Origin of the sequence: Streptomyces sp. NPDC059564 (assembly GCF_042735575.1) — a bacterium.
Taxonomy (GTDB): domain Bacteria; phylum Actinomycetota; class Actinomycetes; order Streptomycetales; family Streptomycetaceae; genus Streptomyces.
This window is the reverse complement of sequence record NZ_JBHWBP010000003.1, coordinates 1-55,455: the sequence shown is the minus strand read 5'-3', so window position 1 is coordinate 55,455 and position 55,455 is coordinate 1. Positions and strand designations below refer to the sequence as shown.

At 71.5% G+C, this 55,455-nt stretch carries 56 protein-coding genes and 1 pseudogene (1 of these 57 only partly in view); 28 read left to right on the top strand and 29 right to left on the bottom strand.

The features are described from left to right. The 8 genes from ACFV0Q_RS01560 to ACFV0Q_RS01525 all read right to left on the bottom strand — a co-directional run. On the bottom strand, positions 1–468 hold the 5' portion of the coding sequence (locus tag ACFV0Q_RS01560) for a class I SAM-dependent methyltransferase (protein ID WP_384998729.1). The gene continues 99 nt to the left of window position 1, outside the view; 468 of the gene's 567 nt are visible here — the first part of the coding sequence; its start codon is at positions 466–468; its stop codon lies beyond the left edge, outside the window. Then, complete coding sequence (locus ACFV0Q_RS01555) at positions 465–1,760, bottom strand: MFS transporter (RefSeq protein ID WP_384998726.1); 1,296 nt, start codon at positions 1,758–1,760, stop codon at positions 465–467. Before ACFV0Q_RS01555 ends, ACFV0Q_RS01560 begins: the two co-directional genes overlap by 4 nt. Then, the gene (locus ACFV0Q_RS01550) at positions 1,757–2,230 is read right to left on the bottom strand and encodes an NUDIX domain-containing protein (RefSeq protein ID WP_384998723.1); all 474 of its coding nucleotides are present in this window, start codon (positions 2,228–2,230) and stop codon (positions 1,757–1,759) included. The genes ACFV0Q_RS01555 and ACFV0Q_RS01550 overlap by 4 nt, the downstream gene beginning before the upstream one ends. Continuing rightward, entirely contained in the window at positions 2,227–3,114 is an 888-nt protein-coding gene (locus ACFV0Q_RS01545; protein ID WP_384998720.1) for a phosphotransferase enzyme family protein, read from the bottom strand. The genes ACFV0Q_RS01550 and ACFV0Q_RS01545 overlap by 4 nt, the downstream gene beginning before the upstream one ends. Positions 3,115–3,254: 140 nt before the next feature. Further along, positions 3,255–5,144 carry an ATP-binding cassette domain-containing protein gene (locus ACFV0Q_RS01540; protein WP_384998717.1) on the bottom strand — a complete coding sequence of 630 codons (1,890 nt, stop codon included), beginning with the start codon at positions 5,142–5,144 and terminating at the stop codon, positions 3,255–3,257. Between the two features lie 581 nt (positions 5,145–5,725). Then, positions 5,726–6,859, bottom strand: a complete 1,134-nt coding sequence (locus tag ACFV0Q_RS01535) for a DNA alkylation repair protein (RefSeq protein ID WP_384998715.1) — start codon at positions 6,857–6,859, stop codon at positions 5,726–5,728. A 9-nt stretch (positions 6,860–6,868) separates the two neighbouring features. Further along, positions 6,869–7,786, bottom strand: coding sequence for a TauD/TfdA dioxygenase family protein (locus ACFV0Q_RS01530; protein ID WP_384998713.1), 918 nt, complete (start codon positions 7,784–7,786; stop codon positions 6,869–6,871). A gap of 27 nt (positions 7,787–7,813) precedes the next feature. Then, a complete protein-coding gene (locus ACFV0Q_RS01525; protein ID WP_384998710.1) occupies positions 7,814–8,707 on the bottom strand; it encodes an amino acid--tRNA ligase-related protein in 894 nt (297 codons plus the stop codon). 437 nt (positions 8,708–9,144) lie between these two features. Between ACFV0Q_RS01525 and ACFV0Q_RS01520 the strand changes: the two genes are divergently transcribed. The 10 genes from ACFV0Q_RS01520 (at position 9,145) to ACFV0Q_RS01475 (ending at position 18,725) form a co-directional block, all read left to right on the top strand. Next, positions 9,145–9,279 (top strand): hypothetical protein, encoded by a 135-nt coding sequence (locus tag ACFV0Q_RS01520; RefSeq protein ID WP_384998707.1) that lies wholly within the window; start codon positions 9,145–9,147, stop codon positions 9,277–9,279. Positions 9,280–9,395: 116 nt separating this feature from the next. After that, on the top strand, positions 9,396–10,472 hold the full coding sequence (locus tag ACFV0Q_RS01515) for a fatty acid desaturase family protein (RefSeq protein ID WP_384998705.1): 1,077 nt from the start codon (positions 9,396–9,398) through the stop codon (positions 10,470–10,472). A 109-nt stretch (positions 10,473–10,581) separates the two neighbouring features. Continuing rightward, on the top strand, positions 10,582–11,715 hold the full coding sequence (locus ACFV0Q_RS01510) for an inosamine-phosphate amidinotransferase 1 (RefSeq protein WP_384998702.1): 1,134 nt from the start codon (positions 10,582–10,584) through the stop codon (positions 11,713–11,715). Positions 11,716–11,793: 78 nt separating this feature from the next. Beyond that, complete coding sequence (locus ACFV0Q_RS01505) at positions 11,794–13,077, top strand: hypothetical protein (RefSeq protein ID WP_384998699.1); 1,284 nt, start codon at positions 11,794–11,796, stop codon at positions 13,075–13,077. Next, positions 13,074–13,937 carry a DUF3865 domain-containing protein gene (locus ACFV0Q_RS01500; RefSeq protein ID WP_384998696.1) on the top strand — a complete coding sequence of 288 codons (864 nt, stop codon included), beginning with the start codon at positions 13,074–13,076 and terminating at the stop codon, positions 13,935–13,937. The genes ACFV0Q_RS01505 and ACFV0Q_RS01500 overlap by 4 nt, the downstream gene beginning before the upstream one ends. Then, a complete protein-coding gene (locus ACFV0Q_RS01495; protein WP_384998693.1) occupies positions 13,937–14,401 on the top strand; it encodes a GFA family protein in 465 nt (154 codons plus the stop codon). The genes ACFV0Q_RS01500 and ACFV0Q_RS01495 overlap by 1 nt, the downstream gene beginning before the upstream one ends. A 121-nt stretch (positions 14,402–14,522) precedes the next feature. Then, a complete protein-coding gene (locus tag ACFV0Q_RS01490) occupies positions 14,523–15,395 on the top strand; it encodes a dimethylarginine dimethylaminohydrolase family protein (protein WP_384998690.1) in 873 nt (290 codons plus the stop codon). Positions 15,396–15,557: 162 nt separating this feature from the next. Next, positions 15,558–16,661 carry a class I SAM-dependent methyltransferase gene (locus ACFV0Q_RS01485; RefSeq protein ID WP_384998687.1) on the top strand — a complete coding sequence of 368 codons (1,104 nt, stop codon included), beginning with the start codon at positions 15,558–15,560 and terminating at the stop codon, positions 16,659–16,661. Between the two features lie 199 nt (positions 16,662–16,860). Continuing rightward, complete coding sequence (locus ACFV0Q_RS01480) at positions 16,861–18,138, top strand: cation:proton antiporter (RefSeq protein ID WP_384998685.1); 1,278 nt, start codon at positions 16,861–16,863, stop codon at positions 18,136–18,138. Further along, on the top strand, positions 18,135–18,725 hold the full coding sequence (locus ACFV0Q_RS01475) for a nitroreductase family protein (RefSeq protein ID WP_384998682.1): 591 nt from the start codon (positions 18,135–18,137) through the stop codon (positions 18,723–18,725). The genes ACFV0Q_RS01480 and ACFV0Q_RS01475 overlap by 4 nt, the downstream gene beginning before the upstream one ends. A gap of 75 nt (positions 18,726–18,800) precedes the next feature. Here the strand turns inward: ACFV0Q_RS01475 and ACFV0Q_RS01470 are convergent, their stop codons facing one another. The 12 genes from ACFV0Q_RS01470 to ACFV0Q_RS01415 all read right to left on the bottom strand — a co-directional run bounded on the left by ACFV0Q_RS01470 (position 18,801) and on the right by ACFV0Q_RS01415 (position 29,143). Then, complete coding sequence (locus tag ACFV0Q_RS01470) at positions 18,801–19,838, bottom strand: transcriptional regulator (RefSeq protein ID WP_384998680.1); 1,038 nt, start codon at positions 19,836–19,838, stop codon at positions 18,801–18,803. 489 nt (positions 19,839–20,327) lie between these two features. Beyond that, entirely contained in the window at positions 20,328–21,176 is an 849-nt protein-coding gene (locus ACFV0Q_RS01465; protein WP_384998677.1) for an SAM-dependent methyltransferase, read from the bottom strand. Further along, positions 21,173–21,700, bottom strand: coding sequence for a LuxR C-terminal-related transcriptional regulator (locus tag ACFV0Q_RS01460; RefSeq protein WP_384998673.1), 528 nt, complete (start codon positions 21,698–21,700; stop codon positions 21,173–21,175). Before ACFV0Q_RS01460 ends, ACFV0Q_RS01465 begins: the two co-directional genes overlap by 4 nt. Before the next feature lie 74 nt (positions 21,701–21,774). Next, positions 21,775–23,133: an MFS transporter gene (locus ACFV0Q_RS01455; RefSeq protein ID WP_384998670.1), complete on the bottom strand. Its 1,359-nt coding sequence runs from the start codon at positions 23,131–23,133 to the stop codon at positions 21,775–21,777. Beyond that, positions 23,130–24,320, bottom strand: coding sequence for a helix-turn-helix domain-containing protein (locus ACFV0Q_RS01450; RefSeq protein WP_384998667.1), 1,191 nt, complete (start codon positions 24,318–24,320; stop codon positions 23,130–23,132). The genes ACFV0Q_RS01455 and ACFV0Q_RS01450 overlap by 4 nt, the downstream gene beginning before the upstream one ends. Beyond that, positions 24,313–24,852 carry a hypothetical protein gene (locus ACFV0Q_RS01445; protein WP_384998665.1) on the bottom strand — a complete coding sequence of 180 codons (540 nt, stop codon included), beginning with the start codon at positions 24,850–24,852 and terminating at the stop codon, positions 24,313–24,315. Before ACFV0Q_RS01445 ends, ACFV0Q_RS01450 begins: the two co-directional genes overlap by 8 nt. Further along, positions 24,849–25,745 carry a hypothetical protein gene (locus ACFV0Q_RS01440; RefSeq protein WP_384998662.1) on the bottom strand — a complete coding sequence of 299 codons (897 nt, stop codon included), beginning with the start codon at positions 25,743–25,745 and terminating at the stop codon, positions 24,849–24,851. Before ACFV0Q_RS01440 ends, ACFV0Q_RS01445 begins: the two co-directional genes overlap by 4 nt. Then, positions 25,742–26,833, bottom strand: a complete 1,092-nt coding sequence (locus ACFV0Q_RS01435) for a hypothetical protein (protein WP_384998659.1) — start codon at positions 26,831–26,833, stop codon at positions 25,742–25,744. Before ACFV0Q_RS01435 ends, ACFV0Q_RS01440 begins: the two co-directional genes overlap by 4 nt. Beyond that, positions 26,827–27,429: a recombinase family protein gene (locus tag ACFV0Q_RS01430; protein ID WP_384998656.1), complete on the bottom strand. Its 603-nt coding sequence runs from the start codon at positions 27,427–27,429 to the stop codon at positions 26,827–26,829. The genes ACFV0Q_RS01435 and ACFV0Q_RS01430 overlap by 7 nt, the downstream gene beginning before the upstream one ends. 131 nt (positions 27,430–27,560) lie before the next feature. Further along, positions 27,561–28,076, bottom strand: a complete 516-nt coding sequence (locus tag ACFV0Q_RS01425; protein ID WP_384998653.1) for a GntR family transcriptional regulator — start codon at positions 28,074–28,076, stop codon at positions 27,561–27,563. A 51-nt stretch (positions 28,077–28,127) separates the two neighbouring features. After that, entirely contained in the window at positions 28,128–28,682 is a 555-nt protein-coding gene (locus ACFV0Q_RS01420; protein WP_384998650.1) for a DUF5999 family protein, read from the bottom strand. Beyond that, positions 28,679–29,143: an ATP-binding protein gene (locus ACFV0Q_RS01415; protein ID WP_327167681.1), complete on the bottom strand. Its 465-nt coding sequence runs from the start codon at positions 29,141–29,143 to the stop codon at positions 28,679–28,681. The genes ACFV0Q_RS01420 and ACFV0Q_RS01415 overlap by 4 nt, the downstream gene beginning before the upstream one ends. A gap of 339 nt (positions 29,144–29,482) precedes the next feature. Between ACFV0Q_RS01415 and ACFV0Q_RS01410 the strand changes: the two genes are divergently transcribed. From ACFV0Q_RS01410 to ACFV0Q_RS01350, 13 genes are all read left to right on the top strand, one after another. After that, positions 29,483–30,838 (top strand): Tat pathway signal protein, encoded by a 1,356-nt coding sequence (locus ACFV0Q_RS01410; protein ID WP_384998647.1) that lies wholly within the window; start codon positions 29,483–29,485, stop codon positions 30,836–30,838. Positions 30,839–30,901: 63 nt separating this feature from the next. Next, positions 30,902–31,393, top strand: a complete 492-nt coding sequence (locus ACFV0Q_RS01405) for a TrmO family methyltransferase (protein ID WP_384998644.1) — start codon at positions 30,902–30,904, stop codon at positions 31,391–31,393. A gap of 1,113 nt (positions 31,394–32,506) precedes the next feature. After that, entirely contained in the window at positions 32,507–33,325 is an 819-nt protein-coding gene (locus tag ACFV0Q_RS01400; RefSeq protein ID WP_327167678.1) for an XRE family transcriptional regulator, read from the top strand. 32 nt (positions 33,326–33,357) lie between these two features. Continuing rightward, positions 33,358–34,266, top strand: coding sequence for a phosphotransferase family protein (locus ACFV0Q_RS01395; protein ID WP_384998641.1), 909 nt, complete (start codon positions 33,358–33,360; stop codon positions 34,264–34,266). A gap of 1,579 nt (positions 34,267–35,845) precedes the next feature. Continuing rightward, entirely contained in the window at positions 35,846–36,256 is a 411-nt protein-coding gene (locus ACFV0Q_RS01390) for a helix-turn-helix transcriptional regulator (RefSeq protein WP_384998638.1), read from the top strand. Between the two features lie 191 nt (positions 36,257–36,447). Beyond that, on the top strand, positions 36,448–37,575 hold the full coding sequence (locus tag ACFV0Q_RS01385; protein ID WP_384998907.1) for a tyrosine-type recombinase/integrase: 1,128 nt from the start codon (positions 36,448–36,450) through the stop codon (positions 37,573–37,575). Between the two features lie 77 nt (positions 37,576–37,652). Beyond that, the gene (locus tag ACFV0Q_RS01380; protein ID WP_384998635.1) at positions 37,653–38,498 is read left to right on the top strand and encodes a HipA family kinase; all 846 of its coding nucleotides are present in this window, start codon (positions 37,653–37,655) and stop codon (positions 38,496–38,498) included. Beyond that, complete coding sequence (locus ACFV0Q_RS01375) at positions 38,495–38,878, top strand: DUF3037 domain-containing protein (RefSeq protein ID WP_384998632.1); 384 nt, start codon at positions 38,495–38,497, stop codon at positions 38,876–38,878. Before ACFV0Q_RS01380 ends, ACFV0Q_RS01375 begins: the two co-directional genes overlap by 4 nt. Before the next feature lie 173 nt (positions 38,879–39,051). Next, a complete protein-coding gene (gene fabG, locus ACFV0Q_RS01370) occupies positions 39,052–39,813 on the top strand; it encodes a 3-oxoacyl-ACP reductase FabG (protein ID WP_384998629.1) in 762 nt (253 codons plus the stop codon). A 28-nt stretch (positions 39,814–39,841) separates the two neighbouring features. Beyond that, the gene (locus ACFV0Q_RS01365; RefSeq protein WP_384998626.1) at positions 39,842–40,603 is read left to right on the top strand and encodes an SDR family oxidoreductase; all 762 of its coding nucleotides are present in this window, start codon (positions 39,842–39,844) and stop codon (positions 40,601–40,603) included. 152 nt (positions 40,604–40,755) lie between these two features. Further along, on the top strand, positions 40,756–42,339 hold the full coding sequence (locus tag ACFV0Q_RS01360) for an ABC transporter substrate-binding protein (RefSeq protein ID WP_384998623.1): 1,584 nt from the start codon (positions 40,756–40,758) through the stop codon (positions 42,337–42,339). A 99-nt stretch (positions 42,340–42,438) separates the two neighbouring features. Further along, positions 42,439–43,107 (top strand): uracil-DNA glycosylase, encoded by a 669-nt coding sequence (gene ung, locus ACFV0Q_RS01355; RefSeq protein ID WP_384998904.1) that lies wholly within the window; start codon positions 42,439–42,441, stop codon positions 43,105–43,107. Positions 43,108–43,157: 50 nt separating this feature from the next. Then, on the top strand, positions 43,158–43,697 hold the full coding sequence (locus ACFV0Q_RS01350; RefSeq protein ID WP_384998620.1) for a hypothetical protein: 540 nt from the start codon (positions 43,158–43,160) through the stop codon (positions 43,695–43,697). A gap of 18 nt (positions 43,698–43,715) precedes the next feature. Here ACFV0Q_RS01350 and ACFV0Q_RS01345 read toward each other — a convergent pair whose 3' ends face one another. Beyond that, a complete protein-coding gene (locus ACFV0Q_RS01345; protein ID WP_384998617.1) occupies positions 43,716–44,246 on the bottom strand; it encodes a hypothetical protein in 531 nt (176 codons plus the stop codon). A 97-nt stretch (positions 44,247–44,343) separates the two neighbouring features. After that, on the bottom strand, positions 44,344–44,865 hold the full coding sequence (locus tag ACFV0Q_RS01340) for a DinB family protein (protein ID WP_384998613.1): 522 nt from the start codon (positions 44,863–44,865) through the stop codon (positions 44,344–44,346). An 84-nt stretch (positions 44,866–44,949) separates the two neighbouring features. Between ACFV0Q_RS01340 and ACFV0Q_RS01335 the strand changes: the two genes are divergently transcribed. Further along, positions 44,950–45,861 carry a Gfo/Idh/MocA family protein gene (locus ACFV0Q_RS01335; protein ID WP_384998610.1) on the top strand — a complete coding sequence of 304 codons (912 nt, stop codon included), beginning with the start codon at positions 44,950–44,952 and terminating at the stop codon, positions 45,859–45,861. Here the strand turns inward: ACFV0Q_RS01335 and lnt are convergent. The 5 genes from lnt to ACFV0Q_RS01310 all read right to left on the bottom strand — a co-directional run bounded on the left by lnt (position 45,800) and on the right by ACFV0Q_RS01310 (position 49,877). Then, positions 45,800–47,353, bottom strand: a complete 1,554-nt coding sequence (gene lnt / locus ACFV0Q_RS01330; RefSeq protein ID WP_384998607.1) for an apolipoprotein N-acyltransferase — start codon at positions 47,351–47,353, stop codon at positions 45,800–45,802. The two genes, ACFV0Q_RS01335 and lnt, sit on opposite strands and share 62 nt — an antisense overlap. 42 nt (positions 47,354–47,395) lie before the next feature. Next, entirely contained in the window at positions 47,396–47,863 is a 468-nt protein-coding gene (locus ACFV0Q_RS01325) for a nuclear transport factor 2 family protein (RefSeq protein ID WP_384998604.1), read from the bottom strand. 68 nt (positions 47,864–47,931) lie between these two features. Continuing rightward, the gene (locus ACFV0Q_RS01320) at positions 47,932–48,108 is read right to left on the bottom strand and encodes a hypothetical protein (protein ID WP_384998601.1); all 177 of its coding nucleotides are present in this window, start codon (positions 48,106–48,108) and stop codon (positions 47,932–47,934) included. Between the two features lie 113 nt (positions 48,109–48,221). Next, positions 48,222–49,100: an undecaprenyl-diphosphate phosphatase gene (locus tag ACFV0Q_RS01315; RefSeq protein WP_384998598.1), complete on the bottom strand. Its 879-nt coding sequence runs from the start codon at positions 49,098–49,100 to the stop codon at positions 48,222–48,224. Between the two features lie 48 nt (positions 49,101–49,148). Continuing rightward, positions 49,149–49,877 carry a TVP38/TMEM64 family protein gene (locus ACFV0Q_RS01310; protein ID WP_384998595.1) on the bottom strand — a complete coding sequence of 243 codons (729 nt, stop codon included), beginning with the start codon at positions 49,875–49,877 and terminating at the stop codon, positions 49,149–49,151. A 290-nt stretch (positions 49,878–50,167) separates the two neighbouring features. Between ACFV0Q_RS01310 and ACFV0Q_RS01305 the strand changes: the two genes are divergently transcribed. From ACFV0Q_RS01305 to ACFV0Q_RS01290, 4 genes are all read left to right on the top strand, one after another. Next, positions 50,168–50,326: a hypothetical protein gene (locus ACFV0Q_RS01305; RefSeq protein ID WP_384998592.1), complete on the top strand. Its 159-nt coding sequence runs from the start codon at positions 50,168–50,170 to the stop codon at positions 50,324–50,326. 90 nt (positions 50,327–50,416) lie between these two features. Then, positions 50,417–51,595: an elongation factor Tu gene (tuf, locus tag ACFV0Q_RS01300; protein ID WP_384998589.1), complete on the top strand. Its 1,179-nt coding sequence runs from the start codon at positions 50,417–50,419 to the stop codon at positions 51,593–51,595. Between the two features lie 78 nt (positions 51,596–51,673). Further along, a complete protein-coding gene (locus tag ACFV0Q_RS01295; protein WP_384998586.1) occupies positions 51,674–52,531 on the top strand; it encodes a patatin-like phospholipase family protein in 858 nt (285 codons plus the stop codon). Positions 52,532–52,598: 67 nt separating this feature from the next. Continuing rightward, positions 52,599–53,390 carry a spermidine synthase gene (locus tag ACFV0Q_RS01290; protein ID WP_384998901.1) on the top strand — a complete coding sequence of 264 codons (792 nt, stop codon included), beginning with the start codon at positions 52,599–52,601 and terminating at the stop codon, positions 53,388–53,390. Positions 53,391–53,402: 12 nt separating this feature from the next. Here the strand turns inward: ACFV0Q_RS01290 and ACFV0Q_RS01285 are convergent, their stop codons facing one another. After that, positions 53,403–54,719: an MFS transporter gene (locus ACFV0Q_RS01285; RefSeq protein ID WP_384998583.1), complete on the bottom strand. Its 1,317-nt coding sequence runs from the start codon at positions 54,717–54,719 to the stop codon at positions 53,403–53,405. An 83-nt stretch (positions 54,720–54,802) separates the two neighbouring features. Beyond that, a pseudogene (locus tag ACFV0Q_RS01280) lies at positions 54,803–55,455 on the bottom strand (hypothetical protein); the annotation flags it as partial.

Here is a 55,455-nt window from a genome sequence, read left to right as displayed (position 1 = left end):
GAGGCTGTGGAGGGGGTCGGTGTCCTCGCGGCGGCCTGTGATTTCGGTGACTACCCAGAAGATCCCTCCGGGTGCGAGGAGGTGGCGGACGCGGCTGAGGAACGCCGGCTTGTCGTGCACCCACCGGTAGACCAGACGGCAGGTGATGACCGCGTACGCGGTATCCGGCAGGGCCGTGAGGTCACCGGTGGTGATGTCGGTGCACTGCCAGGCCGGCCCCGAGCCGGGCCGTGCGTCATGTGAGGCGGCGAGTGCGACGGCTGTGGGGGAGATGTCGATGCCGGTGGTGCGGTATCCACGCTCGTGGTGGAGATAGCGGGCCAGCGAGCTGTCGCCGCAGCCGATGTCGAGGGCCGGGCGGCTGCGGCCGGCGCCGAGGCGTTCGTCCATCAGGCGTGCTTCGGTACCGTCCAGGTGCCGGTACCGGCGACCCCCGGACCACAGTGCCTCCCAGTAGTCGGCGTTCACGATGCTCCTTCACGGGCGGGCGGCACGGCGGTCCGTGCGAGTGGGGAGGGCATGTCCCGCAGCGCGCGGACGGGGGAGAGGAGCAGGAGGACCACGGGGACGGTCTGGAGGACCGCGCCGACGGCGAGGGTGCTGCGCACGCCCAGGAGGAGGACCAGAGCGCCGGCGGCCGCGGCGGCGACGGGTCGGGCCCCGGCGGTGAGCGTGGTGCTCGCGGCCTGCATGCGGCCCTGGAACCGTGGTTCGCACAAGGTCTGTCTCAGGGATCTCTGGCTCGTCCCGGAGGCCGTTGCCCAGAACAACTGGGCGGCCAGCGCCGCTGCGAGGACGATCTGCCAGGTGAGGCCGGGTCCGGCGAGCAGGAGGGGGATCTGGGCCAGCGGGCTGACAGCGAAGCCGATGATGATCGTCGGTCCGATGCCGATACGGGAGGCGATGCGCGGGGCCAGGAGCGCCCCGGCCAGGCTGCCGGCCCCGCCCACCCCCATCATCACGCCGAACGTGCTCGGGGACATGCGCAAGCTGGTCAGCAGGTAGTACGCCCAGTACGTGTTCATGATCGCGAGGCCGAAGCTCAGCGTGGACAGGGCAGCGATCACCGTACGGATGGTGGGCTGCCCGGCCACGTAGCGCAGGCCCTCACCGATGTCCCGCGCGAGGCTGCGGCGGCCCTCGGCCGTTGCGGCGGCCGGCTCGGGGGTGCGGATGCGCCACACGAGGAATGCGGAGACAAGGTAGGACAGGACGTCGGCGAGGATCGAGCGGGCGGCGCCGACCGCGCCGACCAGCGCGGCGCCCACGTTGCTGCCCGCGCTGTCGGCCACCGACGAGGCCGCGCCCAGCCGCGAGTTCGCATGCTGCAGCAGGTCAGCCTCGACGAGCACAGGCAGATAGCTGATGGACGCCGAACTGTGCACGATCTTGGCGATGCCCAGGACGACGGCGACCGCGTAGAGCTGGCCGACGCCGAGCACCCCGTTGAAGGCGGCGGCCGGAATGGTCACGAGGGCTGCGGCAGCGGTGAGGTCCGCGCCGATCATCAGGGGGCGCTTGGCGTGCCGGTCCGAGAACGCGCCGGCCGGGAGCGCCACGATGGCGTTCGGGAGCTGGCCGAGGAAGGCGAGCAGCGCGATCTGGGTGGTCGAGGCGCCCAGGTCGAGCACGGCCAGGGTGGGGAGGGCAACGGTGCTGACCGCCGAGCCCGACAGGCTCGCGCACTCGCTGCCGACGAGACGCCGCAGATCCGGGGAGACACGCTTCCGGAACTTGGCTGGCTGGGTGGAGGTCGTCACCCGGCCTCACCGCCACGCATCTCCGGGGCGATCACGTTCGCGTAGAGCTGGCCGGTGGCGAAATGAGTCAGGACCGAGTGCGTGAACGGATGGCAGTCGGGCGGCGGCGCAGCAGGATCGACCCACACCAGTTCGCTGTGCGTCTGCGGCTCGCGGTTGTACGCGGTGCCCTCCCATTCCCGCACCGTGAAGACGGCGCCGATTACCCGCTCGCCGTCCGCCGCGTGGAAGTGGGGCAGCTGGCAAAACCGCAGCCGGTCCGGGGCGAGGCGGATGCCGACTTCCTCGGCGAGCTCGCGCGCCGCACCCTCGTCAAGGAACTCGCCTTCCTCCAGGCGGCCCCCGACCAGGGTCAGCATCCCGGGGGAGTGCCACGACGTCTCCCGGTGCCGCACGGTCAGGACCCAGCCGTCGCCGGGGCGCTGGAGCAGGACCATGACGTTGCCGATGCTGCGGTGTACGGCGCTCACGGGCGGTCCTCCCTCATGAGGCGGTCCAGGGTCCGCCGGCCCCGGGCCGTGACGAGCTCGTCTCCGTTGTCCGGCCCCCAGGCCAGGCAGTTGACCGCGTCCAGCGCGGTCAGACAGCGCAGGGCCTGACGCTCGGCGTCGGTGAGCGACCGCCCGTACCCCCGGAAGAACGCCTTCTCACGGTCCGGATGGTCGGCCCACTGGGTGGCCGTGAGGATGACGAAGTCCTGCACACGGGCCGCCGGCCTGGCCCGCTCGAAGTCGATGAGAGCGAGCACGCCTTCGGACACCATCCAGTTCCTGGGCTGGTTGTCGCCATGGATGTAGCCGACGGGCACGGGGCCGACTCGGCGAAGCTGGGCAGTGTGGTCCCGGATCAGCTGCCGCTCGTCCTCGGTCAGCCGGTCCCCGGCGCGAGCGAGGTACTTCTCCGCTCCGTCTGCAGCGGCGTCCAGGGAGGCTTCGGCCTCGCCCCGATCGGCGGGCTCGAGTTCCCCGGCCTCGTGAAGCCGGGCACACAGGATTCCCGCCTGCTCGTGCACCGCCCGCCACTCGGCGGTTTCCAGGCCGAGCTCCTTCGCCGGGGCGCCGGGGACCGCGGTGAGCAGCAGGACCAGGTCCCGGGCCTGGCTGTCGACGAGCTGCGGTGCCCGGGCGTACCCCAAGGCAGGAACGACATGACGGTACGCCCGGCTCTCCCGCATGTAGAACTTCTCGCTGGGCGAGACCTTCAGGTACCAGGAGACCCCGCCCATGCCCTCCAGCTCCCACACCCGGGAGCGGTCCCAGTCATGCGAGGCGTCACGTACCGCCGCGACGGCTCCGATCCGTTCCTCCGCCCAGCGAAGCAGCAACGCGGGCAGGGTCTTCGCCGTCTGCTTCACGCTGCGCTTTCCTCCATGGACGAGGCGAGCGCACGCCAGCCGCGCACCTCGGCCGCATTGTGGAAATCAGGCACAGGTTTCTCCCTCGGTGATGTGCGGCCCGCCGCTTCGCGAACGGGCCGCAGGGGCAGGCGAAGTGGTCAGCGGTCCTGGGAGAGCGCCAAGAGCTCCGCGAAGGTCCCACCGCCGTGGACAAGATCGTCAAAGCGGCCCCGCTCGGAGATCCGGCCGTCTTCCATCACGATGATGTGGTCCGCGATCTTCGTGTTCTCCAGGCGGTGGGTGACCATGATGGTGATCCGGTCGACGGCGATCGCTTTGATCTGTTCGAAGATCAGGTGCTCACCGCGGGGGTCCATCTGAGAAGTCGGCTCGTCCAAGATCAACAGATCGGGCTTGCGGTACAGCGCCCTGGCACAGGCCTCCCGTTGCCACTGTCCGCCGGAGAACTCGACGCCTCCCCAGATGTCGCGGGCCTGGAGGCTGTCGAGGCCGTGGGGGAGGTCTTCGACGGCTTCGCGCAGGCCGACCGCGTCGATGGCCTCCCACACGGGTCCGTCGTCGTGGGTGCGGGGTTGGCCGAGCGTGATGTTCTCGCGCACTCGCCACGGCCACTTGGCGAACTCCTGCGGCACCAGGCCGGTGCGGGCCCAGACGGTGCTCGGGTCGGTGTCTGAGAGGTCGCTTCCGTTCCAGGTGACCCGGCCCTTGTCGCTCAGGTAGACCCCGGTGATCAGGCGTAGCAGGGTCGACTTTCCGGAACCGTTCGCTCCGACGATCGCGAGGATCTGGCCGCGCTCCAGGGTGAGGGAGACTCCGTCGACCGCGGGCTTGTCCTTGCCCGGGTACTGGTAGGCGACCTCGTCGAGCTGGATCTGCTGGACCGGGCTGGTGATCTCGCGCGGTCCACGCTGGGGAGTGCGGGCGGCGGCCTCGTCGAGGAAGGACTGCATGTCGCTCAGGTACAAGCTGGTGTGGAAGATCGCGGCCCCGTTGATGATGACCTGGGAGAGGGCGGCGAGTGCAGTCTGGACGGCGATGACGGCCGTGGCAGCGATGGCGGGTTCGATCCGGCCGGTCACGGCGAGCCAGGCGAGCGCTCCCCAGGTGGCGAGGAGGAAGACGCCGCCGGCCAGCGCTGAGAGCAGGGAGATCCGCAGGGTCCGCGGTGCGGCGGCCAGGTTTCGCCGGTCACACCGGTCGGACAGGGCCCGGTACCAGTAGACGAGGTAGTCGGTCATGGAGTTGGCGCGGACTTCGTCGCCGTACTGGGACGCGGTGGCCCACCAGCGCATCATTCCCCGCACGTTGCGGTCGGAGATGTTGGAGTAGTGGATCTCGTAGTCGACGCGGGCGGTCAGGACGGCGCCGATGCCAGCGGGCAGCACGGCGAGGAGCAGCAGCGGCAGCATCATCACGTTCAGTAGGGACAGGACGCTGCCGGCGGTGACCAGGCGGATCAGCGAGGACATGAAGCGCTGGGCGTCGGTGACCATCACGTGGGTGCGGACCACCCCCATCTCGGCCGCCTCCTGCCGGTCGGAGAAGCCGTCCCCGGCGTAGGCCGCGGCCTCGACCCGGCAGACTGCCTCGACCAGGGCGCTGTCCGTTTCCGAGGTCAGCAGCGGGGTGATCCGCCGGGCGGCGTACGTGGCCACGGCCCCCGAGACACGGTTCATCGTGGCGGCGAGCGCGACCACGAGCAGAGCGGGCAGAGCACCGTGAAGGCGGTCCCCGGCGCTTCCGGCGCCGAGTACGGGCCCCATCGCGCGGGCGGTGGCGGCCAGCAGCACTGCGGCTGATACGCCCGTGATGACCTGGCACCCGATCAGGAGCCGTACGGCCTGCCGGTCGGTCTGCCACGACAGGCGGCCGATCCGGACCAGGACGGACGGGAGCGTCGCGCACATCTGCCGGAAGGAGACCTCGGCCAGCGGATTGACGGAGTACTGGCCGCTGTAGGTGATCTCCGCCGGCGGCGGCGGAGGCGGTGTGTCGGCCGGTTTGCTGTGCAGTCCGGATGTGGTCATCGGGTCCCCCTGATCGCCGTTCGGATGCTGTCGGGAAGCTCAACGACGGCCCCCATTCTTCGAACACACGTCTTTCGGACGGCCTCGAACTCCCGGAATAGAGCGCCGGGCGGACCGTGGGAACTACACCGACCCGCCCCCGACAACGGCACTGCCACCAAAGGGGGTTGGCCGAATCGCCGAGGTCCCCAAGCGCCGCACGGCAACGGGCGGGTTGGTGCGCATCGGGCTGGTCGGACTTGTAGGGTGCGGGGCTTCTCGTACGCCACGAACCCCTGCGGAGCTGACTGTGCACGTACTTGGTGGCCGCCTTCGAGCGGCCCGTCCCGGAGGAACACCCCTTCGCGCTCGCAGGAAGGTGAGGACCCGTGGCGATCACTGATTCCGTGATCGTGGGCGTACTCGACGGCTACCTGGAGCGCTACCCGCACGAGGCCGGGCAGCTGGCCAAGGCGCTGCGGCTCCTGGCCGAAGGTCGAAGCTGACCCCTCCCTCTGGCCGTCCTTGCCAGCAGGAGGCACAAGACTGCTCGGTGAGCGTCCTGACGGCACCAAGGGCTGCGCGCGACGGTGCCGTCCTGGTCAGGTTGGGCGGTTGGTGATGCGGAGCAGCGCCGGAGGGTGGCGGCGGCCGTTGACCTGGAGTGCGAGGTGGTAGCTGCCCGGTGCCAGGGCGGCGGTGCCGGTGGACTTCAGGAGGTGGGTCTTGGCCAGGCGCAGTGGTGCGCCTGCTTTGACGGTGGCTCGGGTGAGGTGAGCGACTTTCTCTCGGGCCTGGGTGCCGGGGTCAGTGCGGGTCAGCACGTACATGACGTGCACCGGGGTGTCGGTGGGGGCGGTGAGATCGGCTTCGAAGGCGAGGTCGTCACCGAGCCGGTAGTGGCTGTTGGTCAGACGGAGGGGGCTGACGCTGACGGCCGCTTGCGGGTCGTAGCCGAGGATCGTGTAGGCGGGTGGCCAGCCGTCCTTGAGGCGGGCCTTGAGCGCCTCGCGGGTGATGAAGGCGAGTTCGGTGTTCGTGGCGCGTCCTTCGGTGCGCCACTTGGCCAGGGTGGCGAGGACGAGGTCGGGTTGGGTGCGGGCGATGTCGCGCAGATGGTTGGCGACCGACGTGGTTACGAAGCGGCTGCTGTCGGCGTGCAGCGCGTCGAGCAGCGGCAGGGCGGTGTCGACGGGCAGGCCGGTGCCGACGGACCAGGGCAGGTGGGGGCGCAGGGCCTCGCTGGCCAGGCGCCGCACCCGGTGGTCGGCGGCGGTGGCCCACGTGGCCGCGGCCGCCAGCGTCTGCTCGGGATAGGTGGTGAGGAAGGTCCGGACGGCGTCCTCGGCGGAGAAGTACGGGGTGATCGTGGCGAGCGCGTCGAATGCCTGGTCGAGCCGTTCGGGGTGGAGGTGGTGGGCGGCGACGTAGGCGGAGTGCGGGGCGTAGATGTAGAGACCGAAGTCGGATTCCGCGCCCGCAGCCTCCGCGGTGGTGGGCAGGGAGTGCAGCACGGTGTCGAGGGCGGCCGGCCCGGTGACGGGCAGGTGCTGGTGCAGGCCCTCGGCGGTGCGGGCGATGCGGGCCTTGAGTTCCAGGCTGGGCAGATCGGCGGTGACCTGGGCGGTGAACGAGGTGGCGTCGAAGACGGGGCAGGCGGCCTGCATCTCGCGCCCGATCCGGGCGATCCGATCCGGGTTCAAGGCCCGGTCCTTCATGGGCACTTGGGAACTCATTCGGCCACCTTAGTGTCGGTTCTGCCGGGAGGCGGGCAGCTCGGCGGGGTTTCCCCCGTCGGAGGGACCGGAGCGGCGTGTCGAGTGTCGGATGGCGGCGCGCACCAGCAGCCGCGGGTGGGGTGAGCTGTCGCAGGGGGAGGCGGTGTGCAGGACGGCGAGGTTGTCCCAGACGACCAGGTCGTCCTGCTTCCAGCGGTGGGTGTAGAGGTAGCCGGGACTGGTGGTGTGGGTGAGGAGGTCGGCCAGCAGCGTCCGGCCTTCGGTCTCGGGCAGCCCCTCGATGTGGGGGATGACCATGGAGCCGAGCAGGAGCGTGCGGGCGCCGGTGGCGGGGTGGATGGGGGCGAGCGGGTGCGTGACCTCGGGCAGTTGCACGAGGGTGCCAGCCTGGGTGGAGGAGCGGCCGTCGGCGGCGTTGGCCTGCTGCGTGGCGAGGTGCTGGATGGAGTGGACGGCGCGCAGGCCGTCGATCCGGGCCCGGAGGCCGGTGGGAAGGTCGGCGTAGGCGCGGGTGGCGTCGGCGAAGCGGGTCTCGCCGCCCTTGCCGGGGGTGATGACCGAGTACAGCAGGGTGGCGGCGGTCAGCTGCGGCTTGAAGGAGTTGTCGGCGTGCCACTCCTCCTCCTGGTCGCCGTCGTAGATGCCTATCGGCGTGCCGTTCTCGTGGATGTTGGAGACGACGGTGAGGCCGGGGAAGCCGGGGACGGTGTAGCGGCGGTCGGTGGCGGTGTCGACGGCGCCGAACAGGGAGGCGGCTGCGAGCAGGTCGGCGTGGCTGAGGTGCTGGCCGGGCAGGACGAGTACGCGGTGGCGGTGGAGCGCGTCGGTGAGTGCGCGCGCCGCGGCGGAGCCGGTCGTGCGGGCGAGGTCGGTCTCGACGCGGGCGCCGAATCCGCCGGGCAGAGGGGTGATCGCAAGGTCCATCGTGCCTCCAGGGACGGGTGCCGGGTGTCAGAACTGGGGGGACTGGAGAAACGGGGTGATGTCGCGCAGTCCGGCGGAGGCGGCGCACAGGCGCTCGATTCCGATGCCGAGGCCGGCGGTGTCTGCAGGTACGGATCCGGCCTCGACGGCGTCCAGGGCGAGCTGCTGCTCGTCGTCGTAGAGGCTGACGGCCTTGGCGCGGTCGGTGAAGGCCCTCTGGTCCGTCTCGTCGGTGTAGCCGTGGACGAGTTCGATGCCGTCGACGATCAGCTCGAACCGCTCCAGGACGGCGGTGGTGCCGGGAGCCAGGCGGGCGCACGGCTCGTCGCCGCCAGTCGGGTAGTCGGTCAGGAACACCGCGCGGCCCGCGGTGCCGGCCTCGAGTTCGAGGGCGATGTAGCGGCCGAGGACGTCGCGGAACGGCTCGCCCGGATCGGCGCCGATCCGGGCGGCCATGCGCCGGTGCAGGTCGCCGATGGGCTCGGTGCGCAGGTCGATGTCGAACGCGTCGCGGACGTGGTCGGCGATCGAGAGCTGCTCGGGGGTGTAGGAGGGCAGGTGCGGGCCGACCAGGCGCCAGGCGAGGCCGATCAGGTCCTCGAAGCCGAGCCCGGCGGCGTACAGGTCGAGCATCGTGAACTCGGCAGCGTGGAGGGCGTCGGGCGGCTCGGGCCGGAAGCACGGACCGATCTCGTACACCTTCGGCCGGGCGGTGCTCACGTTGACACGCAACGCCGGGCCGATCATCGCGCGCAGGTACCGGCCCTCGTGGAGGCCGGCGGACGCGCGGCGCCCGGGGCCGAGGTCGGCGCGGCGGGCGACGGGGGTGACCACCTCGGTGAAGTCCTCGTCGTGCAGCAGGGCCCGCAGGCTGTGCAGCAAGTGGGCCTTGGTGCGGATGGAATCGGACAGCGCGGGCATGCGCTCTTCCTCTCAACTCGGCAATAGGAAAAGGGGAGTTGTCGAGTCGGGGCACTGCTTGGCGGTGCGCCCTCCCCGGGGCGCCTCAAGGTAGTCGCACGCCGCCGAAGCGCAGAAGACCGCGTGCACCGCCGAGGGGCCCGGTGCTCGGCCGGTAGCCGCGATTCCAGCGGATCGAAGGAGTGTTTCCGCAGGTCATCGGCAGGGTGGACGCAACGGGTACGCAACGCCCCGGCGCACTTGGCGCAACGTCGCGACCTGTTGCCGCTGCCCTTGGTGCGGCCCTAGCGTGATGGCACGGCCACTCGGCGCGACGGCTTCGCCAGCGCCCTCGGCGCAGCGCCCGGCCGGTCCCTTCGAGTCGCGCTCATCTTCGGCTCGACCATCAGATTCACCACGCGTGGCTGCGGCATGCCCGCAGCCCGAGAGGAGAACCCATGGACAACACCCTGAAGCTCGGCATGCGTCCGGGCGACGACACCGTCAAGCTCGGCATGCGGCCCGGCCGCACCGTGAAGCTCGGCATGCGCCCGGGCATCAAGCTCGGCATGCGCCCGGGCGCCGCCGCCTGACCTCGATCGTCCTGATCGGCTGACGTGCTGCTGCCGGTGGGCGGGGCGCCTCGCCCACCGGCAGTGGTTCACGGAAGGCCAACATCCAGTCCCCAGCGAAGTCCGGAGGAGAGCAGATGGGCAGGCCCAGCCGGCGGTCGGTACGCCGGCGAGAGAAGACAGCGAGGCGCACCCGGCACTCGACCGGCGCGTCCGGTCCGGTCCGGCAGGCGCTGGGGCCGGAGCTGATCGGCGAGCTGGAGGGCCTGTGCGGCGCTCCGAGCGTCGGCCTGCGGGACGTCGCGTTGGACGTCGGCGCGATCGTCGCGGCGGCAATCGTCGGATCCCTGGCCGGGCACGTCGTCGGGCCGATGCTTGCGGTCCTGTACATCGGGGTGCGCCAGCGGCACCTCTCGAACCTGGCGCACGAGTGCGTCCACGCGAAGCTGCTGGCCACTGCGCGTGGCAACCGCCTGGTGGGGTACTTCGTGACCGGGCTGCTCGGCGAGGGGCTGCGGCCCTACCGGGCCACCCACGGAGTGCACCACGCGCAGCTCGGCACCGGAGCCGACCCGATGTTCCAGTCGTACCAGGCTGGGCGCCTTCACACCGTCCGGGCACCGACGAGCCGGACCGCCTTCGTTCTGCGGGTCATCGTCATGGCCGCGCTGTGGCGGCTGCCGACATCGGCGCTGCGGACACTGGTCACCCGCGGTCCGCGGGAGAGCCGGTGGGCGTCGGCCGCTCGCGCGGTGCTGTGGGCCGGCGTCGCCACCGCGTGCTGGACCTTCGGCGTTTTCGGCGGCCTGGTGCTGTTCTGGCTGGTCCCGCTGGTGTTCGTACGGCCGGTGGTCACTTGGATCACCGACCTCGGCAACCACGCCGGCCTGATCGAGGACGACGACGTGCTGCTGCAGACCCGCGGCTGGTCCTCGCACTGGCTCACGCGGCACCTGCTCGGCGGCCACCTCGATGACATGCACCACCCGGTGCACCACTGGTGCCCCAAGATCCCCTGGCGGCGCCTGCCCGAGGCCACCACCCTCCTGACCGAGCGACTAGAGCGCTTCGACGAGGTGCCGTGGTGCTCCGGCTACTTCCTCCGCCGCCGTTCCACCCCCAAGGTGCCGTGCGTGATCGAGGACATCATCGCCCGCCTCACCGCCAAGCCCGCAACCCAGCAGGCCATGGCCGCCGAACGCACGGCCGCCTGATCGATCCCCTCCCCCTGTCCACGACCGGCCCGCCGCAGTGCCGCCCGGGCGGCACCCCCTTGCCCGCCCGGGCCGTGCCGGCACCCGCCGCCGAGGAGGCGGCCACCCCATGACCAAGCCCCAGCTCGACCCGCCCACCCAGGGCGCACACAGCTTCGACGACTTCACCCGGCTGCGCGAGGTCGTCGTCGGCCGCGCCGACCACTACACAGCGCACGACGCCGACAGCAGCTGGCGGCTGTTCTACTACGAGAACGTCGCCCCCCACCTGCCCGACGGGAATCGGCAGTTGACGATCCCGCAGCAGATCGTCGACGAGCTGATCGAGGACGTCACCGGCTTCGCGGACGCCCTGGCCGGCTGCGGGGTGCGCGTGCTTCGGCCCTCCGCCCCCGGCAAGGACGTCCAGGTCTCCTCCCCGTGGTGGAGCAGCGGCGCGACGCCGCCGCTGAACGTCCGCGACAACGCGGTCATCGTCGGGGAGACGATCGTGGAGACCGCGCCGCACATCCGCGGCCGGGTCTTCGAGAACGACCACCTCAAGCAGCACTTCAACCGCTACTTCGAGCAGGGCTCGAACTGGCTGGCCATGCCGCGACCCGCGCTTGCCGCCCACTCCCTGGACACCGCCTACTTCGAGCGCAACGGCATCGACGTCACCGCGGCGATGGCCGACGAGCACGCCCTGCCCATCGACGGCCTGGGCCTGGAGATGGTCTTCGACGGCGCGCAGTGCGTCCGGCTGGGCCGCGACGTTCTCGTCAACGTCGCCAACCACAACCACGAGCTGGCCTTCCAGTGGCTGGCCCGCACCTTCCCCCAGCTGCGCTGGCACCGGCTGCCTGGAATCGCCGACAACCACGTCGACTCCATCGTCGTCCCACTGCGCCCGGGCCTGATGCTGTTGCGCGACCCGAAGTACCTCGACCTCCTGCCGGAGGCGATGCGCGGCTGGGAGGCGATCTACCCGCCGCCCAGCTCGGTGCCCGAGCCCGACTACGACGAGTTCGGGTTCGTGGTCCCCACGGCGTCCCGGTACATCGACATCAACGTCCTGTCGATCGACGAGAGCACGGTCGTCGTCAACTCCCTCTACCCGGAGCTGATCAAGGTGCTGGAGCAGCGCGGCTTCACGGTCGTCCCGGTCCGGCACCGTCACCGGCGCCTGTTCGGCGGCGGGCACCACTGCTTCACCCTCGACACCGTCCGCGACGGCGGCCCCGAGGACTACCTCGCCGCCTAGTCCGTCCGGCCCGCACCCCGTGCACGCCCGCCCGGCCGCCATCCCCGCGCGGCCGCGAAACCGAAGGAGTCCCCGGCCATGAGCAGCACCACCGGAGAGTGGCCCCCGCCCCGCGAGTTCTGGACCGACACCCTGCCCGAGAAGACCGACGGCATGAGGCGCCCGTACCTGTTCAAGGGCGTCGTCCCCGCCTCGGCGGCGAACCCCGCCGCCGTCCTGGAGGGCTTCGCCGCGATCCAGCGGGCCCACGCCGCCGGGGTGGAGATCACCGCGAACGCCCGGGTGTACGTGGGGGAGGAGCACCGCCCCGACCTGGTGGACAAGGTCCTGGCCGCCGGCGCCTGGCCGCAGGGCGACTTCGTCGCGTGGATGCAGGAGCAGGTCGGGGCCGAGAGGTTCAGCCTGGTCCTCAACACCCTGGAGAGCGTCAGCGAACCGCTGGCCGCGGGCCTGGGCGAGTTCGTCGGAGCGCTGCTCGACGGCTGGGGCGTCCCGGCCGGCGGAGCCGAGCTGGTCGCCTTCGTCGGCAACTACAGCGGAACCGCGTTCGGCGTGCACGAGGGCTACGAGAACGCGTTCCTCACCCACTACGGTCCCGGCGTCAAGGACTTCTACTGCTGGTCGGCGGAGGAGTACCGCAAGCTCACCGGCGGCAGCGACCCGCTGTACGGCGACTACACGTGGCTGCTGGAGCACGGCGAGCATTTCCCCCTGGAGCCCGGCGACGCCCTGTTCCTGCCCGAGCGCGTCTTCCACGTCGGCCGACAGAGCGAGTTCTCGGTCTCCGTCGCCATCCCCCTCTACACCTTCCCCGACGCCGCCGTCGCCCGCGGCTGGATCGCGCCCGACCTACTGGAGAACCTCCTCGCCAGCGAGCCCGACACCGACGCCGGCCAGCCCTCCCCGATGCAGCCGCTGACCGCGGGCCCGGGCGAGCTCGCCCGCCGCCTGGGCACGGTGGCCGCCGACGCGTTCAGCGCCGCCGCCGAGCGGTCGACGGCCGCCGCCGAGCAGCACGCCCACCAGCGCTGGCACACCGTCCTGAGCAACGGCGGCTGGCAGCAGACCGATCTCGACCTCGCCCGGGACGAGGCCGCCGCGGCGTTCGCCGCCGCCGCGCTCACGCCCGGCACGAGCGTCACCGTCCGCGCCCCCTACCAGCTGATGGTCACCGGCCGGCAGGCGTTCCTGCGCGGCTGCGAGACGGCGGCCGACCCCGCCGTCCTCACCCCCGCCCTCGTCGAGCGCCTCAACACCGGCCCGACCACCCTGCCTGACGACCCGGCGGTGATCGCCGCGATCCGCACGCTCGGCGCCACCGGCGGCCTGAGCCTCACCACCACGCCCGAGGAGACCGCGTGACCACCACCGCCCCTGCGCCCACGCTCGAGACCCTGCGCGGCACCAGCCTCGTCGAGGGGTACCTGGCCGCGAACCCGGAGACCCGCGGCTATATCCACGCCACCATCCAGGGCAACCGCAACAGCGGCGACGACCTCGTCGACAAGCACCTCAAGCCCATGATCGACGCGATCTACCGGCAGATCCGCGCCCTGGTCGACCCCGCCACCCTCACCGTGGCGCAGGCCCGCATGTACATCGCCGAGCTGGCGGTCTTCGCCCGGCACAACGCCCAGTTCCTGCGCCTGGCCGCCGCCCAGGTGATCGGCTACTGCCCCGCGCTCGCCCACGAGCTGGACCGCAACTTCCTGGAGGAGGGCGGCGAACCGGGCAAGGTCCCCGCCCACTACATCCTCTACACCCGCGCGCTGCTCGCCGACCTCGGCCTCCTCGTCAACGGCCACGTCCCCGCTGACGAGACCGCCAAGCTGGTCCTCCAGCACCAGGTCCTGGTGAACTCCCACATGACCGGGCTCATCGCCGGCGGCTACTACGCCACCGAGGGCGTCGCCGTCGCCGAGACCGAGATCCTGCGCGACATCACCGACCGGTACGGCGAGCTGACCATCCAGGCCAGCGGCGCGGAGCTGAAAAGCCTGGACTACTACTACCGGCTCCACCTCGACGAGGGCCACGAGGCCGCGCAGGTCGGCGGCATGAGCGTGGAGGAGGCCCACATCGAGGGCCTGGCCCGGTTCATCCGTCAGAGTGACCTCTTCCACCTCGACCTGCCGCAGGCCCTGGAGGGCTTCCTGCAGATCTTCAACGCGATGGCAGACTGGTGGACCCAACTGGCCTACCGTGCAAGGGAACTGAACTAGTGTCCGATACCGTCGTCGTCGCCGCCGTTGTCACCGCCGCTGCCGCCACCGGCTCCGGCACTGAGGTCCGCTCCGGCGGCTGCCTGTGCGGGAAGATCCGCTTCACCGTTACCGGCCCGGTGGACGACCCGCACGTGTGCAACTGCGAGCACTGCGCCAAGCGCTCCGGCGCACCGTTCCAGTGGTGGGTCGGGTTCCCGATGGACGGGCTGAAGTGGACCGGCGAGGGCGAGCCGACCTGGTACGACACCCACCCCGGCAAGACCGCCCGCGGCTTCTGCGGCGGGTGCGGCACCCACCTCGCCGCCCGCGACTACGGCGACGACACGATCATCGGCTTCCTCGCCACCGCCCTGGACGACTACGGCACCGATCCGGCCCTGGCCCCCACCAACCTCAACCGGGTTGCCGAGGCCGCGCCCTGGCTCGCCCAGTGCGACACCCGGCCCGCCACGGCCGGCTGACCCCCGGACCCTGCGGGGGCGGGCGCACCTGACAGCGTTCGCCCCCGCAGACCCACCGGGCCGTGCCGGGGCCACCTCCACCCCGCACACCACCACGCCCGCACCGACACCAGGAGGACCCGTGAACCACGACGTCCATGTCGCCACCGAGTACGGAACCCTCAAACGGGCGGCCCTGCGCCACGCCGGCGACTTCACCCGTCCCCTGGACGGCCCCGACGTCCACCCGGTCCTTGTCCGCCAGCAGGCCACCAGCACCTGGGCCACCTACGACCCGGCCACCGTCCGCGCCCAGCAGGACCAGCTGATCGCCCTGCTCCGCGATCGCGGCACCGACGTGGTCCTGCTCCCCGCCGCGCCGGGCTGCTCCACCCAGCACTACCCCCGCGACATCGCCTTCGCCATCGACCACGTCCTGTTCCGGGCCCGCCTAAACTCCGAGCATCGCCTGGCCGAGGCCGTCGCCCTCACCAACCCCGCCGTCGGCGGGCAGCCAGTCGACCTCACCTGCGGCACGATCGAGGGCGGCGACGTCCTGCTCCCCGACACCGACCGGGTCCTCGTCGGCCTGAGCGAGGAGACCAGCGCCGACGGTGCGACCGCCCTCCAAGAGGCCCTCGCCCGGCACGACATCGACCGCGAAGTCATCCCCGTGCCCTTCGCGGTCAAGGGGATCGTTCACCTCGACGACCACCTCGCAGTGGTCGCGCCCGGCACCGCCCTGATCCACCGCGAGGCGTTCACCGCCGACCAGAACCGCTGGTTCGACACCCACTTCGACCACCTCGTCCCCGTCACCGACGCCGAGGCCCGCGCCGTCCAGGTCAACGTCCTGGCCATCGCCCCCACCACGGTCGTCGTCGCCGCGGGCAGTGACCGCATCGCCGCCGCCCTAGCCGCACTCGGACTCGAGGTCCTGACCGTCGACTACTCCGAGGTCACCCGCATCCCCGGCTCCCTGCGCTGTACCACCCTGCCCCTGCTGCGTACCTGACTCCGGCCGCGTACCGCCCGAGCCCGGCAAGCACGGCCGCCGGGCCGAGCCCCCGCGCCCGAGCGGTGGCCTGCCGCCGCTCCCGGTCGCCGGAGCGGCGGTTGCAGCCGAGCCCCCGAGCGCAGGCCCCGCACCGTACGACACACCCGCGAAAGGCGGACCATGCACGAGACCCGAGAACTCAAGGCGCACGGACACACCGTGCGGGTGAACGTGGACCCGGAGCCCGAGAGGGAGGAACGACCCGCTCTCTGGCCGACGGTCGGCGAATACCCCATCTACGACCGGTTCCTGTACGCGACCATGACCACCGACCACGAGCGCAACCAGCGCTTCCTCGCCGCGCTGGCCAAGCTGGCGCCGGGCCGACGCGTCCTGGACATCGGCACCGGAGAAGACCTCCTCTGGGCGCGCGAGAGCATACGGGCCGGAGCCCGGCACGCCCTGGCCGTCGAGGTCATCGAGGACGCGTTCCACACGGCCGCCGGCAACCTGGCGGCCCTCGACGAGCGCGACCTGATCACGCTCCTGCGCGGCGAGTCGACCACCCTCCAGTTCGCGCCCAAGGCCGATGTCGTCGTGGCGGAGATCATCGGCTCCCTGGCCGGCGCCGAAGGCGCGGCAGCCGTCCTGACCGACGCCCGCAACCGCCACCTGGTGCCCGGGGGCATAGTGGTGCCGCACCGCGCGGTGACCCTGGCCGCAGCCGTCCACCTCCCCGACCTGCTCCCCGGCCAGCCCGTCGCGTTCGCCGAGGCATCCCTGCCATACCTGCAGAGCATCTTCGACTGGCACGGACGGCCCTTCGACATCCGACTGCGGATCGAGAACCCGCACACTGACGCCCTTCTCTCCGACGGCCAGCCGGTCGAGGTGCTCGACTTCAACGGCGAACTGCGAATGGAGCAGGGCACGACCACCCGCCTGGCCATCACCCGGGCCGGCCATGTGGACGGCGTGCTCACCTGGCTCAACCTCTGGTGCCTGCCGGACGAAGAGCCCCTCGACGCGCTCCGCATGAGGACCAACTGGGCCAGCATCTACTTCCCGCTCTTCGACCGCCCCGTGCCGGTCGTGCCCGGAGACGTCCTGGAACTCACCGTCGAGTCGGCCCTCAGCGACGACGGCATCCACCCGGACTACCACCTCTGCGCCACACTGCACACCACCAGCGGGGAGGAGCACCACGGCTCCCTGGCGTCCCCGCACCACGGCGGCACGTTCAGGGACCACCCGGTCTACCAGGCCCTGTTCCACACGACCTGACCGGACATCCGGCACGGGGCGTCCCGAGCAGCGCTTGCTGCGGCACTGCTGGGTCGCCGGCATCGGTGCCACCGCCGTCGCGCAGCGGGCCGCCCCGTTCCCGATCCCCTCGCTGCGGCCCGGCGCGCCCGAACCAGCGGGCCGCCGAGCCGCTCGCGCATGCCCGCGCCCACGCCGAACTTCGCCCGGAGAACCGCTGATGTCCAGTCCGCTCTCGCTCGTCCTCGTCGCCGTCCCGGCCGTGGTGCTGGCCTGCCAGGCCGGCGGCTGGGCCGCCCGCCGCCTCGGGCAGCCGCCCGTCATCGGCGAGATGGCCGTCGGCATCCTCCTCGGCCCCTCCCTTCTCGGCTGGCTCGCCCCCAGCGTCCAGCACGCGCTGTTGCCACCCGCCGTCCTGCCGTACACCTCGGTGCTCGGCAACGTGGCCCTGCTCGCGTTCCTCTTCCTCGTCGGCCTCGAACTCGACTTCCACTCCCTGCGGACCACCCGCCGCGCCGTGGCCTCCGTCGCCGCCGGCAGCATCCTGCTGCCCCTCGGCCTCGGCGCCGGCCTCGCCGTCATGATGTACCCGGCCCTCGCACCGCCCGGCGTGCAGCGGCTGCCGTTCGTCCTGTTCGTCGCCACCGCGCTCTCCATCACCGCGTTCCCCGTCCTCGCCCGGATCCTCACCGACCGGGGCCTGGCCACCACCCGCCTGGGCGCCTTCGCGCTCGCGTGCGCCGCCACCGACGACGCCCTCGCCTGGTGCCTGCTCATCGCCGTCACCGCCCTGGCCACCGCCGGCTCCCCGCTGGACGCGCTCACCGCGCTCGCAATGACCGCCGCCCTCACCGCCGCCCTGGCCGCGGCCCGCCCCCTCGCAAAGCGGACGCTGGAGCGCGCCGCCCGGACCTCGGAGGACCTGGTGACGGTACTGCTGGTCGCGGGGCTGCTCCTGGCCGCGTACGCCACCGACCGGATCGGTGTCCACCCCGCCTTCGGGGCGTTCCTGTTCGGCGCGACGATGCCGCGCGGCCTGCCGGCCGTCGAGCGCAGCGCCGCCCGCCTCCAGGCGGTCTTCGTTCCGGTGCTGCTCCCGCTGTTCTTCGTCGACACCGGCCTGCACACCGACCTCGCCCACCTCCCGGCCGGCCAGTGGGGCTGGGCCGCGCTCGTCCTGGCCGTCGCCGTGACCGGCAAGTGGGTCGGCGCCGCCGGGGCAGCACGGCTCGCCGGCTGCGACTGGAGGTGGTCGGCACTGATGGGCACCCTGATGAACTGCCGCGGGATCACTGAGATCGTCGTCCTCGGCATCGGCCTCCAACTCGGCGTCATCACCCCGAACCTGTTCACGATCATGGTCCTCATGGCTGTCGTGACCACTGCCGCCACCGCGCCTCTGCTCGACCGCCTCACCCGAGGCGCCCCCGACCTCACCGCCCAGGCCCACGCCGACCCGGTCACCGCACAGACCGGCGCCCCGGGAGCAACCCGATGACCACCGTCCCCGACACCCGGCCCGCCGCGGGCGACGCCGAGACGGCGATCCGCACCCGGCGCAGCACCATCCGCCTCACCGCGCCCGCCCCGGGCGCGGACGAACTCCTCGACCTGCTGGCCGCCGCTGCCACCGCGCCCGACCACGGCCAGCTGCGCCCGTGGCGCGTGATCGCGATCTGCGGCGACGCCCGCGTCCGGCTCGGCGAAGCCGCCGCCGAGGCCGCGCCCACCGCCGACCTGGCCGAGCGGATCGCCGCCAAGCACCTGCGCGCCCCGCTGATGCTGGGCCTCGTCTTCCAGCCCCGCGACCACCCGACCATCCCACGCTGGGAGCAACTGGCCGCGACGTCCGCGATGGCCACCACCCTGCTGCTGCTCCTGGACGCGCGCGGCTGGGGCGGGGTCTGGTTCGGCGGCCCGTACCCGGACGCGCCGCAGGTCCGCAAGCACCTCGGCATCGGCGACGACGAGCAGCTGCTCGGCTACCTGTACGTGGGAACCCCCGTCCCCGGCACACCGTCCCGCTCATGCGCCGCCGTCGACGTCCGTTCCAAGCTCAGCTGGCTCGGTGACACCGACCGCTGACCCCGCGCCACGACACGACTTCTGCCCCCTTGGCCGGACGGACCGGGCGCGAGCCGGCCGATGGCGGAGCGGGGGTCAGAAATCGTGGAGCGGGCCGCCCGCGGCGGCGTCGGCCAGGCGCCGCGCCAGGCGCCGGCTCTTGAGGTGCTGAGCGGCCGTCTTCGCCTGTGTCAGCAACTCCTCCCACTGAACCTGGTCGCCGCGAAGCCGCGCCAGCTCCGCACCAGTGATCAGCAACTCCACGCTGTCGCGCGTACGCTCGGGCGGCAGACCCATCGCCACCTTCAGAGCCTGCGCGCCGTCCTCGGCCAGCCCGGCCATCGCCAGCGCCCACGCGGCCTGACCCTCCAGCTCCGGGCGGTCCAGCCACGCCAGCCACCTCGGGTCCGACCCGCTCCCGGCCCGGTCGAACGCGGTGCGAGCCCGCTCCACCGCCGCCCGGCACTGCGCACTGTCACCGGTGTAGGCCCACGCCCTCGCCTCCGTCACCGCGACATAGGCCCGCACCAGCGCGGGCGAGCCGGTCGCCGCGACCACCGCGCTGCGGGCATGGGTGAGCACTTCTCGGCCGTCGCCTCGCACCGCCGCCAGCCGGGCCTGGTGAATACAGCCGCGTGCCAGCCGGCCGCGATCCCCGATCGCCTGCGCCAGCCGCATCGCCTGCAGGTCGTAGCGCTGAGCCAGGCCCGGCAGCTGGTCGTCGTAGGCCATGCTCGCCAGCGCGAGCACCGCGTCGGCGACACTGCCGTACAGCAGCCGGCCACGCCCGGCGTTGAACCCCCCTTCGAGGAGGGGCACTGCGTGGGCGGCGAGGAAGGCGGCGAACACGGAGCGGAACTGCCCGCCTCCGTGCCGGGCGTCCGTCCTGCCGTACAGGTCGGTGTGCGCTTCCAGGAGCTCGATGTCCGCCACGGTCACCCGCCGCTGTCCGCGCCCGACGATCTCCGTGTCGGGCAGCATGACCAGCGCCTCGACCGCAGAGGGCGTCGCGGCGAACGGCATCCTGCGCACCGCCGCATTCCTGGGCACAGCGTCCATCTGCCACAGCCGCCGCAGCATCCGCACCGCGTGTCCCAGGTCGCCGTACTGGAGCGCCTGCTCGGCAACATCCATGTCCTCGGACGGCCACCCCAGGCCCTCAGGAGTCACCTGACGCTTGCACGCCCGAGTCAGTACGTAGCACGCCGCAGCCGCCAGTTCCGGACCCGGCTGAGCTCCCGCGCACCATCGCGACACCGTGCTCGTGCTCACGGACCGAGGCTGGCCAGTGGCCGCACAGTGCTCGCGGATCCTCTTGGCGAACCCCGACAGCGACCACTTGAGCTCATCCAGCACGATCCGCTCGAGGTCGCCGTTCCTTTGCGAGGCGCCGCGCACCGACGCAGCCCCGCTCACGCGGCTGCCGCCCAGATCTGGGTGACTGCCAACTCAGGCATCCCGGCCTCGGACCGGCTGGCTCCCGCTGGCCGGGGGACCCTGCTGGCAGGACGCCGACGTGGCCGGGAGCTCACGCATCCCGCGGTGTTGGTGATCACTACGCCGCCTCGTCTCGGCGCTGGGCTGCCCGGGCCACCGGCGCTTCTTGAGGGGGAGAGGGTGCGGTCACGGCAGTCTCCCGGCTGGCTTGATGGCGATGCCCGCGTACGCGGCCGAGGTCTCCTCGGGTGCGTCCCGGTGGGGGTGGTCGTGATGCCAGCGGGCAACCGGCACGAGCCCCGGTCCCTGGTGGGTCCAGCCGCCGAACATGCTGGCCACCGCGCCGTGCGGGCGCGGCCGGTAGGTGATGCCTGCTACTTCGTACGCGGACGTGAGCTGGGACATCACCTCCTCGTTGCCGAAGCCACCGGTGGTGTGGGTGATGGACAAGGCGCTGCCCGAGGGAAGCCACGCCCTGAGCGGGGTGAGGATCTGGTCGAGGTCGGGGTCAGGGATCCACGGCAGGAAGTCGTGCGCGAGGACGGCGACCGGCACGTCCCGCCGCAATGAACCGCCGGTGATCTCGACGAGGTCAGCGAGGAGCTCGGGGAGCTGGCGGAGATCGGCGAGGACGTGGTGTACGCCGCGTGCGCCGAAGGCCATGGCCCGCGCGTGCGCGAAGGCGACGCGGTCGGCGTCGACGTACACGACGGTGGCACCGGGGTGGAGCGGGCGGATCAGGTGGTGGACGTCGGGGTGGTCGGGGTAGGGGGCCGGGTAGCCGCAGCCCAGGTCAATGAACTGGCGGTAGCCGTGCTGTGCGAGGTGGCGGGCGGTCAGGGTCCGGTGAATCCGGCCGATCCGCGCGGCCGCCACGAGTCCGGGGAAGACGTCGAGGAGTTGGTCCCTGAGGTCGGTGTCGGCTTCGTAGGCGTCGCGGCCTCCGCCGACCAGCAGGTGGGAGATCCTGCTGGCGGCCGGCCGGCGGAACATGTTCTCGGTGCACGGGGGAGCCCCGTAGTCAGGGATGGTCATGGGGTCCGCGTCCGGGGCGGCACGGAGCGGGGGGCACTGGCCTGGCGGTCCGTCATGGTGTCGGCGGACTGCTGGGTTGGGAGGAGGCCCAGGGTGTGGCCCAGTCCGACGAGATGAGCGGCATCGTGGGCACGCATCGCGTATATGAGCTTGCGGGTGCGGGCTCCGAGGGAGCTGGGGGCGACCTTCGCGGCGCGTGCGATGTCCGCAGCTGCCGAGTGCTCGGCGATGGCCCGCAGTAGCAGGAGCGCCGCCGGGGACGGTGTGAACGGTTTGAAGAGCGGCGGGAGGACGGGAGGTTTGACCAGATCGGCCTGGAGAAGTGCGTGTGCCAGGACCGCGCGCGAGCAACGCGTGTCGCAGTGCAGGTTCGAGCGGATGCGGCGCAGATGGGAGGTGACTGTGCTGTCGGTCACCCAGACCCGTCCGGCGATCTCAGCGGTCGACAGCCCTTCGACCAGGTGCTGGGCGATCGGCCTCTGCGCCCTGCTCAGTGGCTTGATGGGGGCGGCGTCGGTACTCACGAGGGAACTTCCACTTCCTCTGGTAGCGGCAGGTGCGGGAGGGCGAACGAGGGACCGGACGTGCTGGGCGGGGCTCATTCCGGCGAGCTGGCGGGGATGGCATCGGGCAGGCGACTGAGGTTGCGGATCGGGGACGGCCACAGGGCGAGTGCGGCGCCGGCCAGGACGAGGGTTCCGGCGAGGAGGGTGGCCCAGACCCCGGCAGCTGAGGCGAGGACGCTCGCGGCGAGCGCGGCGAGGGGGCGGCTGCCGGCCACCAGCCAGGTCGCCGTCTGCTGGGTGCGGGCCAGGAGTTCGGGCGGGCAGCGCCGCTGGCGTACGGTCCGGACGGTCGCGGTCGCGCAGGCCGCCGCCGCGAGCTGCCCCGCCCCGGCCACCGCCAGGACCACCGTCCACACCGGGCCGGGCCGGGCCGTCAGGAGCGGTATCCCCAGCAGCGGGTAGAGCGCGACGCTCGCGATCAGCACCGCGCCGGGTCCGTATCGGCCGGTCAGGCGCGGTGAGGCGAGGGCACCGGCCAGGTAGCCGGCGCCGGACACGCCCATGATCACGCCGAGTCCGGTGGGCCCCACCTTCACCGCCGTCAGCAGGTACCAGGCCGAGACCGCGGTGATGACGCCGGCTCCGGCGCCGGTTGCGCCCAGGCACAGCGCGAGCGGGCGCAGGATCGGGTCGTCCAGGGTGTGGCGGAGCCCGTCGCGGATCTCACCGGTGAGCGTCGTACGGTCCGCGGGTGCGGGGCGGGCGGGCTGGGTGGGGATCTTGGAGGTGCACCAGGCGGAGACGAGGTAGGAGGCGCTGTCGACGGCCAGGGCGCGGGTGGCGGTGGTGATGGCGAGGATGCCGGTGCCCAGGTGGAGGCCGATGGTGGCGGCGGCGCCGAGGACGGCTTCCTGGCGGGCGGTGGCCTGGTGGAGGTGGCTCGGGTCCGACAGCTGGACGAGGATGACGCTGGCCGCGGCCTGGTGCAGGACGGTGACGGCCCCCAGGACCAGGGTGACGGTGTAGAGGACGGGCATCGTGAGCGTGCTGAGGGCTACGGTGGCGGGAACAGCCGCGACCAGGGCGGCCGCGGCCAGATCGGTTGTGATCAGCACCGTTTTGACGGGGTAGCGGTCGACGATGGCGCCGGCGGGCAGCGCGAACAGTAGGTAGGGGGCCTGGGAGAGCAGGTAGAGGCAGGACGCCTGGGCGGGGCTGGCGTGGAGGGCGAGCACGGCGAGGACGGGCAGGACGACGGTGTGAAGGCCGGTGCCGGTCAGGCTCGCCGCCTCACCGGTCAGGAAGATGGTGACCGCCCGGTTCCCGCCCGCGGGCGCAGCAGCGGCTGGGGCGCGGGTTGGCAGCGGGGTGGTGTCCTGGGTCCTTCCGCGGTCGGCTTCCACCACGTCGGCGGGTGAGGGGCGGGGTGGTGTGCTGTTGGTTCCGCTCATCGAGGGCCCCGCGATTCCTGCTGCGCGGTGCCGCGCTCTCGCAGCGGGGTCCATGCCTCGCGCAGGAGGTCGTAGACGGTGCTGATGGATAGTCCGGTCGCCTCGGCGATCTCATCGACGCGCATCTTCTGGGTGTTGTAGGCGTGGGTGATCTGGGTGGCGACCTGATGGCGCTTCGCGCCGGTCAGGCGTCGGCCCTTGGGCAGCGGGGTCAGCCCGTTCCCGCTGGTGTCCGCGGTGGGCGGGATGTCCTCGGGCACGGCGGTGAGGGCGGCGTCGACGGCGGTGGCGAGAGAGGCGAGAAGCCATCGCCGGGCTGCGGACTCCAGTGGGGCGGGGACCTGCGCGAGCACGGCGAGGGCCGCGCGGACGAACGCTTCCTCCCCGCTGCTCGCGGGCGGTGCGGCAGCCTGGAGCTGGGCGGCCATCGCCCTCAGAAGCAGCCACGCTTCGCGTCCGGCCCGGGCCGGACCGGGGCTTCGGCGCGGGTCGTGCCGCAGCAGGGTGACAGCCTCGACGATTTCCTGCCGCGTGAAGGGACGGGCGCGGGGGACGGGCGCGGGGATGCGGGGCGGGCGGGGCAGCCGTGCGACGTTGCCGGTCACCACCCACCGGCCGTCCTCGTTGCGCAGCAGCCCTCTGCGGAGCAGCCGACCGGAAAGGTCGGAGCTGGTGGTCTTCAGCAGGACGGCCGCGAGGTCCACCCGGAACGTGCTGCCCGTCGAGTGCCGGCCCGTGGCCAGCTGAATCGCGACCTGCTCGACCGCCCACTCGGCGCTCCGGCCGGGCAGATCCTGGGCGTCGCGAACCCAGTACAGGCCGCCGGCACTACTGCGGTCCAGGATCTCCTCGCGGTACAGGAGCTTCAGGGCCGCGGCGGCCGGTACGAGACGCGCGCCGAGATCGTCGGCTATCTGGGAGGCGGTCAGGGGCTGGGTCCTGGTGTAGGTGCGGTAGGTGATGGCGGCGCGGATCATGGCGACGATCTCATTGGCCTCGGCCGCGAGGCGAGCGGCAGGCTCGCAGGCCTCCGTGGCGGTGTCGGCCAGGAGACGCCACACCGCACGCTCTCGTTCGGTGAGGCCCTGGGCCGGGGTGTCGGGCCAGCGCTCCTCGGCCGCCCCGCCCTTGTCGTCGGGCTCGTGGTGGTGGGGGCTGACGGCCACCGTGCCGATGGCGCTATCCATGCTGCACTGCCTTCTCGTTCTGTACGGTTCGGGGGACTTCGGCACTGGAGACGGGCCGGACGTAGATGCCGGGGCCGAGGGGGCCACGAGGCAGGCTTTGCAGCAGGCCTTCATGGATCAGGGGCCGGCAGGCGCGCCGGGGCCGGGTGGAGGGGCCGCCGTACTCCAGCGCGATCACGGCGAGCGCGAGCGGCTGGCCCGGTACGTAGTCGCCGCGGTCGAGGCCTTCGCGGATCCGGGCCGCCATGCCCTCGTCGTCGGGGTGCGGGATCTGGCCGCGAAGGATCATCAGGCCGTGGCCAGCCACCAGGGCGAGGTCACCGCGTTCGTCCAGGGTCCGCACGGCCGACCGCACCGTGTCCGCCGGAAGCCCGGTACGGCTGGCGAGGTGAGCGATGTTGTCCTCGATGGCGGTCGGCGCCGGGAGGAGGAAGCCGCCTGGACGGCGCGCGGCGAGGTAGGAGTGAACGGCCCAGGTGGCGGCGGCCCGGGCGCGGGCACCACGGGGGGAGAGCACACGTGTGCCGGTCATGAGCGCATTCCTTCTCTCAAGGTTGGTCGGTAGGCCCCGACCGGACCGGCGACAACTGGGCAGGAGCGCTGAAGGGCCGATAGCTCCGCAGCGGGGGCTGATCGGAGGGAGGCGCGACGGGAGGCCGACCAGGCGGCCTTGTGCCGCGCGCGGAGGTCTTCGGTGAAGTCCCAGTCGACGGTCACCCCTTCGAAGCGCCGGTACATCTGATGGGCCACGGTCCAGGCCAAAGCCGGGTCCTCATACGAGACCGGGCGCTTGGTCTTGAAGTGGCGCATAGTGCCGTCGTGTAGGCGGTAGTTGATGCCCGACACCCCGTAGCGCACGGGCCGCCGCACCCACAGGGCCGTGGCGCGTCCCAGACGGGGACAGCTGGTCGCCGACTGCTCCGCGTCCGCGCGGCACACGGGAGGTGTCGCCTCCAACGCCCGCTCGGCCCAGTTCGCACGCGCGGCGGACCGGTTCTTGGGCCCGTCGGGCACGACGAACAGGAAGCCTTCCCGCTCGTCGTCTTCTGGGGAGCCTGCGCAGACCTGGCACAGGAGCCGGTCCATCAGGGCTCGCTGCCGGTAGGGGTGCGGGATCGCGTTCTCCACGGTCCCGGCACCGGACAGGTCGGTGGCCACCCGTGCCCACAGACCGCCGTCGCGGTCCCGGTCCTGCTCCCCCTCGCCGTCGTCGACTTCGTCTTCATAGCCCAGGCCCTGGTGCGGGCCCGGACGGATGACCAAGGTTCCGGGCAGAGCCTGTTCGGTGGTGCGGCTGGAGATGAACGGCCAGGCCGGAGTGCCGATCACGGCAGAGGCCTGTACGGACGGCGCCTGAATCTCCGTGCCGGCCGGGCATGCCGTTCGCGCGAGGTCGAGCGCGGAGGGGGCCGCGATGGTGCTCACCGGGTGGCTCCCGGCGAGCGGGCCGGGCCGGAGGAGGCTTCGCTGTGGCGGACGTCGAGCTCCAGCAGCCACTTGATGCCATCGCAACCGGTCTTGATCCCGCGGGTGCGCCAGCCGAGATCGGTGAGCTGCGCCACCTCGTCACGGGAGCCTGTCCGGACCTGCGTGTACGGCAGCCGCTCGTGGCGGGCACGACACGCTGCCCAACGGCTCACCTCCATCAGCACGTCCAGGCAGCCGGGCTCGTCCCAGAGCACCAGCCGGTCCAGGAACAGGACCGGCTCCTGCCTGCTGGTGGACGGGTCACCGGAGCGGGTGCGCGCGGGCGGGCGAAGGCATGCGGTGAGGACGGCGGCGAGACGCCCGCCGACCATCACCTTGAATCCGCGGCTACGACCGGGAGCCCCTTCGACGGGATAGCCGGCGGGCAGGGCTTCGTCGGTCTCATCGAGGAACTCGACGAGCGCGCCCTTGTCCTCGGGGACAAGCGGGGTCACCTCCACGGCCGACGCCAGCGCCAAGGGCTCTTGCTCGGCGACCATGGAGGGCAGAGTCGGGTGGAAGTTGGGGTGGTGACGGTCGGTACGGACCACCCGTCCGTCTTGGTGGGTGAGCGTGGTGCTGCCGAGGGCGGACGGGTGGGGCTTGCGCTGGCGGGCGAGGAGGCACTGGGTGTGGACGTGTACTTCGCGGACGAGGGCCGGCCGATGCGCGGCCCAGCGCGTGCACCAGGCCAACAGGAGGTCCTGGGGGCGGTCGTCGGCGCACGTGGGTTCGGCGAGCAGGTGATGGACATGGAGCACGCCGATGCCGTCACCGCTCAGCCTCACGTTCAGGCACGCGGCGCCCACCACGTACCCGGTGGGTGTGTAGGTCAGCATCCACATCCCCGGCAGCCCGGCGGCGAGGTGTTCTTCCAGCGCGGCCGCTTCCCGGCACTGCGTCCCTGTGGGGCACACCTCTTGGTGGAACTGGATGTGGGCTCGGAGGCTGGGGATGTGGAAGCGTCGGGCGGGCTCGACGATGAAGTCGGCGCCCGGGGTCACGGCCAGGGGGGTTTCGGTCCCCGGCTGGTGGCGGGTCAGCACGGTTCCTCCACATCGGCATCCGAGAGGGGTCGGCCGTGGTCGGCCGTCACCAGGCGGATCCCGTAGGCGAACAGCCGTTCCCAGATCCCCGTCAGCGTCCACGTGCGGCTTTCATCCCGGGGATCGTCGGGGGGCAGGTGGTCCAGGGACGGGATGACCAGCACGTGGAACCGGCGGTCCTCGGCCAGGTCGAGGACGGTCCGCAGGGCGGGGCGTGCGTAGCCGGGGGCCGGCTCGTGTTCGTGGCGCCACAGCGGGGCCTTTCCACAGAACCGGTAGGCGGTGTCCTCCAAGGTGGCGAGGACCGTCCGGTCATCCGTGCCGGGCTCGACCACTGCGTAGGCGAGGCCGATGGCGTTCGTGTTGAGGTGGCGCTCGGCCTGGTTCGCGACGTGCCGGAGGGCTCCGATGAACCGGTCGTCGGGCCGGGCCGGATCGCGGGGCTGGACGTCCTTCCAACGGATCACCTGGTCGAGCACTTGAAGGGTGTCGGGGTGGGCAGGAAGAGCCATGAGCCAGCCGCCGATCCACTCCAGGCGCTCCCGCAGCACGGCGACCCGGGCCGCTCGGCGAGCCCCCTCCTCTGGGATGGGCACGCGCGATAACCCTTTGACGATGTCGTCGTGGAAATTCCGGACGGCCAGGGCCCGGCTTGGGGCAGCGCTCGTGAACCGTGCCGAGACGGGGGAGGCGGGCGCCGTGGCCAGCTGCGTAGGCGTGACGGTGCTCATCGGCTGACCGTTCCGGACGGTGAGCGGCGGGCCGTGGGCAGCGGCCGGATGACGGTGGCCGGGCGGCCGGGAACGAGCGCCACAGCCTCTCGTACCGCCGCGAGCCGAAGTCCCTCGCGGATGACGTCCACGTTCACGCCGTACGTGGCGGCCAGCTGTCGGAGGGAGGGCAGCTCGGTGGCGGCCGGAGTCCGAGGTGCGGTGATGTCGCCGATGATGCGGCGGGCCACTGCTTCGGCTGCGGGGGTGGGTCGGCGTACCTGAATGGGCCACATGGTGCGCGGGCGGATCACGTGCCTGTCCTGCCACCGGGGTTCCAGGACTCCGGCCGCGACGAGCTCGACCAGGGCCTCGTCTGACACCTGTTGCGGTATCCGCAGCGAGGCGGCCACGGCCCCGACTGTGGGGAGCTCCTCCTGATCGCGGTAGCGGCCGAACGCACACTGCATCAGCAGGACCTGGGCGGTCTCGCTCAGCTGAGGGCGCGCGGCTGCGCCGACGGTAGTAGCCATGACGTCCTTCACGAAAAGGGGATTCGAGTGGGTGGGGCAGCAGCGGACAGATCAGCGAGGCCCGGCTTGGCCGGTCCTGCAGGGCGGGTAGACACGTCCGTCGGGAGCCAGGACTCCGGTGTCGTCGAAGAGCAGCACGCCGTTACACAGGCGCCGGCATCCGATCTCGGGGAAGACGGTGCGGACGTGGGCCGCTGCCTGGTCCGGGGCGTGAGCGGGCGGGCATTCCTGCGGGTGCACGCACACCAGTCCGCACTGGCCCATCTCGGCCAGAACCGCCTTCACCTCCTCAGCCAGCTGCCGAAGGTAGGCCTGGGCCTCACCGAGCTCGGCCGGAGGAGCCTGGGCAGCGGAGCGCCGTGCCGTCTCGACCAGCCCGGAGAGGCGGGGCCGGACTGGTCGGGCGCCGGCCACGGACCCGAGCTGTTTCAGGTGACGCCGCAGGCGCAGGCGCAGATCGCGCACGTCCTGGTCGCTCTTCACCACAGAGGAGTCCTCGGCCGAAAGGAGCTTGCAGGTTTCCAAGGCGGTGACAACGGCGGAACGGAGGGCGGCCGGCCTGCGCGCCGGGGTGCGGCGGGTGGCGGTCAGGGCACGGAGGTTCATGCGACGCACTCCTCGGCGGTGACGGCCAGGTCGAGCTCCAGCCAGACCGACTTCCCGGTCCCGCGGGCGCCGGGCTCCACCCCCCACCGGTCGCTGAGCGCGTCCACCAGCGTCAGACCGCGCCCGCCGTCCCGGCACACCGACGACTCCTGTTCGGCAGGCAGAGCGTCGGACGGATCGTCCACCGCGATCCGCAACCGCTCCCCGGTCCACGCCGCCGTGAGGGTCACCTCGGAGGTCGACGGCAGGCCGTGGCATCCGTGGATGACCGCGTTGGTCATCAACTCGGTGGCAGCCAGCGCCACGTCGTCCGCGATTCTGGCCAGCCCGGACTCCTCCAGGCATCCGCGCAGTCGGCGCCGCACGGGCCCGATCGCGGATTGGGTGGCCGGGAGCACGGCTTTGAAGCACACCGGAGCCGACTCGCAGCCCGGGGGAGGAAGGGCAGGGGATTCGCTCATCACGCGTACTCCTTGAGCCGTCCGGTCTGCGGCCTCGCGCACGGGGGCCGACTGGTGGTGTCTACGAAGGAAAGGCGCCACCGGCGCCGAGCGGTTCATCAGGGGCTTCTCCTCGCCTGCCACACACCGGCAGCACCGAGCGCTGCGCTCCCAGGGGGATGACGTCGACGACTTCCGCACACCAAGCGGGCGTTGGAGGAATATCGTCTTCACGAGAAAACCGCGATCGAGGCCCGGTGGGTATCCCGCCGGTAGCGCGGACCCAATGCACGTTATGCAAGATCGTTTCGAGGACGGGGGCACGCCGTGGGGCGGACGCGCAACCTCAGGCTGGAAGCCGTGATCCACGAGCTGGGCCTGCCCCAGGAGCGCCTCGCCGCCAGATTCCGTGCTGTCGCAGCCGAGAACGGTGCCACCGAACTGGCCGCAACCAACCAGTCCTCGATCACCCGATGGATCGCCGGAACGCGCCCGAGCGGCCGCGCGCCGTCTATCTTGGCCGCGACGCTCTCGCAAGGCCTCGGCCGCACCGTGACCCTCGCCGACATCGGCCTCGCCGACATCGAGGACCGCGACCCGCGGCCGCCCCAGTGGAGCGCTGACACTCTGACGACCCTGGTGGACCTCGGGAGCACTGACTTGGACATGGATCGTCGGCGCGTACTGGCTGGCTCGGCATACTCCATCGCCGGCCTGGCCATTCCCACCACGGACTGGTGGAACAAGGCCTCCGACCGCGCGCGAGCCCGCACACCAGTCGCCACGCACACCGTCACCGTGCAGGACGTCGAGAGCGTCCGCGAGATGACCGCCTTCTTCTCCCGCCGCGACCAACAACGCGGCGGCCGCGGGGCCGGCCGCACCGCACTCGTCGCCTACCTGCGCACCGACGTCGCCCAGTACCTCGCCGGACGCTTCCCCTCGGAAGATGTCCGCCGCTCCATGACCTCGGCCGCCGGAGAGCTCGCCTACGTCGCCGGGTGGACCGCCTTCGACGCGGGAGAACACCCCCTTGCCCTGCACTGGTTCACCCTCGCCACACAACTTGCGGAAGAGGCCAGGGACGCCCCGCTGGCCGGCCACGTCCTTCGGGCCATGGCCCACCAGGCCGTAGACCTCAACCAGCCCTCCCAGGCCGTCCGCCTGTCCGCCGCATCCCTCGCCGACAACCGCTACGCGGACGCGAGCTGGCGCGAAAGGGCCCTCATCGGCGTCGTCCACGCCCGCGCCCTGGCCGCCGACAGGCGCCGCAAGGAAGCCGCGACAGCGCTCCTCCAGGCGGAGCGAGACCTCAGCCGAGCCCAGACCGGAGACGACGAACCCAGCCGCGTCTGGTTCTTCGGCGAAGCCTCCCTCGCCCACGAAACGGCCGCCGCACTGCGCGACCTCGGCGACCTCAAGGGCGCGGAAGCCGCATTCGAGCGCAGCGTCCGTACCCGCGCGCTCCCCTTCGCCCGCACCCACGCTGTGACCCTCGGATACCTCGGAGAAGTCCAGGCCCGCCAGGGGCACCTCGATGCGGCCATCACGACCTGGACCAAGGCCCTGGAGGCGATGGCCGGAATCCAGTCCGCCCGCACCCGCGACACCGTCACCCGCATGCGCAGCACTCTCTCCCCGATCAAGGGCCGCGGTGGCCGCACCGCACAAGAACTCGACCAGAGGGCCCGCGAGTTCCTCGCCCACGTAGTCTGACCCGGCCACGACAGCAGCAAGGTGCCGGAGCCGCGCTCCGGCCAGATGGATCGGGGGGACCTCGTGTCCGAGCAGACCTTTACCTACACGCCCGTCGCCACCATCATTGGCGGCCACACCACACCCCTGGACGACTACCAGGGCGGCACCGAGGCCGTCATTCGCCTCAACCCAGACTTCCCCGAAGAAGTCCTCCAGGGGATCGAGGAGTTCTCGCATCTGCAGGTCACATGGCCCTTCACCCTGGCCTCGCCCACCGACGTGGAACTCCACGCCCGCAGTCCCCGCGGGAACCCCCGCTGGCCGGCCACCGGCACATTCGTCCATCGCAACCACCGCAGGCCGGCGCAACTTGCGACGTCCTTCCCCCGCCTTCTTCGCGTGGACGGACTGGACTTGCACGTCACCGACCTCGATGCTGTCGACGGCACCCCTGTGATCGACCTCGCCCCTTACTTTCCGCAGATGGGCCCCCGCGGCACGGTTACGGTCCCGGCATGGCCCGGCGAGATGCTCGACCACTACTGGGACAACCACAACGACCGCCCCGAGTGAGTTGGAGGTGATGGCGCCCGGCGTGACGAGCAGCACCTTCGCGCCGCTCCCCAGTGGCGCGTCATCGAACTCATCACCACCGGCCGTGTCCGGCTCTTGGCCGGAGACCGTCGCGGCGCCACCGAACTCCTCGTGGGCGCCGTACGAGAAGCACGCGTCCAACGCCTCACGCACCAGCTCCAGTGCGCTTTGAGCGCCGCCGGCGACGCCCTCCCCGATGCCCGCGAATCTGCCGAACAGGGGTTGACCCAACTGCGCACCGAAATGGCCGCATAGAGACGTTGCCCTGAGGTGGCCTCGGGGTGTGCCGGTCGCACGGTTCGAAGGATCTCTCCTGCACATCGAACGACCCCTCCATTCCGTGGATTGGACCTCTGGGTGCCCATCAAGCTCAGGCGGGAGGTAAGAGTCGCTTCGTCCCGCATGGGCCTCAACCGGCGTAGCCGCCGGATCCGGCGCATGCGGGGGTGGATTCTGGGAATCCCACGGTTTCTCCGGCGCATCCCCCGGAGAATCGAGGGAACCCGAGGCGCTGCTGCGCGGCGTCCCTTGATCGGAGCCCACGTGACGACACCAGCGCCTCCCCACCGGCCAAGTTGTGCGCGCGCTATCCGTGTCCGCGAAGAGCAGGCCGGCCGGTCCCATCACGACATCGCCGGTCTGATCCACCAGCACTGCGGAGTCTCGCGTCTCCGGGCCTACCGCCTTGCCCTGGGCAAGACACTGGCCGTCGCTGGTCGAGAGGTCCGCGCCTTGGCTCTGAATCACGACCCCGAAGGGCCTCGAGTCGAAGGCGACCAGCTGAGCTCCTGGGAAACCGGTGGTCGAGAGCCACGAAGGGCCGTCGTCTCCGTGCTGTGCGTGTACTACAGCGCCACGCCACGCGCACTTGGTCTCTCCGGCGAGCCGCCGTCCGTCCGCCCCACCGAGGAGGCGCTGTTCCCAGTGCCTGCCGTTGCGAGCCCCTCGTCACTGGCAGACCGCGTTGATGCCGCACGACGGTCGACGAACTCGGCCCTCGCGGCGGGCACGGTCGCGGGCGGGCAAATTGACCTCCTGGACGAGCGACTCCTACTCCTCCGGAGGCAGTATCTGTACACGCCCCCAGAAGGCATGCTGACGCAGCTGCTGGAGGAGCTCGACGATGTCGAGGCACTGGTGCGAGAGCGGCAGACAACCTCCGTACACGTCCGCCTGACCGAGATGACGGCCCTCTTGGCCACGCTGATCGCCGACTCCCTCATGAAACTCGGCGACCTGCGCCGGAGTGGCGTCTGGTACGAGACCGCCCGATTCGCTGCGGAGGAGAGCGGCAACCTGGACCTACGCGCTCGCGTCCGGGCGCAGGCCGCGATGCTGCCGTACTACTACGGCCCCCTCGATACCGCCATCACGCTCGCCCGCGAGGCACGACTCCTCACCCGGGGCCGGCCGACCGCAACAGCAGCATTCGCCACGATGGCGGAGGCGAGGGCTCTGGCCCAGATCGGCGATAGCGGTCAAGCCGAGCTCCGGCTCCGAGAAGCGGCGACGATCTACGAACGCCTTGCCACCGGGGCGGATGACGATGCTTTCGCCTTCCCCCGGCGCCGGTATCTCCTCTATCTCAGCGGCACATACACCGCCCTGGGCCGAAGCTCGGCGGCGATGAAGACCCAGAGCGAAGCCATCGCCCTCTACCCGGTCACCACGGGGATTGATCCAGCCCTCCTGCGACTAGAGACAGCCATCTGCCTGGCCAGAGACCGCAGCGGGACCGAGGCCTGCCAGTTGGCCGCAGCCGTCTTTCTCCAGGTTCCAGAAGAGCACCGGACCCCCATCATCAGCGCGCGAGCACGCGGTGTCATCGAGAGTCTGCCAGGGCCGAACGGGAGGACGCGTGCGGCCATGGAGCTGCGTGAACTTCTGGCTAGTCCCGGCGGACCGAAGTGACAGCTGGGCCTATCGTCAGACAGATTGACCCTATGACTGCACTGCCGACAGCACCCGGCGGCTTCACCGAAGCGGACATGCGAAGCATCCTGCGCCAGGCTTGCACGACGGTCGGCCTGGACGCCGAGGGCGCCCATGTCCTCCGAGGGCACACCAATGCCGTCCTGCGCCTCTCCCGCCACCCCGTCGTTGCCAAGATCGCCCGAATCGGCACCCCGCCCGAAGCCGTCGAGCGTACGGTGCGGTTCACGCGCTGGCTGATGGACGCAGGGTTCCCCACAGTGCCTCTTCTCGAATGCGACCAGCCGGTCCTCGTCGACCGACAACACTCGGTGACGTTCTGGGACTACCTGCCCCAGTCGGGAGCCTCCGTGGCCGCGGAGCAACTGGCCAAACCGCTGCAGATGCTCCACACCCTCGACCAACCACCTTTCGCCCTACCAGAGCACGACAACGTCCGCGCTATCCGGCGATCCATCTCAGCCACCACGACGCTGCCGGCCTCCGATCTCCGATACCTGTCCTCCCGCGTTGATCAGCTTGAGGACGCGCTCGGCGGGGTCGTCTTCGAGTGCCAGCCGGGCGTCATCCAAGGGGACCCGCAGCACCGCAACGCCCTCCACGCGGCCGGCGGATCGGTGGTCCTGTGTGACTGGGACACGGCGGCGATCGGCCAACCCGAATGGGACCTCGTCACGGTCGAGGTTCACTCACGCCGATTCGGGTACGGCAAGCCGCACTACGACGAATTCGCCGGAGCGTACGGATTCGACGTGATGAAGTGGTCAGGTTACGAAACGCTCCGTGACCTCAGGGAACTCCGCATGATCACGACCAACGCACGAAAGAGTGGCCACACGCCCGGCAGCATCGACGAAGTCGAGCGACGAATCCGCGCCCTTAGGCGAGGTGAGGAGGACCTCGGGTGGAGGATCCTGTGACGGACCACGTACGTCCTGCGTGAGCCACCGAGCACCCCTAACCCGCGACGCCGACTCCGGCCCGGTTCACGGCGACTGCACGGCCGAGCGCGGGAGATGGGCTTGAATGGGCCCCCACCTGCTCTGGTGCCTACTTGGCTCGCATCCTGATCAAGGTGCGTGACCCTCACGTGCAGCGCGGTTACGTGGTGGCACCGTTGCGCCATTCCACCAGCAGGACCTGGGCTGCGTCGCCGTACGCACGGGCACGATCCCAAACCCTGTGCCGGTCTGTGTGCAGCTGGCGGGCTTTCTCCTCCTCGCCGGGACGGATGCGGATGCCGGCGGGCGCTCGTCGCCCGTCCGGTCCGACCATCCTCGTGATCTCGTACAGGGCCGACGAGCCTCGGACGTACTTGGCCAGACGGCTTGCGCGCAGTTCCTCTGCCTGGGTGGTAACGGCAGCGACAGCCGGGTGATCCAGGGGAATCCCCAACTCGAATTCCAGTGCGCCCTTGGGGATGCTTCGCCAGACGGCGCCGGGACGCAGGACTATGGCGACCCACCAGGATGGGGCCGATGAGCCAACGCGCCACGGTCGTTGGAGGTGCGCCGGCGGATGCCGATCCGATGCAGCCCGCCCTAGAAGGCGGGTGGAGGCCCGTAGGTAGGCCAGGTCAGCGGCCTGGCTATAGGCCCGAAGCGCCGAGTATGCGGCGATGTGGTCGCTACGGCCCTGTGACGTGCCCCCGATGGAGGCGAGCCCCTCGCGTGCCGCGGCCGCCCGCCCGTGCGCTGCTGCCGAAAGCTGGCCCAGCTTCTGCAGCTGGTGGAGTGACCGCTCCCACTTTCCCTCAGGGGTCCACATCAATGTTTCCTTCTCGGCGAAGAGGCCCGTTCGGCGTCGGATTCGCCCACGGCAGACGTAGAGATTGCCGAGAAGACTGGAACATTCGGCTGGTGGATGTCAACCTACAACACCCGTCGGAAGATCGGCGTGGATTCCGAGCCGGGCGGGGCGTCTAGCTCCGACCGCTCTCTGCCTCTTATGTCCACCTGGGGAGTCTCAGCTGTCTAACGTTGTCCATCTTGCATTTCGCTTGACTGCGCCGACCCTATTCGCCATCGGCGCTGGCTGTGCCGTATCTGGGCATTTCCGCGGTGACTACGCGGCCATCGCTCTATCGCTCTGTCTCTGCGTCTGTGCGTCTGCGCTGTTCGCCGAGGGCCTCATCCGGGAGGCGTACCGACGCGACCGAGCCCTCCTGGTCTATGTGGCGACGCATCCCGGTTCTACCCCCAATGAGTCTGCTCAGGTACTCGGAGGCACGGTGCGGCGCGCGACTCAGGACTTCGCCCGGCTCTCCCGCGATGAACTGCTGGTTCCGGTGAATGTGGATGCGGACCCCGCTCGTTGCTCCTATCGCTTGATCCTGCACGAGCGAGGCCAGGAGACCTGAGCAGCAGCGAGCATGGTCGCCCTGTCTCTACATAGCAGACGATCCCCGGTCAGCCAAACCGGCGATTCTCCAGACCATTGAAGGAGCTTGCACCGACTACTTGGCGGTGGGTGGTGCGGGTGTGTCAGTCAACCTTCTTGATGTTCGTACGCGACTGCGCTTGGCGGTGGGGTCATGGCGAACGGGGTTGCTCACCGACCTGCACCCTTTTTGTCCCCACAGAGAGAAACTCCATGCCCCAACCCATGCCTACGCGTTCGCTACACGCTCCTCTGGCCGAACCTGCTACCCCGAGCGCAGTGGATGCATCATTCCTCAGCGTAAAGGGGGCCGCGGCTTATCTTGGCCTCTCATCGCACACGCTCTATGTCTGGCGACATCGAAGGCAAGGTCCGCCCAGTTTTCGCATGGGCCCCCGCGGGCGCGTCATGTATCGGCGGGAAGCTCTGGACGCTTGGATCCATGAGCAAGAATGCGCAGACTCCCGCTCCAATCCTGCCTTGGACCCGTTGACCTCCCACCCGCTGCGACGAGCGAGCCTTAGGGCGTGACGCCTCGGGATGGTCGCGTGTTGTTTACTTCCTATTGAAAGAGATCTGGATTGGCCGGCTACATCGAGGACCGTTGGATCAAGAAGACGAAGGATCCCGTCACTGGGAGAAGGGAGAAGACCGCTCGCTACGGCAAGGGGAAGCGCTATAAGGTCGCTGGCATACCGGGGGTGCGTGACCGCTCCTTCGATGTGCTTGAGGACGCGAAGGCGTGGCTTCGACGCACAGCGACGGACGAGGAGCGTGGTGAGTTCGTTGACCCGCGGGATGGGTCCATCACGCTAGCCGACTACATTGCGACGCACTGGGCGCCGGGGCGAGGCGGCGCTCCCAAGACCCAGGACGGCCAAGAGCGTAGAACGCGTCTCCATATCGTTCCGCACCTGGGAGAAATCCCGCTCCGGAACATCGCCGCAACGGATCTAAGGGCGTTCATAACCACGCTGGGGTCTACGGTCTCCTCGATCGACTACCAACGCGGCATCCTCTCCGAGCTTTCCTCCATCCTGGAGGCAGCTGTCGACGACAAGCGTCTTGTGCGCAACCCTATGCGCGCGAAGTCTGTCCGGTGGCCCAAGTCGCCACGGGAGCGACGCGACGCGTGGCCGATGGCTACGGCACTTCGAGTCCGCGATGCCATCAACTCGCGGAACAGGATCGCCGTCGTAGTGGGCCTGGGTTGCGGGCTTCGTCAGGGCGAGGTCTTCGGGCTGAGCCCAGAGGATGTCGACTATGAACGCGGGGTGCTCCACGTCCGGCGGCAGGTGCAGGCGATTCACGGAAGGCTGTACTTCGCCCTACCGAAGGGGAAGAAGGTCCGCACCGTCGACATGCCCCGTGCGGTCGCGGAGGAGTTGAAGCGCCACATAGAGGCATGTCCGCCAGTCGTCGTGGAGCTTCCGTGGGGGAAGCCAGGCGGCCCGGAGAAGAAGGTCTCCTTGCTGCTTACCACGCGGTTTGGGAATGCCATCGCGGTGAACACCTGGAACACCTATACCTGGAAGCCCGCCTTGGCCAAGGCCGGCGTCATTCCGCCACGCGCCGCGGGAGCGAAATCCTGGCAGTGGGCAGCGGCCCCGAAAGACGGGTTCCACGTGCTTCGGCACACCTACGCCTCGATCATGTTGGAAGCGGGGGAGTCCGTCGTGACCCTGGCTCGGTGGCTTGGACACTCCTCGCCAGCGATCACCCTCGGTTACTATGCTCACTTCATGCCGGAAGCTGGAAGCAAGGGCCGCGGCACCCTCGACGGGCTCCTTGGGGAGCGGGGAGACACGTCCACCAGCCGAAACTCCCCAGATTCTCCCCAGCCCCTTTGACCGGTGCTTCCTAACCCACGCGCCCCAGAGAACTAGTCCGTTGATTGCAAGGCTGAGAAGATGGGTGGCCTGGGAAAGTGTTGCAAGAGGTCGTAGCGACCCGCTATGTCACTCCTTTGCGTGAGGGTGGCTCGCTGCCGGGGATCGTCGAGGCCGACGATCTCGGCACGTATGTCATGAAGTTCACCGGAGCCGGCCAGGGCCGCAAGACCCTGGTCGCCGAAGTCGTCTGCGGGCGCCTCGCCCAGCGCCTGGGCCTGCGGGTCCCGCGGCTGGTGCAGATGCAGCTGGACCCCGTCATCGGGCTCGCCGAGCCCGACCAGGAGGTCCAGGAGCTGCTCAAGGCCAGCGGCGGGCTCAACCTCGGCATGGACTACCTGCCCGGCTCGATCGGCTTCGACCCGCTCGCGTACCAGGCGGATCCGGCCGAGGCGGGCCGCGTGGTCTGGTTCGACGCCCTGATCAACAACGTCGACCGGTCCTGGCGCAACCCGAACATGCTGGTCTGGCACGGGGACCTGTGGCTCATCGACCACGGCGCCACCATGATCTGGCACCACAACTGGCCCACCGCCCGGGCCGCCGCCGCCAAGCCCTACAACGCCTCCGACCACGTCCTGGCCCCCGTGGGCCCCGACATCGGGGCGGCGGCCGCCGAGCTCGCCCCGCTGGTGACCGAGGAGCTGCTCACCGAGGTCACCGCGGACGTGCCCGACGAGTGGCTCGTCGACGAGCCCGGCTTCGACTCCACCGACGCGGTGCGCCGCGCCTACGTGGAGGCGCTGCTGCCGCGCGCCGCGACGATCCACGAGAGGATCACCATGGAGGCCGAGGTCAAGCAGCGGTCCGGCCCGCCGGGCTGGCTCGCCGAGCGCCTCGCCCCCCAGCCCGACAAGAACAAGCAGAAGAGCGGCGACGAGTGACCGAGCGGGACGTGTTCGAATACGCGCTGGTGCGCGTGGTGCCCCGGATGGAGCGCGGCGAGTGCTTCAACGCCGGCGTCATCGTCTACTGCCGGGCGCACGCGTACGTCGCCGCGCGCACCCACCTCGACGAGGCGAAGCTCCTCGCGCTGGACCCGGAGGCGGACGTGGCCGGCATCCGGGCCGCCCTGCGCGGCGTCGAGGGGCTGTGCGCGGGCGGCGAGAGCGCCGGGCAGGCGGCCGGGGACGACCCGGGCCGGCGGTTCCGCTGGCTGATCGCCCCCCGCAGCACGGTGGTGCAGCCCGGGCCGGTGCACACCGGGCTGACGGCCGACCCGGCGGCGGAGACGCGGCGGCTGTTCGACCTCCTGGTCCGCTGACCGGGCGGCCCTTTCCGAGGAGCCCCCGGGCGGTGCCCGGGGGCTCCGGCGCGCCACGGGCGGCATGCTGGCGTTGACACCCGGTGCCGGGGCTCCTAGCGTCTCCTCAGCTGAAGCTACTAAGCGGTTGCTCACCTCTGGGCGGCCGTTTCTCAAGGGCGAGGAGATCCAGCATGTCCACCACCGAGCAGCGCGTCGCGATCGTCACCGGGGCGGCCCGGGGCATCGGCGCCGCCACCGCCGTGCGTCTGGCCGCCGAGGGCCGCGCGGTCGCCGTACTCGACCTCGACGAGGCGGCCTGCAAGGACACCGTGGAGGCGATCACCTCCGCCGGCGGCAGGGCCGTGGCGGTCGGCTGCGACGTCTCCGACAGCGCCCAGGTGGAGGCGGCCGTCGAGCGGGTCGCGCAGGTGCTCGGCGCCCCCACCGTCCTGGTCAACAACGCCGGCGTGCTCCGGGACAACCTGCTCTTCAAGATGAGCGACACCGACTGGGACACGGTCATGAACGTGCACCTGCGGGGCGCGTTCCTGATGGCGCGGGCCTGTCAGAAGTACATGGTGGAGGCCAAGTTCGGCCGCATCGTGAACCTCTCCAGCAGCTCGGCGCTCGGCAACCGCGGCCAGGCCAACTACGCCGCCGCCAAGGCCGGGCTCCAGGGCTTCACCAAGACCCTGGCCATCGAGCTCGGCAAGTTCGGCGTCACCGCCAACGCCGTCGCCCCCGGCTTCATCGTGACCGAGATGACCGCCCAGACGGCCGCCCGCGTGGGCATGGGCTTCGAGGAGTTCCAGGCCGCCGCCGCCACCCAGATCCCGGTCCAGCGCGTCGGCCGCCCCGACGACATCGCCAACGCCATCGCCTTCTTCACCGGCGAGGCCGCGGGCTTCGTCTCCGGCCAGGTCATGTACGTGGCCGGCGGCCCGCTCAACTGACCCGATCACGAGAGGCAGGGCGTACGGCATGACGTACAACGGCATCGACAGCGGCAAGACCGCGCTGATCACCGGCGCGAGCCGGGGCATCGGCTACGGGATCGCCGAGGCGCTCGTGGCCCGGGGCGACCGGGTCTGCATCACCGGGCGCAACGAGGACGCGCTCAAGGAGGCCGTCGAGCGGCTCGGCGCGGACCGGGTGATCGGCGTGGCCGGGAAGGCGCACGACGAGGCCCACCAGGCCGTCGCCGTGGAGCGCGCGATGGAGGCCTTCGGCCGCGTCGACTTCCTGGTGAACAACGCCGGGACCAATCCGGTCTTCGGGCCGATGGCGGACCTCGACCTCGGGGTCGCGCGGAAGGTCTTCGAGACCAACGTGATCTCGGCCCTCGGCTTCGCCCAGCGGACCTGGCACGCCTGGCAGAAGGACAACGGCGGGGCGATCGTGAACATCGCCTCCATCGCCGGGGTGTCCGCCTCGCCCTTCATCGGGGCGTACGGGATGAGCAAGGCCGCGATGATCAATCTCACCCTCCAGCTCGCCCACGAGATGGCGCCCCGGGTGCGGGTGAACGCGATCGCTCCGGCCGTCGTCAAGACCAAGTTCGCGCAGGCGCTCTACGAGGGCCGCGAACAGGAGGCCGCGGCCGCGTACCCGCTGGGCCGGCTCGGGGTCCCCGAGGACATCGGCGGCGCGGCGGCATTCCTCACATCTGCACAAGCGGAATGGGTAACCGGACAAACTCTTGTCGTCGACGGGGGAATGTTCCTCAATGCCGGAGTGCACTGACCGATAACCGGACGCATTTGCCTCCCTAAGGGAGGCAAATGCGTGTCGAATATGCACGAAATCGGTCAAGTGCCTCACGAAACCTGCCCATTGGATTTGTGACGCACTGAGGTAGGGTCTGCCGCACCCCTGGCTGATCGAGGAGCGTGCACGTGTTCAACCGGACCAGATGCCTGCAGATCACTGCGGCCCTTGCGTCCATATCCCTGCTCGCCGGATGCGGTCTGTTCTCCGACGACAGCGGCGACAAGGCGAAGAGGATCGTCGTCGGCACGACGAGCGCCCCGAGCACCCTCGATCCGGCCGACGCCTGGGACGGCTCCTGGGAGCTGTACCGGAATGTCTACCAGACCCTGCTGGCGTTCCCCACGGGCAGCACCAAGCCCCAGCCGGACGCCGCCCAGAGCTGCGACTTCACGGACACGGCGAACCAGGCGTACCGGTGCACCCTGCGCAAGGGCCTGAAGTTCTCCGACGGGGAACCGCTCGACTCCAAGGCCGTCAAGCACTCCCTGGACCGCATCCGCACCATCAACTCCAAGGTCGGCCCCAAGGACCTCTTCGGCTCCCTCGACAAGATCGAGACCCCGGACGCGCTGACCGTCGTCTTCCACCTGAAGACCGCCGACGCCACCTTCCCCTTCGTCCTCGGCTCGCCCGCCGCCTCCCTGGTCGCGCCCAAGGACTACCCGGCCGACAAGGTGCGCGGCGACGGCAAGGTCACCGGCTCCGGCCCCTACGTCCTGACCTCGTACAAGGCCGGATCCGAAGCGGTCCTGGGGGGCAACGGCACCTACCAGGGCTTCGCCAACCGCCGCAACGACGGCGTGACCATCCGGTACTTCAAGAAGTCCGACGCGATGGTCGAGGCCCTGAAGTCCAAGGAGATCGACGCGACCTACCGAGGCCTCTCGGCCCCGGAGATCAAGGACCTGCAGAGCCCCGCCTCGCACAACGCGGGCGTCCAGGTCGTCGAGAACGTCGGCGCCGAGATCCGCTACCTGGTCTTCAACCCCCAGGACCCGCAGGTCGCCAAGCTCCCGGTGCGCCAGGCCATCGCCCAGGTCATCGACCGGGGCGCCCTCGTCTCGAAGGTCTACCAGGGCACCGCCGAGCCGCTGTACTCGATGGTCCCCAAGGGGGTCGTCGGCCACAAGACGCCCTTCTTCGACCTGTACGGCAACGCCGACGTCAAGAAGGCCCAGAAGATCCTGACGACCGCCGGGATCACGGGGAAGGTGGACCTCACCCTCTGGTACACCACGGACCGCTACGGCGGCTCCACGGCGGACGAGTTCACCGAGCTCAAGCGGCAGCTGGACGAGAGCGGCCTCTTCAACGTCACGCTGCGCAACAAGCCCTGGGTCGAATTCCAGGTCGGCTACAAGAACGGCCAGTACCCCATCTTCGGCCGCGGCTGGTTCCCCGACTTCCCGGACCCGGACAACTTCATCGCGCCGTTCGTCGGCAAGGAGAACGCGGTCGGAACCCCGTACGAGCCCGCCGAGATCCTGAACGACCTGCTCCCCAGGTCCCGCCGCGAGGGCGACCGGTCCGCGGGCGTCAGGGAGTTCGAGCAGGCGCAGCAGATCTTCGCCCAGGACGTGCGGCTGCTGCCGCTGTGGCAGGGCAAGCTCTACGTCGGCGCGCGCGAGGACATCGCCGGCGCCGAGCGGGCCCTGGACCCGCAGACCGCCATGCAGATGTGGGAGCTGTACCGCAAGACCAGCTGGTGACGGCCGCGGGCGCGGACCGGGTCGCGGCGTTGTCAGTGGCCCCCGGTAGGTTCTGAGCAGTTGCACGAACTTGTACCGGAGGTTGTCGACGTGACCCAGATGCTGCCCGAGTCCTGGCTCCCCGTTCTCGGCGGGGAGCTGGACCAGCCCTACTTCAGGGAACTCACCGAGTTCGTCGAGAAGGAAAGGGCGAACGGGCCGGTCTACCCGCCCCGCGAGCAGGTCTTCGCGGCCCTGGAGGCCACGCCGTTCGACAAGGTCAAGGTGCTGGTCCTCGGCCAGGACCCGTACCACGGCGCCGGCCAGGGGCACGGCCTGTGCTTCTCCGTGCTGCCCGGCGTCAGGACCCCGCCCTCGCTGCGCAACATCTACAAGGAGATGAAGGAGGAGCTCGGCCTGCCGGTCCCCGACAACGGGTACCTGATGCCGTGGGCCGAGCAGGGCGTCCTGCTGCTCAACGCCGTCCTCACCGTCCGCGAGGCCGAGCCCAACTCGCACAAGGCCAAGGGCTGGGAGAAGTTCACCGACGCCGTGATCCGCGCGGTGTCCGAGCGCCCCGACCCGGTCGTCTTCGTGCTCTGGGGCGCCTACGCCCAGAAGAAGATCCCGCTGATCGACGAGGAGCGCCACGTCGTCGTCAAGGGCGCCCACCCCTCGCCGCTGTCGGCGAAGAAGTTCTTCGGCTCCCACCCCTTCACCCAGATCAACGAGGCCGTCGCCGCCCAGGGCCATGAGCCGATCGACTGGCGGATCCCGGACCTGGGCTGACGCCACACCGCGCCTCGGCGCCAGAGCCGGTGCCGCCGGTTAGCTTCTTGATGATCGGACCGGAGCAGGTCCGGCGGAGCGAGCCGGAGGCCGCGTTGACGGAGCAGCAGGAGGCGTCGGAGGACGCCGTCATGACCAGGATCGGCCAGGCGGTCATCCTGCTGCACGCCGGCGACCGCGAGGAAGCCCGCAACCGCCTCGGCGAGATCTGGTCCGAGATCGCCGCCGAGGGGGACTCCCTCCACCGCTGCACCCTCGCGCACTACATGGCCGACGCCCAGGACGACCCCGCCGACGAACTGGCCTGGGACCTGCGGGCCCTGACCGCCGCCGACGGGCTGGGGGAGGGGCCGCGCGAGGCCGTACGCGGCTTCTACCCCTCGCTCCACCTCAGCCTCGCCGCCGACTACGTCAAGCTCCGCCGCCCCGAGGCGGCCCGGGTGCACCTCGCGCGCGCCCGGGCGGCCACCGCCACGCTGGCCGACGACGGGTACGGGAACGGGGTGCGGGCCGCCATCGCCCGCCTGGAACGGCGCCTCGCGGCGGAACCGGGCCCGGGGCCCCGGCCGTTCCCCGAGCAGTCGCCCTAGCGGCGGCCGGGGCTCCGGTCAGCCGTCGTGGACGCCCGCGCAGATGCGGGCCTCCGGGCTGTCCGGGTGCCAGCGGCCGTGCCGCCGGCCCAGGGCGCAGACGTCGGCCGGGCGGACCGGCAGCTCCCGCATCAGCTCGCGCGGCACCCGCACGTCCTTGCGTACGGCGTCCTCACGGTCGTGCCGGTGCCCGTGCGGCTGCCGGGCGGGCTCCTGGGGCTCCGGGATGTCGGGGACCGGAGGAACGGCTTCCAGCGCCTGCGAGGGCGTACCGGGGGTGGTGCGCGCCGTACCCCGGGCGGCGGCCGTCGGGGCCGAGGGCCGCGCGGCCTCCCCCGGCACGGCCCCCAGCGCCTCCAGCGCCGGCGCCTGGACGACCACCGGCAGCGCCCCCGGCCCCCCGCGCGGCGCGTACTGGGGCGGCAGTCCGGCCGAGGGGGCCGTCGCCGGCCGCCCCGGCCCGGGGGCCACGTTCACGCAGCCGGAGACGGCCGAGACGGCACAGGCGGCCCCGAGGAGCAGTTTCGTAGAGGTTCGGGTTGGATGCACCCGCGCAACTCTGCTGTGCGAGGACCCCGTTGTGAAAACCCTCGGCCGATATTCACCCCGCACGGGTGACGGCGAGGGGATGTCCGGCCGACAGCGGCTACTCGCCCGTGACGCCGTCGATGTGCTCGCGCAGCAGGTCCGCGTGACCGTTGTGGCGCGCGTACTCCTCGATCATGTGGGTGTAGATCCAGCGCAGGCTGAAGACCTCGCCGCGGTGGTGGCTCGCGGCGTCCGACACCGCGTCGAGGGAGCGGCCCCCGGCCGCCTGCCGTGCCAGCTCGACCTCCGTCTGCCACACCCGCTCGGAGGAGGCCCAGGTGTCGGCGTCGGTGAACTGGAAGTCCCCGTCGCGGTTCTCGCGGGTGCTGTACAGCTCGGGCAGGTCCTCGCCCAGCGCTATCTCCCGGAACCAGTACCGCTCCACCTCCGCCATGTGCCGTACGAGGCCCATCAGGCTCAGCCCGGACGGCTTGAGCGGGGTGAGGCGCAGCTGCTCCTCGGTCAGTCCGGAGCACTTCCAGGCGAGGGTGGAGCGGTGGTAGTCGAGCCAGCCGTCCAGCATGTCCCGCTCGTCGGCGGTGGTCGAAGGTTCGGTGCGGTGTGATCCGTCGGAAGTCATGGCCGTCATCCTGGTCGAACGCGCCCCCTCCCACCAGGGATTAAGCTGCCCGTGTCCCATTCGGCCCATATCAGGAGGCACCCGGTGAAGGTCGGCGTCATCGGACTCGGCGACATCGCCCAGAAGGCGTACCTGCCCGTCCTCACCACGCGTCCCGGCGTGGAACTGCACCTGCAGACGCGCACTCCGGCCACGCTGGAGCGGATCGGCGAGCTCCACCACATCCCGCGCGAGCGCCGCCACACCTCGCTGGACGCGCTGCTCGACCGGGGCCTCGACGCCGCCTTCGTGCACGCGCCGACCGCCGCCCACCCCGAGATCGTGGAGCGGCTGCTGGAAGCGGGCGTGCCCACGTACGTGGACAAGCCGCTGGCCTACGAGTTCGCGGACTCGCGGCGCCTGGTGGAGCTGGCCGAAGAGCGCGGGGTCTCCCTCTGCGTCGGCTTCAACCGCCGTCACGCGCCCGGCTACGTCCAGTGCGCCGACCACCCGCGCGAGCTGATCATCCTGCAGAAGAACCGGGTCGGGCTCCCCGAGGACCCGCGGACCCTGGTCCTCGACGACTTCATCCACGTCGTCGACACCCTGCGCTTCCTGCTGCCCGGAGAGGCCGACCACATCGACGTACGGGCCGTGGTGCGCGAGGGGCTGATGCACCAGGTGGTGCTCCAGATGTCCGGCGACGGTTTCACCGCCCTCGGCGTCATGAACCGGCTCTCCGGATCCACCGAGGAGGTCCTGGAGGTGTCCGGACAGGACTCCAAGCGCCAGGTCGTCAACCTCGCCGAGATCATCGACCACAAGGGCCAGCCGACGCTGCGGCGGCGCGGGGACTGGGTGTCCGTGGCCCGCCAGCGCGGCATCGAGCAGGTCGTGGACACCTTTCTGGAGGCCGTCGACGCGGGCAAGGTGCTCAGCGCGCGGGACGCGCTGCTCACCCACGAGCTGTGCGAGCGGGTGGTGCTGACGGCTCTGGAGCAGGCCTCCCGAGCCTGACCGCCCGCGTGCCCCGGGCGGCGCAGTACGCCGCGACCGCTGCCACCGAGGCGCCGCCCGGCCAGTTCCCGAAGCGGACGAAGAGGGTGGTGCCCCGGGCGAGCGGCACCTCGTACACGGCCGCCGTGCTCGCCTCGGTGGACAGGGCCGGGCCGATCCGCTCGCCCGACGGTCCGTAGACCGCGCTGACCCCGGTGAGCGTGGCGTGCACGGCCGGGCGGCCGTTCTCGGCGGCGCGCAGGGCCGCCAGCGAGGCGTGCTGGGCCGGGGCCCAGCTGTGCTGGAACGTGGAGGTCGAGGACTGGGCGACCAGGACGGCCGCCCCCTGCCGGGTCAGCTCCCGGCTCATGTCGGGGAAGGCCGATTCGAAGCACACCAGCGGGCCGAGCCGGGTGCCGCCGGGCAGCTCCATCACCACCGGGGCGGCGCCGCGCATCCGGTCCTCGCCGGCCGCCCTGCCCACCGAGGTCGCCCACCCCAGCAGCGCGCGGGCCGGCACGTACTCGCCGAAAGGGACCAGCCGCATCTTGTCGTACCGGTCGCCGGTGGGGCCCCGCGGGCCGATCAGGACGGAACTCTTGTATATCCCGGGCCGGTCCGAGCGCCGGGCGTCCACGTTGACCAGCAGCGGGGCGCCCGTACGCGCCGACAGGGCGGCCAGCCGCCGCGACAGGTCGGGCCGCGCCGCCAGGTCCACGCCGACGCTGCTCTCGCCCCACACCACCAGGTCCACGGGCCGCCCCACCAGCGACAGGGTCAGCCGCTCCCCGGCGTCGAACCGCCGCTGCGGGCCGTCACCCGCGCCCGGGCCGTCGGCCACCGGGCCCGGCTGGACGACGGCCACCCGCAGCACGCCCGAGGCTTCCGGGTGCGGCAGCCACAGCCACACCGCCCCCGTCAGCACCGCGCAGCCCGCCACGGCGGCCACCGCCGGGACCCGCGCCCCCGGCGCCGCGACCAGCAGCACCAGCGCGCAGTTCACCGCCACCACCAGCAGGCTCACCAGCCACACCCCGCCCACCGAAGCGAGCCGCAGCGCCGGCGGCACCTGCCACTGACTGGCCCCGAGCAGCCCCCACGGCCCGCCCAGCCCCTGCCAGGACCGGGCCAGCTCCGACAGCAGCCACCCCGCCGGTACGAGGACCAGCGCGGCCGCCGCCCGGCCCGCGGACGGCGCCCCGCCGAGCAGTTCCCGTACCAGCAGCGCCCAGGGGATCCACAGCAGCCCCAGCAGCGCGGCCACCGGTATCAGGAACACGTGCAGGCTCGGCAGCAGCCAGTGGTGCACCGCCACGATGAAGCCCGCACCGCCGAGCCAGCCCTCCAGGGCCGCCCGCCGCCCGGTGGGGGCGGAGCGCAGCAGCAGCATCCAGGGCACGAGGGCCACGTACGCGAACCACCACAGCGCCGGGGCGGGGAAGGCGAGGCAGGGCAGCGCCCCGGCGGCCACCGCGGCCGCCGCACGCCACCACCGGGTCCGCTTCGTGACCATGACGCGCCTCCGCTTCCAGTGTGGGACCCGGTGCCCGGCTCTTCACGCCGAGACGTGCCGCCACTTCTCGTGCACGGTGACCCCGGTCAGGCGCCAGCCGTCGGGGGTGCGGGCCAGCGCGAAGGCGTAGCGGCCGGCGGCGACGAAGTTGGGGGAGGTGACCGTGGCGTCGGAGTCCTCGCCCGCCAGCCGCATCGGGTTGAGGAAGTCCGCCCGGACCCGCGCGGTGTCCCCGGGGGAACCGCCCTGGTCCTCCAGCCGGACCAGGCGGTTGACGATCAGGTGCTGGCGCACGGGGAACAGCGTCATGGTCCGCTCCAGCCAGTCCGCGACCTCCGCGGCCGGGCCCTCGACCCCGCCGGCCGAGGTGTAGTCGGCCCGGCCGGCGGGGGTGAACAGGGCGCGGTAGGCGGCCCAGTCGCCGTCGTCGACGGCCGCCGCGTACCCCGAGACCACCTCGTCGATGGCGAGTCGGTCCATTACCGTCGCGAGGTCCACACGCTGCGTCATCGGGTCAGTGTGGGGCTGATGGGCCGCCAGGCCAAGGGGCGTGCGGCCACCGGATCCGGTACCGGCCGTCAGCGGCCGGAATGCGCCTCCCGCTGCCGGACCACCACCAGGAAGGCGTCACTGGCCAGGTCCATCACCACCTCCGCCGCCACGCCCTCGCGCAGACGCTGCGCGGCGTACTCCTCCGCGGGCCAGCTTCCCCTCGGACTTCCGGCCGGAAAACGTTCCAGTACCACGCGGATCATGGGACACGCACCCCCTGCAGCTCTTCCTTGCTCCAGGCACAACGACGCGGAGGCCGCCCGGGAACGTTCCCGAGCGGCCTCCGGTTCACGCGAAGCGGTGAGCCGTGGGCCCGCTACGAGCCCGACTCGCCGGCGTGGGGGCTGAGCACCCCGGCGCTGATCAGCGCGAACAGCACGATGCCGAGCAGGATCCGGTAGATCACGAAGGGCATGAAGCTCTTGGTGGAAATGAACTTCATGAACCAGGCGATGACGGCGTAGCCGACGAAGAAGGCGATGACCGTCGCGAAGATCGTCGGACCCCAGGTGATGTGACCGGGGGTCTCGATCACGTCCTTGATCTCGAAGGCGCCCGAGGCCAGTACGGCCGGGATCGCGAGGAGGAAGGAGTAGCGGGCCGCGGCCTCGCGGGTGAAGCCCAGCAGCAGACCGCCGGAGATCGTCGCGCCGGAGCGGGAGACGCCCGGGATCAGGGCCATGGCCTGGCAGGCGCCGAAGATCAGACCGTCCTTGACGCCCAGTTCCTTCAGCGTCTTGCGCTGGTGCACCACCCGGTGGCGGCCGCCCTCCTCGTCGCGCGAGGCCTGCCAGTCGGCGAAACCGAGGATCAGGCCCATCACGATCAGGGTGGTGGCGGTCAGCCGCAGGTCACGGGCGGGACCCTCGATCTGGTCCTTGAACAGCAGACCCAGCACACCGATCGGGAGCGAGCCGACGATGACCAGCCAGCCCATCTTGGCGTCCTGCTCGGAGCGCAGCGCCTTGGTGTACAGCGAGCGGAACCAGGTGGAGATGATCCGCGCGATGTCCTTGCGGAAGTAGATGAGGACGGCGGCCTCGGTGCCGATCTGCGTGATGGCGGTGAAGGCCGCGCCGGGGTCGTGCCAGCCGGCGAACGCCGCGGTCAGCCGCAGGTGGGCACTGGAGGAGATCGGGAGGAACTCCGTAAGCCCCTGGACGAGACCGAGGATTAGGGATTCGAACCAGCTCATGTCGGGGTGCGCTCGTCCTTGTGATCGTCGGGCAGTTCGGGTCCGATGCTAGGGCCCGTGGGGAGCGGCCTCGACCACAGGGGGGTGGACTGCGCGCAACCCGGGCGCCGGGCGGTCCGCGGCGGCGGGCGCCAGCCGGTGGCGCCTCCGCCAGGCGACGGCTCCGGCGAGCACTGCGGAGAGCGCGATGAAGCCGGACGAGACGAGGAACGCGGGCGATCCGGGGGAGGCCGCGCTGGACCCGGCGATCACGTACGCGGCGGTGTTGGGGACCGTCCCGAGCGCCGTCGCGAGGAGGAAGGGCAGCCAGCCGCAACGGGAGACCGCCGCCAGGTAGTTGGCCGCCGCGAACGGCACCCCGGGGAAGATCCGCACCGCGAGCACCGACCGGAAACCGTGCCGGCTCAGCTGCTCGTCGCCCGCCCGCAGCCAGCGCCCGCGCAGGTACGGGCGCAGTGCCTCCTGGCCCAGCGCCCGCCCGAGTCCGAAGGCGATCCCGGCCCCGAGCACCGTCCCGCCGATCGCCGCCACCAGCCCGAACGGGGCGCCGAACACCGCCCCCGCGGCCAGGTTCAGCAAGGGCCGCGGCACGAACGCCGCCGTGCACAGCCCGTACGCACCCGCGAACAGCAACACCCCCGCGCCGAGCGGCAGCGCCGGGGGCCAGCCCTGCGACAGCAGCCGCTGGGGCTCGTAGAGGACGACGCACGCCCCGGCCGCGACCAGCAGCACGACGAGCAGCGACAGCCGGGTCCGCGGCGCGAGGAGGAGGGACATTCCGGGAGACTAACCGAGATGTCCGACGCCCCGCCGTAAGCCGGACCTCATGCGGCCGAACACCCGGTGACCCCGCGGCATCCCGCACAGGTGGATCCGCACCCGCCGCGGCGTCAACTCTCCCGGGCCGTGACGAAGGACACGCCGCGCCCCCCGGAGACGGACCGCGCGGCGCTCGCACTGCGCTGCCGGGGCCTCGCGGAGCGTGAGCATCCGGACTTCCCCGAACGGGCTTGGGGCGCAAGGAAATCCATTCGACGGGGACGGTCCCGTCCGGCAGGATCTGGGGCATGTCCCGGTACGCCTTCCCCGCAGCGCCGTCCGCAGTCGCGGACGCGCCGAAGGCTGCCGTCCTCTCCGTCCCCGCAGCGGCCTTCCCCGCAGCGGGCTTCCTCGCGGAAGCCTTCGCGGCGGCACCCTTCGCCGCGTTCGACGGCGCACGAAGCTGACCCTTCCCGGATCGTCCGGCGGACCCCGCAGGGGGAGGGTCGGCTCGCTCCAGGGGTCCCGTCCACGCTTCGAGCAACGGGAAAGACATCATGGCCAAGACGGCCTTCACCCGCACCAAGCCGCACCTCAACATCGGCACCATGGGTCACGTCGACCACGGCAAGACCACCCTCACCGCCGCCATCACCAAGGTCCTCGCCGAGCGCGGCGGCGCCTCCTACGTCCCGTTCGAGCGCATCGACCGGGCCCCCGAGGAGGCCAAGCGCGGCATCACCATCAACCTCACGCACGTCGAGTACGAGACCGACACCCGGCACTACGCCCACGTCGACATGCCCGGCCACGCCGACTACATCAAGAACATGGTCACCGGCGCCGCCCAACTGGACGGGGCGATCCTCGTCGTCTCCGCCCTCGACGGGGTCATGCCGCAGACCGCCGAGCACGTGCTCCTCGCCCGGCAGGTCGGGGTCGACCACATCGTCGTCGCCCTCAACAAGGCCGACGCCGGGGACTCCGAGCTGACCGACCTCGTCGAGCTGGAGGTCCGCGAGCTGCTCACCGCGCACGGCTACGGCGGTGACACCGCGCCCGTCGTACGGGTCTCCGGGCTCGGGGCGCTGCAGGGCGACCCGAAGTGGACCGGGGCCGTCCTGGCGCTGCTGGACGCGGTGGACACCTACGTGCCGATGCCGGTGCGCTACACCGACGCGCCGTTCCTGCTGCCCGTGGAGAACGTCCTCACCATCACCGGCCGCGGCACCGTCGTCACCGGCGCCGTCGAGCGCGGCACCGTACGCATGGGCGACCGGGTGAGCGTGCTCGGCGGCGACGGCGAGCCCGCCCTGACGGTGGTGACCGGGCTGGAGACCTTCGGGAAGCCGATGGAGTCCGCCGAGGCGGGGGACAACGTCGCGCTGCTGCTGCGCGGGGTGCCGCGTGACGGGGTGCGCCGCGGGCACGTGGTCGCCGCGCCCGGCAGCGTGGTGCCCAGCCGGCGCTTCACGGCGCAGGTGTACGTGCTCTCCGCCCGGGAGGGCGGGCGCAGCACGGCCCTCTCCTCCGGGTACCGGCCGCAGTTCTACATCCGCACCGCCGACGTCGTCGGCGACGTGGACCTGGGCGGGGCCGCGGTGGCCCGGCCCGGGGAGACGGTCACCATGACCGTCGAACTGGGGCGGGACGTCCCGCTGGAGGCGGGCCTCGGCTTCGCGATCCGCGAGGGCGGCCGCACCGTCGGCGCGGGCACGGTGACCCGGGTCGGATGACCCCAGCTGTGGTGACGGCGGCGGCTCTGCGTCAGACTGCCGTCACCACAGCGGGCGGACGGGCGAAGGGCGGCGGAGATGGGCGGCGACACGGCACTGGTGCTCGGCGGCGGAGGACTGACCGGCATCGGCTGGGAGACCGGGATCCTCTACGGGCTCGCCCGCGCCGGAGTCGACCTGACCGGCGCCGACCTCGTGATCGGCACCTCCGCCGGCTCGGTGGTCGGCGCCCAGCTGACCTCCGGGCTGCTCACCCCGCGGGAGCTGTACGAGCGCCAGCTCGGCGACGCCACCGGGGAGGCCATGGCGCGGATCGGCGCGGGAACCGTGGCCCGGTACGCCCTGGCCATCGCCCGCTCCCGCGACGCCGAGGCCTACCGCAGGCGGGTCGGCGCGATGGCGCTCGCCGCCCGCACCCAGGACGAGGCGGAGCGGCGCGCGGTGCTGGAGGCCCGGCTCCTGTCGCGGGAGTGGCCCGAGCGGCGCCTCGTCGTCACCGCCGTCGACGCGCTGAGCGGGGAGCCGGCCGCCTTCGACCGGGAGGGCCCCGCCACCCTGGTGGAGGCCGTCTCGGCCAGCTGCGCCGTGCCCGGGGTGTGGCCGCCGGTGACCGTCGCCGGACGCCGCTTCATCGACGGGGGCGTCCGCTCCGCCACCAACGCCGACCTCGCCGCCGGATACCGGCGCGTGGTCATCCTCGCCCCGCTGGCGCTCGGCTCCGGCAAGATCCCCTCGCCCTCCGCGCAGGCCGCCCGGCTGCGCGCGGACGGCGCGCGGGTGCTGCTGATCACCCCGTCGGCCGAGGCCCGCAGGGCGTTCGGGCGCAACGTCCTGGACCCCGCCCGCCGGGACCCGGCCGCGCGCGCCGGACTGGCCCAGGCCGCCGCCCACGTCACCGGGGCCCGGGAGGTCTGGGAGGGGCCGGAGGCGGCCTGACAATGGTGGGGTGAGCGACGAACAGATCCCGGTGATCCGGGAAGTGGGCCAGGGCACCGCCAAGCTGATGCCGGACGTGGACGCGGAGCGAGCCTGGCTGCTCACCGTCAACGGGGCCCCGCAGTCGTACGTGGACCTCGACGACCCCGAGCACCTGGAGTTCGAGTACGTACGCCGCCTCGCGCACGTGCTGGACTGCGCGGCGGAGCCGGGGGCCGCGCTGGACCTGCTGCACCTGGGCGGCGGCGCGCTGACCCTGCCCCGCTACGCGGCCGCGACCCGGCGCGGGTCCCGGCAGACGGTGGTGGAGTTCGACGCGGGGCTCGTGGACCTGGTCGCCGAGCACCTGCCGCTGGCCGCCGGGGCGGAGGTGGCCGTGCACGCCGCCGACGCGCGGGCCTGGCTGGGCTCCGCTCCGGCGCGGAGCGCGGACGTGATCGTCGCCGACGTCTTCGGGGGCTCGCGGGTGCCGGCCCAGCTGACCTCGGTGGAGTACGCGAGGGAGGCCGCGCGGGTGCTGAGGCCCGGCGGGCTGTACGCGGCGAACCTGGCGGACGGGGCGCCGTTCGGCTTCCTGCGGGCCCAGCTGGCGAATTTCGGGGCCGTCTTCGGGGAGCTGGCGCTGATCGCGGAGCCCGGTGTGCTGCGGGGGCGGCGCTTCGGCAACGCGGTGCTGCTGGCCTCGGACGCCGCCCTGCCGGTGGCCGCGCTGGCCCGGCGGTGCGCCGGAGACGCGTTCCCCGCCCGGGTGGAGTCGGGGGACGCGCTGACCCGGTTCGTGCGCGGCGCCCGTACGGTGGCGGACGCCGACGCCGTGGCCTCGCCGGAGCCGCCCGAAGGGGCGTTCAGCCTGGGGTGAGCCGACCCGGGGTCAGGCGGTGGCGCCGGTCGGGGCCGCTTCCGGTGCCGCGGTGGGGAGGGCGGGGTGCTTCGGGGGCGGGGGCTTGCGGGTCATGCGGCGGACGTCCGGGACGAACAGCACCGCCGCCGTACCGGCCACCACCAGCGCCGCGCAGCCCCACAGGGCCGTGGTCCGGCCGAAGGCGGTCTCGGCCGGGCCGGCCAGCGCGGTGGCGAGCGGGAGCATGGACACCGAGCCGAACCAGTCGTAGGCGGAGACCCGGGAGAACTTCTCCTCCGGGATCTCCTGGTGCATCGTGGTCATCCAGTTCACGCCGAACACCTCGATGGCGGCGCCGCTGACGAACATCACCGCGCACAGCCCCCACACGGGCAGCGGTACGGCCAGCCCCGCCGAGGGCAGCGCCAGCGGGAACACGCACAGGGTGCCGACCAGCAGCAGCCGGCGCGGCTTCCACACCATCATCAGCAGGGCCCCGGCGATGGTGCCCGCGCCGAAGAAGGCCAGGGCCATGCCCCAGGGGGCGGGCCCGCCCAGCCGGTCGCGGGCGACGAGGGGACCGTAGACCGCCTCGGCCGCGCCGACGACGGCGACGACCACGGAGAACTGGAGCACGATGCTCCACAGCCAGGGCCGGGTGCGCACCTCGTCCCAGCCCTCGCGCAGGTCGGCCAGCAGGCCCCCGCCCGGAGCCCGTTCGGCGACGTGGCCGACGTCCAGGAAGGCGCGCAGGGCACCGGCGAGCGCGAAGGCGGCCGCGTCCACGGCCAGTACCCAGCCCGGGCCGATCGCCGCGATCATCGCCCCGCCCAGGGCGGCGCCGCCGATGCCCGCGCCGTTCACGGCCAGCCGGAAGAGGGCGAAGGCGCGGTTGGAGTGCTCGCCGGAGACGCTGGAGAGGAGCATCCCCTCGGCGGCCGGGTTGAAGAAGGCCGTCCCGGTGCCGCAGAGCGCGGTGAGCAGCATCATCTGCCACAGCTGGGGGTGCCCGGTGAGCACGAGGACCGCGAAGGCGGCCTGCGAGACGCAGTTGAGGGCGTTGGCGGCGACCATCACCCGGTGCCGCGGCAGCCGGTCGGCGAGCGCGCCGCCCACGAGCAGGAAGAGGACGAGGGGCAGCGTACGGGCGGCCGCGACCAGGCCGACGTCCCCGCCGGAACCGCCCGCCTCCAGCACGGCGAAGGCGGCCGCGATGAGTGCTCCGTGGCTGCCGAGGTTGGTGATGACGGCGGCGCCGGTGAGCAGGGTGTAGTTGCGGCCGGCCCATGCGGGGCGGCGGCGGGGCGCGGGCGCGCCGGAGGGGGAGGCGGTGGGGGGAGGACTCACTCCCGGACTATCCCCCGCCCCGGGCCGGGACTCCAAACCGATTTACGGCCGGAGGTCCGGCCCGGTGCCCGGGCCGCGGGGAATCAGTTCGCGGTGAGCCGGATGGAGCTGAGGACCTTGTCGTAGACGTCGGCCTGGACCTCGTCCTTCACGCCCGCGGGGCCGACCAGCACGAAGCTGGCGAAGTCACCGGCCGCGTTCTTGAAGCCGAAGCCGACCGCCTTGCCGTCGGTGGAGCACTTGTGCTCCTTCTTCACGTTCGGCGCGGTGGCGACCACCATGTGGCCCTTGAGCCCGGAGGAGGTCGTGTACTCCTTGGGGTCGGTCACCTTGACCGTTCCCTTGGGTTCCTTCTGGGCGTAGCCCGCCCACACCCAGGAGCCGGTGTTGTCGGTCGCGACCTGGGCCGTGTCCTTGGCGCCCTGGGCGCCCTTGATGCCGGTGTAGGCGAGCGCGAAGTTCTCCGTGCTGCCGTTCTTGTCCGTGTCGACCGTGCACCACTCCCGCTTGAGGGTGGAGGTCCCGGACATGGTGATGGCGGGCGAACCGTCCTTCTTGGCCTCGTCTTCGAAGTAGATGACCGAGCCGGTGTCGGGGACGTTCCAGTCGGCGGGCACGTCGTAGGCGGCCCCGTACTTCGTGTTGACGACCACCTTCCAGCCCGGGATCACCGGCTGGGGCGCGCCACCGGAGCGCGGGTTGCCCGAAGGGGCGCTGGGGGAGGGCAGCACCGGAG

What these genes read in the sequence shown, in the direction of transcription:
- ACFV0Q_RS01540 (WP_384998717.1), bottom strand. Translation starts at nt 5,144, where the DNA reads ATGACCACATCCGGACTGCACAGCAAACCGGCCGACACACCGCCTCCG.
- ACFV0Q_RS01535 (WP_384998715.1), bottom strand. Translation starts at nt 6,859, where the DNA reads ATGAGTTCCCAAGTGCCCATGAAGGACCGGGCCTTGAACCCGGATCGG.
- ACFV0Q_RS01530 (WP_384998713.1), bottom strand. Translation starts at nt 7,786, where the DNA reads ATGGACCTTGCGATCACCCCTCTGCCCGGCGGATTCGGCGCCCGCGTC.
- ACFV0Q_RS01525 (WP_384998710.1), bottom strand. Translation starts at nt 8,707, where the DNA reads ATGCCCGCGCTGTCCGATTCCATCCGCACCAAGGCCCACTTGCTGCAC.
- ACFV0Q_RS01520 (WP_384998707.1), top strand. Translation starts at nt 9,145, where the DNA reads ATGGACAACACCCTGAAGCTCGGCATGCGTCCGGGCGACGACACCGTC.
- ACFV0Q_RS01515 (WP_384998705.1), top strand. Translation starts at nt 9,396, where the DNA reads ATGGGCAGGCCCAGCCGGCGGTCGGTACGCCGGCGAGAGAAGACAGCG.
- ACFV0Q_RS01510 (WP_384998702.1), top strand. Translation starts at nt 10,582, where the DNA reads ATGACCAAGCCCCAGCTCGACCCGCCCACCCAGGGCGCACACAGCTTC.
- ACFV0Q_RS01505 (WP_384998699.1), top strand. Translation starts at nt 11,794, where the DNA reads ATGAGCAGCACCACCGGAGAGTGGCCCCCGCCCCGCGAGTTCTGGACC.
- ACFV0Q_RS01485 (WP_384998687.1), top strand. Translation starts at nt 15,558, where the DNA reads ATGCACGAGACCCGAGAACTCAAGGCGCACGGACACACCGTGCGGGTG.
- ACFV0Q_RS01480 (WP_384998685.1), top strand. Translation starts at nt 16,861, where the DNA reads ATGTCCAGTCCGCTCTCGCTCGTCCTCGTCGCCGTCCCGGCCGTGGTG.
- ACFV0Q_RS01475 (WP_384998682.1), top strand. Translation starts at nt 18,135, where the DNA reads ATGACCACCGTCCCCGACACCCGGCCCGCCGCGGGCGACGCCGAGACG.
- ACFV0Q_RS01470 (WP_384998680.1), bottom strand. Translation starts at nt 19,838, where the DNA reads ATGGATGTTGCCGAGCAGGCGCTCCAGTACGGCGACCTGGGACACGCG.
- ACFV0Q_RS01465 (WP_384998677.1), bottom strand. Translation starts at nt 21,176, where the DNA reads ATGACCATCCCTGACTACGGGGCTCCCCCGTGCACCGAGAACATGTTC.
- ACFV0Q_RS01455 (WP_384998670.1), bottom strand. Translation starts at nt 23,133, where the DNA reads ATGAGCGGAACCAACAGCACACCACCCCGCCCCTCACCCGCCGACGTG.
- ACFV0Q_RS01450 (WP_384998667.1), bottom strand. Translation starts at nt 24,320, where the DNA reads ATGGATAGCGCCATCGGCACGGTGGCCGTCAGCCCCCACCACCACGAG.
- ACFV0Q_RS01445 (WP_384998665.1), bottom strand. Translation starts at nt 24,852, where the DNA reads ATGACCGGCACACGTGTGCTCTCCCCCCGTGGTGCCCGCGCCCGGGCC.
- ACFV0Q_RS01425 (WP_384998653.1), bottom strand. Translation starts at nt 28,076, where the DNA reads ATGGCTACTACCGTCGGCGCAGCCGCGCGCCCTCAGCTGAGCGAGACC.
- ACFV0Q_RS01420 (WP_384998650.1), bottom strand. Translation starts at nt 28,682, where the DNA reads ATGAACCTCCGTGCCCTGACCGCCACCCGCCGCACCCCGGCGCGCAGG.
- ACFV0Q_RS01415 (WP_327167681.1), bottom strand. Translation starts at nt 29,143, where the DNA reads ATGAGCGAATCCCCTGCCCTTCCTCCCCCGGGCTGCGAGTCGGCTCCG.
- ACFV0Q_RS01400 (WP_327167678.1), top strand. Translation starts at nt 32,507, where the DNA reads ATGCTGACGCAGCTGCTGGAGGAGCTCGACGATGTCGAGGCACTGGTG.
- ACFV0Q_RS01395 (WP_384998641.1), top strand. Translation starts at nt 33,358, where the DNA reads ATGACTGCACTGCCGACAGCACCCGGCGGCTTCACCGAAGCGGACATG.
- ACFV0Q_RS01390 (WP_384998638.1), top strand. Translation starts at nt 35,846, where the DNA reads ATGTTCGTACGCGACTGCGCTTGGCGGTGGGGTCATGGCGAACGGGGT.
- fabG (WP_384998629.1), top strand. Translation starts at nt 39,052, where the DNA reads ATGTCCACCACCGAGCAGCGCGTCGCGATCGTCACCGGGGCGGCCCGG.
- ACFV0Q_RS01365 (WP_384998626.1), top strand. Translation starts at nt 39,842, where the DNA reads ATGACGTACAACGGCATCGACAGCGGCAAGACCGCGCTGATCACCGGC.
- ung (WP_384998904.1), top strand. Translation starts at nt 42,439, where the DNA reads ATGCTGCCCGAGTCCTGGCTCCCCGTTCTCGGCGGGGAGCTGGACCAG.
- ACFV0Q_RS01350 (WP_384998620.1), top strand. Translation starts at nt 43,158, where the DNA reads ATGATCGGACCGGAGCAGGTCCGGCGGAGCGAGCCGGAGGCCGCGTTG.
- ACFV0Q_RS01340 (WP_384998613.1), bottom strand. Translation starts at nt 44,865, where the DNA reads ATGACTTCCGACGGATCACACCGCACCGAACCTTCGACCACCGCCGAC.
- lnt (WP_384998607.1), bottom strand. Translation starts at nt 47,353, where the DNA reads ATGGTCACGAAGCGGACCCGGTGGTGGCGTGCGGCGGCCGCGGTGGCC.
- ACFV0Q_RS01325 (WP_384998604.1), bottom strand. Translation starts at nt 47,863, where the DNA reads ATGACGCAGCGTGTGGACCTCGCGACGGTAATGGACCGACTCGCCATC.
- ACFV0Q_RS01320 (WP_384998601.1), bottom strand. Translation starts at nt 48,108, where the DNA reads ATGATCCGCGTGGTACTGGAACGTTTTCCGGCCGGAAGTCCGAGGGGA.
- ACFV0Q_RS01315 (WP_384998598.1), bottom strand. Translation starts at nt 49,100, where the DNA reads ATGAGCTGGTTCGAATCCCTAATCCTCGGTCTCGTCCAGGGGCTTACG.
- ACFV0Q_RS01310 (WP_384998595.1), bottom strand. Translation starts at nt 49,877, where the DNA reads ATGTCCCTCCTCCTCGCGCCGCGGACCCGGCTGTCGCTGCTCGTCGTG.
- ACFV0Q_RS01305 (WP_384998592.1), top strand. Translation starts at nt 50,168, where the DNA reads ATGTCCCGGTACGCCTTCCCCGCAGCGCCGTCCGCAGTCGCGGACGCG.
- tuf (WP_384998589.1), top strand. Translation starts at nt 50,417, where the DNA reads ATGGCCAAGACGGCCTTCACCCGCACCAAGCCGCACCTCAACATCGGC.
- ACFV0Q_RS01295 (WP_384998586.1), top strand. Translation starts at nt 51,674, where the DNA reads ATGGGCGGCGACACGGCACTGGTGCTCGGCGGCGGAGGACTGACCGGC.
- ACFV0Q_RS01290 (WP_384998901.1), top strand. Translation starts at nt 52,599, where the DNA reads ATGCCGGACGTGGACGCGGAGCGAGCCTGGCTGCTCACCGTCAACGGG.